Origin of the sequence: Rothia nasisuis (assembly GCF_928381405.1) — a bacterium.
GTDB lineage: Bacteria > Actinomycetota > Actinomycetes > Actinomycetales > Micrococcaceae > Rothia > Rothia nasisuis.
On record NZ_CAKMSB010000009.1, the window covers coordinates 1 to 57,671 of the forward strand.

Annotated in this window: 50 protein-coding genes and 1 tRNA gene; 12 read left to right on the top strand and 39 right to left on the bottom strand. The window is 58.8% G+C overall.

The window, feature by feature from the left end:
- Positions 1–158 precede the first annotated feature (158 nt).
- The 4 genes from L6966_RS08185 to L6966_RS08200 form a co-directional block, all read right to left on the bottom strand.
- Positions 159–446, bottom strand: a complete 288-nt coding sequence (locus tag L6966_RS08185; protein ID WP_083093660.1) for a DUF3039 domain-containing protein — start codon at positions 444–446, stop codon at positions 159–161.
- A gap of 150 nt (positions 447–596) precedes the next feature.
- Positions 597–2,216: a hypothetical protein gene (locus L6966_RS08190; protein WP_083093662.1), complete on the bottom strand. Its 1,620-nt coding sequence runs from the start codon at positions 2,214–2,216 to the stop codon at positions 597–599.
- Complete coding sequence (locus tag L6966_RS08195) at positions 2,198–3,103, bottom strand: ABC transporter ATP-binding protein (RefSeq protein ID WP_083093664.1); 906 nt, start codon at positions 3,101–3,103, stop codon at positions 2,198–2,200. The genes L6966_RS08190 and L6966_RS08195 overlap by 19 nt, the downstream gene beginning before the upstream one ends.
- Before the next feature lie 54 nt (positions 3,104–3,157).
- The gene (locus L6966_RS08200) at positions 3,158–4,093 is read right to left on the bottom strand and encodes a co-chaperone YbbN (protein ID WP_083093666.1); all 936 of its coding nucleotides are present in this window, start codon (positions 4,091–4,093) and stop codon (positions 3,158–3,160) included.
- 146 nt (positions 4,094–4,239) lie between these two features.
- Here L6966_RS08200 and L6966_RS08205 point away from each other — a divergent pair, with 146 nt between their 5' ends.
- On the top strand, positions 4,240–5,556 hold the full coding sequence (locus tag L6966_RS08205) for an AI-2E family transporter (RefSeq protein WP_083093668.1): 1,317 nt from the start codon (positions 4,240–4,242) through the stop codon (positions 5,554–5,556).
- 106 nt (positions 5,557–5,662) lie between these two features.
- Here L6966_RS08205 and L6966_RS08210 read toward each other — a convergent pair whose 3' ends face one another.
- Positions 5,663–6,004 carry an ATP/GTP-binding protein gene (locus tag L6966_RS08210; RefSeq protein WP_237224815.1) on the bottom strand — a complete coding sequence of 114 codons (342 nt, stop codon included), beginning with the start codon at positions 6,002–6,004 and terminating at the stop codon, positions 5,663–5,665.
- A 58-nt stretch (positions 6,005–6,062) separates the two neighbouring features.
- Between L6966_RS08210 and nucS the strand changes: the two genes are divergently transcribed.
- Complete coding sequence (nucS, locus tag L6966_RS08215; protein WP_083093672.1) at positions 6,063–6,779, top strand: endonuclease NucS; 717 nt, start codon at positions 6,063–6,065, stop codon at positions 6,777–6,779.
- A 150-nt stretch (positions 6,780–6,929) separates the two neighbouring features.
- On the opposite strand, the gene L6966_RS08220 is transcribed toward nucS, so the two are convergent.
- The 13 genes from L6966_RS08220 to L6966_RS08280 all read right to left on the bottom strand — a co-directional run bounded on the left by L6966_RS08220 (position 6,930) and on the right by L6966_RS08280 (position 19,570).
- Positions 6,930–7,187: a F0F1 ATP synthase subunit epsilon gene (locus L6966_RS08220; RefSeq protein WP_083093674.1), complete on the bottom strand. Its 258-nt coding sequence runs from the start codon at positions 7,185–7,187 to the stop codon at positions 6,930–6,932.
- A 2-nt stretch (positions 7,188–7,189) separates the two neighbouring features.
- A complete protein-coding gene (atpD, locus tag L6966_RS08225) occupies positions 7,190–8,653 on the bottom strand; it encodes a F0F1 ATP synthase subunit beta (RefSeq protein WP_083093675.1) in 1,464 nt (487 codons plus the stop codon).
- A 46-nt stretch (positions 8,654–8,699) separates the two neighbouring features.
- On the bottom strand, positions 8,700–9,620 hold the full coding sequence (locus L6966_RS08230; RefSeq protein ID WP_083093677.1) for a F0F1 ATP synthase subunit gamma: 921 nt from the start codon (positions 9,618–9,620) through the stop codon (positions 8,700–8,702).
- 76 nt (positions 9,621–9,696) lie between these two features.
- Positions 9,697–11,322 carry a F0F1 ATP synthase subunit alpha gene (gene atpA, locus L6966_RS08235; RefSeq protein WP_083093678.1) on the bottom strand — a complete coding sequence of 542 codons (1,626 nt, stop codon included), beginning with the start codon at positions 11,320–11,322 and terminating at the stop codon, positions 9,697–9,699.
- Between the two features lie 156 nt (positions 11,323–11,478).
- Positions 11,479–12,291 carry a F0F1 ATP synthase subunit delta gene (locus tag L6966_RS08240; protein WP_237233188.1) on the bottom strand — a complete coding sequence of 271 codons (813 nt, stop codon included), beginning with the start codon at positions 12,289–12,291 and terminating at the stop codon, positions 11,479–11,481.
- The gene (locus L6966_RS08245; protein ID WP_237224818.1) at positions 12,291–12,836 is read right to left on the bottom strand and encodes a F0F1 ATP synthase subunit B; all 546 of its coding nucleotides are present in this window, start codon (positions 12,834–12,836) and stop codon (positions 12,291–12,293) included. Before L6966_RS08245 ends, L6966_RS08240 begins: the two co-directional genes overlap by 1 nt.
- 54 nt (positions 12,837–12,890) lie before the next feature.
- Positions 12,891–13,103 (bottom strand): ATP synthase F0 subunit C, encoded by a 213-nt coding sequence (gene atpE, locus L6966_RS08250; protein ID WP_237224819.1) that lies wholly within the window; start codon positions 13,101–13,103, stop codon positions 12,891–12,893.
- Positions 13,104–13,241: 138 nt separating this feature from the next.
- Positions 13,242–14,045 carry a F0F1 ATP synthase subunit A gene (gene atpB / locus L6966_RS08255; RefSeq protein ID WP_237224820.1) on the bottom strand — a complete coding sequence of 268 codons (804 nt, stop codon included), beginning with the start codon at positions 14,043–14,045 and terminating at the stop codon, positions 13,242–13,244.
- 97 nt (positions 14,046–14,142) lie between these two features.
- Positions 14,143–14,400: a DUF2339 domain-containing protein gene (locus L6966_RS08260; RefSeq protein WP_143539241.1), complete on the bottom strand. Its 258-nt coding sequence runs from the start codon at positions 14,398–14,400 to the stop codon at positions 14,143–14,145.
- A gap of 24 nt (positions 14,401–14,424) precedes the next feature.
- A complete protein-coding gene (locus L6966_RS08265; protein WP_237233189.1) occupies positions 14,425–14,850 on the bottom strand; it encodes a hypothetical protein in 426 nt (141 codons plus the stop codon).
- Positions 14,843–15,865 carry an MraY family glycosyltransferase gene (locus tag L6966_RS08270; RefSeq protein ID WP_237233190.1) on the bottom strand — a complete coding sequence of 341 codons (1,023 nt, stop codon included), beginning with the start codon at positions 15,863–15,865 and terminating at the stop codon, positions 14,843–14,845. The genes L6966_RS08265 and L6966_RS08270 overlap by 8 nt, the downstream gene beginning before the upstream one ends.
- Positions 15,862–17,727: a nucleoside-diphosphate sugar epimerase/dehydratase gene (locus tag L6966_RS08275; protein ID WP_237233191.1), complete on the bottom strand. Its 1,866-nt coding sequence runs from the start codon at positions 17,725–17,727 to the stop codon at positions 15,862–15,864. Before L6966_RS08275 ends, L6966_RS08270 begins: the two co-directional genes overlap by 4 nt.
- Positions 17,720–19,570, bottom strand: coding sequence for a glycosyltransferase (locus L6966_RS08280; protein WP_237224824.1), 1,851 nt, complete (start codon positions 19,568–19,570; stop codon positions 17,720–17,722). The genes L6966_RS08275 and L6966_RS08280 overlap by 8 nt, the downstream gene beginning before the upstream one ends.
- Before the next feature lie 259 nt (positions 19,571–19,829).
- Here L6966_RS08280 and L6966_RS08285 point away from each other — a divergent pair, with 259 nt between their 5' ends.
- Positions 19,830–20,900: an NAD-dependent epimerase/dehydratase family protein gene (locus L6966_RS08285; protein WP_237233192.1), complete on the top strand. Its 1,071-nt coding sequence runs from the start codon at positions 19,830–19,832 to the stop codon at positions 20,898–20,900.
- 41 nt (positions 20,901–20,941) lie between these two features.
- Here L6966_RS08285 and L6966_RS08290 read toward each other — a convergent pair whose 3' ends face one another.
- From L6966_RS08290 to L6966_RS08330, 9 genes are all read right to left on the bottom strand, one after another.
- Positions 20,942–21,961, bottom strand: a complete 1,020-nt coding sequence (locus tag L6966_RS08290; protein ID WP_083093691.1) for an L-threonylcarbamoyladenylate synthase — start codon at positions 21,959–21,961, stop codon at positions 20,942–20,944.
- 21 nt (positions 21,962–21,982) lie between these two features.
- Positions 21,983–22,936 carry a peptide chain release factor N(5)-glutamine methyltransferase gene (gene prmC / locus L6966_RS08295; protein WP_083093692.1) on the bottom strand — a complete coding sequence of 318 codons (954 nt, stop codon included), beginning with the start codon at positions 22,934–22,936 and terminating at the stop codon, positions 21,983–21,985.
- Positions 22,937–22,938: 2 nt separating this feature from the next.
- Positions 22,939–24,021, bottom strand: a complete 1,083-nt coding sequence (gene prfA / locus L6966_RS08300; RefSeq protein WP_083093694.1) for a peptide chain release factor 1 — start codon at positions 24,019–24,021, stop codon at positions 22,939–22,941.
- Between the two features lie 115 nt (positions 24,022–24,136).
- On the bottom strand, positions 24,137–26,227 hold the full coding sequence (gene rho, locus L6966_RS08305) for a transcription termination factor Rho (RefSeq protein WP_237233193.1): 2,091 nt from the start codon (positions 26,225–26,227) through the stop codon (positions 24,137–24,139).
- Between the two features lie 309 nt (positions 26,228–26,536).
- Positions 26,537–27,541 carry a homoserine kinase gene (thrB, locus tag L6966_RS08310; RefSeq protein WP_237233222.1) on the bottom strand — a complete coding sequence of 335 codons (1,005 nt, stop codon included), beginning with the start codon at positions 27,539–27,541 and terminating at the stop codon, positions 26,537–26,539.
- A gap of 17 nt (positions 27,542–27,558) precedes the next feature.
- Positions 27,559–28,842, bottom strand: a complete 1,284-nt coding sequence (locus L6966_RS08315) for a homoserine dehydrogenase (protein WP_083093700.1) — start codon at positions 28,840–28,842, stop codon at positions 27,559–27,561.
- Between the two features lie 176 nt (positions 28,843–29,018).
- Complete coding sequence (locus tag L6966_RS08320; protein WP_083093701.1) at positions 29,019–30,503, bottom strand: diaminopimelate decarboxylase family protein; 1,485 nt, start codon at positions 30,501–30,503, stop codon at positions 29,019–29,021.
- A gap of 14 nt (positions 30,504–30,517) precedes the next feature.
- Entirely contained in the window at positions 30,518–32,179 is a 1,662-nt protein-coding gene (gene argS, locus L6966_RS08325) for an arginine--tRNA ligase (RefSeq protein ID WP_237233224.1), read from the bottom strand.
- 140 nt (positions 32,180–32,319) lie between these two features.
- Positions 32,320–33,252 (bottom strand): alpha/beta hydrolase, encoded by a 933-nt coding sequence (locus tag L6966_RS08330; protein WP_083093703.1) that lies wholly within the window; start codon positions 33,250–33,252, stop codon positions 32,320–32,322.
- 130 nt (positions 33,253–33,382) lie between these two features.
- Here L6966_RS08330 and L6966_RS08335 point away from each other — a divergent pair.
- A tRNA-Arg gene (locus tag L6966_RS08335) sits at positions 33,383–33,455 on the top strand.
- 307 nt (positions 33,456–33,762) lie between these two features.
- Positions 33,763–34,434 carry an alpha-ketoglutarate-dependent dioxygenase AlkB family protein gene (locus L6966_RS08340; protein WP_083093704.1) on the top strand — a complete coding sequence of 224 codons (672 nt, stop codon included), beginning with the start codon at positions 33,763–33,765 and terminating at the stop codon, positions 34,432–34,434.
- Between the two features lie 59 nt (positions 34,435–34,493).
- Here L6966_RS08340 and L6966_RS08345 read toward each other — a convergent pair whose 3' ends face one another.
- Both L6966_RS08345 and L6966_RS08350 read right to left on the bottom strand, forming a co-directional pair.
- Positions 34,494–35,372 (bottom strand): GNAT family N-acetyltransferase, encoded by an 879-nt coding sequence (locus L6966_RS08345; RefSeq protein WP_237233194.1) that lies wholly within the window; start codon positions 35,370–35,372, stop codon positions 34,494–34,496.
- 4 nt (positions 35,373–35,376) lie between these two features.
- Positions 35,377–35,772 carry a hypothetical protein gene (locus L6966_RS08350; RefSeq protein ID WP_083093708.1) on the bottom strand — a complete coding sequence of 132 codons (396 nt, stop codon included), beginning with the start codon at positions 35,770–35,772 and terminating at the stop codon, positions 35,377–35,379.
- A gap of 118 nt (positions 35,773–35,890) precedes the next feature.
- Here L6966_RS08350 and deoD point away from each other — a divergent pair, with 118 nt between their 5' ends.
- Both deoD and hrpA read left to right on the top strand, forming a co-directional pair.
- Positions 35,891–36,613, top strand: a complete 723-nt coding sequence (gene deoD / locus L6966_RS08355) for a purine-nucleoside phosphorylase (RefSeq protein ID WP_083093710.1) — start codon at positions 35,891–35,893, stop codon at positions 36,611–36,613.
- Positions 36,614–36,815: 202 nt separating this feature from the next.
- A complete protein-coding gene (hrpA, locus tag L6966_RS08360) occupies positions 36,816–41,291 on the top strand; it encodes an ATP-dependent RNA helicase HrpA (protein ID WP_237233195.1) in 4,476 nt (1,491 codons plus the stop codon).
- A gap of 90 nt (positions 41,292–41,381) precedes the next feature.
- Here the strand turns inward: hrpA and L6966_RS08365 are convergent, their stop codons facing one another.
- From L6966_RS08365 to L6966_RS08385, 5 genes are all read right to left on the bottom strand, one after another.
- Positions 41,382–41,588, bottom strand: a complete 207-nt coding sequence (locus tag L6966_RS08365) for a helix-turn-helix transcriptional regulator (RefSeq protein ID WP_083093714.1) — start codon at positions 41,586–41,588, stop codon at positions 41,382–41,384.
- Between the two features lie 3 nt (positions 41,589–41,591).
- Positions 41,592–42,053 (bottom strand): hypothetical protein, encoded by a 462-nt coding sequence (locus tag L6966_RS08370; RefSeq protein WP_237233196.1) that lies wholly within the window; start codon positions 42,051–42,053, stop codon positions 41,592–41,594.
- 245 nt (positions 42,054–42,298) lie between these two features.
- On the bottom strand, positions 42,299–42,724 hold the full coding sequence (locus tag L6966_RS08375; RefSeq protein WP_237233197.1) for an HIT family protein: 426 nt from the start codon (positions 42,722–42,724) through the stop codon (positions 42,299–42,301).
- Between the two features lie 11 nt (positions 42,725–42,735).
- Entirely contained in the window at positions 42,736–43,386 is a 651-nt protein-coding gene (locus L6966_RS08380; protein WP_237233198.1) for an MBL fold metallo-hydrolase, read from the bottom strand.
- A 34-nt stretch (positions 43,387–43,420) separates the two neighbouring features.
- Positions 43,421–44,473: an ABC transporter substrate-binding protein gene (locus L6966_RS08385; RefSeq protein ID WP_237233199.1), complete on the bottom strand. Its 1,053-nt coding sequence runs from the start codon at positions 44,471–44,473 to the stop codon at positions 43,421–43,423.
- 63 nt (positions 44,474–44,536) lie between these two features.
- Between L6966_RS08385 and L6966_RS08390 the strand changes: the two genes are divergently transcribed.
- From L6966_RS08390 to L6966_RS08400, 3 genes are all read left to right on the top strand, one after another.
- A complete protein-coding gene (locus L6966_RS08390; RefSeq protein ID WP_237224835.1) occupies positions 44,537–45,694 on the top strand; it encodes a FecCD family ABC transporter permease in 1,158 nt (385 codons plus the stop codon).
- Positions 45,691–46,704, top strand: coding sequence for a FecCD family ABC transporter permease (locus L6966_RS08395; RefSeq protein WP_237233200.1), 1,014 nt, complete (start codon positions 45,691–45,693; stop codon positions 46,702–46,704). The genes L6966_RS08390 and L6966_RS08395 overlap by 4 nt, the downstream gene beginning before the upstream one ends.
- A gap of 99 nt (positions 46,705–46,803) precedes the next feature.
- Positions 46,804–47,232 carry a Fur family transcriptional regulator gene (locus L6966_RS08400; RefSeq protein ID WP_083093725.1) on the top strand — a complete coding sequence of 143 codons (429 nt, stop codon included), beginning with the start codon at positions 46,804–46,806 and terminating at the stop codon, positions 47,230–47,232.
- A 64-nt stretch (positions 47,233–47,296) separates the two neighbouring features.
- On the opposite strand, the gene L6966_RS08405 is transcribed toward L6966_RS08400, so the two are convergent.
- From L6966_RS08405 to L6966_RS08425, 5 genes are all read right to left on the bottom strand, one after another.
- Entirely contained in the window at positions 47,297–48,190 is an 894-nt protein-coding gene (locus L6966_RS08405) for a metal ABC transporter permease (protein ID WP_083093726.1), read from the bottom strand.
- Positions 48,187–49,059, bottom strand: a complete 873-nt coding sequence (locus L6966_RS08410) for a metal ABC transporter ATP-binding protein (RefSeq protein WP_083093728.1) — start codon at positions 49,057–49,059, stop codon at positions 48,187–48,189. The genes L6966_RS08405 and L6966_RS08410 overlap by 4 nt, the downstream gene beginning before the upstream one ends.
- A 5-nt stretch (positions 49,060–49,064) precedes the next feature.
- Positions 49,065–50,027, bottom strand: a complete 963-nt coding sequence (locus tag L6966_RS08415; protein WP_083093729.1) for a metal ABC transporter solute-binding protein, Zn/Mn family — start codon at positions 50,025–50,027, stop codon at positions 49,065–49,067.
- Between the two features lie 150 nt (positions 50,028–50,177).
- On the bottom strand, positions 50,178–51,263 hold the full coding sequence (locus L6966_RS08420) for a hemolysin family protein (RefSeq protein WP_237224838.1): 1,086 nt from the start codon (positions 51,261–51,263) through the stop codon (positions 50,178–50,180).
- Positions 51,260–52,627 carry a hemolysin family protein gene (locus L6966_RS08425; RefSeq protein ID WP_083093732.1) on the bottom strand — a complete coding sequence of 456 codons (1,368 nt, stop codon included), beginning with the start codon at positions 52,625–52,627 and terminating at the stop codon, positions 51,260–51,262. Before L6966_RS08425 ends, L6966_RS08420 begins: the two co-directional genes overlap by 4 nt.
- A 403-nt stretch (positions 52,628–53,030) precedes the next feature.
- Here L6966_RS08425 and L6966_RS08430 point away from each other — a divergent pair, with 403 nt between their 5' ends.
- The gene (locus tag L6966_RS08430) at positions 53,031–56,807 is read left to right on the top strand and encodes a multifunctional oxoglutarate decarboxylase/oxoglutarate dehydrogenase thiamine pyrophosphate-binding subunit/dihydrolipoyllysine-residue succinyltransferase subunit (RefSeq protein WP_180377916.1); all 3,777 of its coding nucleotides are present in this window, start codon (positions 53,031–53,033) and stop codon (positions 56,805–56,807) included.
- Positions 56,808–56,973: 166 nt separating this feature from the next.
- A complete protein-coding gene (locus L6966_RS08435; RefSeq protein WP_083093734.1) occupies positions 56,974–57,573 on the top strand; it encodes a GDSL-type esterase/lipase family protein in 600 nt (199 codons plus the stop codon).
- The last annotated feature ends 98 nt before the right edge of the window (positions 57,574–57,671 follow it).

Genomic DNA, 57,671 nt, shown 5'->3' on the forward strand with positions numbered 1-57,671 from the left:
CAGGTGTGTATAAGAGACAGGTTGGATCCTTCGCCGAAGAGTGGTAGCTGGCTTTCGTTCATCTCGTATCTTCCCTTCCCGCAGTAGTTGCCCTCAAAGTTTTTGGGCACCACAAAAGTTTAGCCCCATTCGCGGGCGAATGGGGCTATGAGATAGCTCTAGTTCTCGTCGTTGCCGGGTACTAGGCCCTCGTAGATTTCCTTGCATTCGGGGCAGACGGGGAACTTTTCGGGGTCGCGGCCGGGAGTCCACTTTTTACCGCAGAGGGCACGCACAGGCTTACCGGTCAGGGCTGACTCCATAATTTTTTCTTTGCGCACATAGTGGGCGAAACGCTCGTGGTCGCCAGGTTCGACGTCCTGCACTTCTTCACGTTCCAGCAGGGCAGTTCCGCCGGAGTGAGCGGTTTCGGGGAAGGGGTCTTCGATGCCGGGGATTGACGACATATCTTAGTCTCCTTAATTCTCAAAGCAGTTTGGTCTTGTCTATTCAGTGTAGTGCCCCCGTCAAGACGGCATCCGGCTCCTACTGTGGGGCAAGGGCTGGACGCCTCTGGTGGGGGTGGTTTGCCTGCTTCACGCTAGTAGAAAGGTAGGTTAGCTGTAGCGGGCTACCCGTTGGTACATATCTGCTACATGCAGTTCATAGTTTTTAGCCCCGGCGCGGACGCCCAGATAGAAGGCAAGCGCCCCGATGAGGGCCGTGACTGTGGCACCTAGCCAGAACCAGAGAATGTTACCAGTGATGGAGCTGGCACCCATGCCGATGAGGGCGGGGAGGGAAAGGGCCATGGGGATGAAGATTAGTAAGCCTCGCACCATAGTTTTGGCCATGCCATCGGGCTGTTCCGGGGTCTTCCAGGGGCTGGTTCCTGGCGGGACAACCGGCGCATTGAAGGTAGTGTCAAGGTAGTTGGCCATGCCGTTGGCAATGAAGTAGGTGCCTAGGGATGTTACCAGTAGGGGCAGGGCCCAGATAGCGTTCCCGGTCAGAAAGGAGAAAGCCAGGGTGCCCACCACAATCATGGGCAGGTAAAGTAGCATCATGCCGTATGCCCGCCCCAGCCTGTCATCTATACCGCGCAGGGGTGAGAGGGCGTGCAGGGAGAAGGCTGAGCCGTCAAGCGAAGCCAGGGTGGACTGAGAATAACCGGCCATGGCGGGTATGAAGGCACCGACCATGATAAAGGTCATGGGGTTAGCCACAGTCCCCTCGGCCCCGTTAACGGTAAAGATAAAAGATCCCGAAATAGTAATCATCAAGATATACATCAAGGGCAGTATCAGCACATTGAGGTTGGCTCGGGAATCCTTAAGCATCATGCCCAGGGTGCGGGCAGCAATGGCACCGCGTACGGTGGCGGGGAACCGACCAAGCAGCCCCAGGTTACCCTCCTCAACAGTTTTCCCTTCATCGCGCTGGATGGCTGTATCGCCCACGCTAGCCATGGTTTTCGCCGCAAAAAACTTCCAGATAAACCAGGCCAGGGCACAGTAAATCAGGGTCAATGCTGCCAGGGCGGCAGCGAGACCGTAGCGACCGGCTCCAACCTGCGGGGCGATAGCCCAGGCAGAGGCCAGCGGGGTCCACTGCAGGTAGGTGAGAACATGGCGTAGCTGGCTCATGTTGCTGGCTATACCGGCGGTCACTGCCATGATAAGGGGCCCGGCAAAGACCAGGGCTGTAAAGGCAGCAATGGTCAGAGCGTTACTAAGGGCACGTCGGGAGCGGATGGGAATCGACGCTACCGCTGTCAGGCGTCCGCCCAGGACGGCCAGGGTCACCCCCAGTAAAGAGGCCGGGATAAAAGCTAGGGTGGCAGGCAGGGAGTAAAGATTGGAGGTGACCAGCGCAAGGGCAGCTAACACGGTGAGGGTACCCGGTACCCCAATGAGAGCCCCCATAGCCTGGCCGCTCATAAGCTGGCGGACGGTAATGGGGTAGGGTGCGAGCCGCTCCGGGTCGAGGGTAGGGTCAGCCCCGGCTGCCACCAGTGGAATAAGCCACCAGGCTAGGGTGAGCAGGCCACCGGCCAGCCCCAGTAGAAGCAGGGAGTCGGCCGGGTTCTGCAAGACTGACCCATAACCGGCTAGGCCCACAAGGACGCCCAGCCCGTAGAGCAGGCCGATGACCAGGCCCACAATGGCCCAGACGTTACCGTTGCGGAAAATAGCTAAAAAGTGATCAAGTTTGAGTTTTAGGAGGACTGCAACCATGAGATACCCTCCGATACAACGCGTCCGCCCACCAGCTCAACAAACCGTTCCTCCAGGGAGGCAGCTCCGCGTACCTGTTCCACGGTGCCTGAGGCCAGAATACGACCAGCGTTCATAATGGCTACGTGGTCGCACAGGCGCTGTACCAGATCCATCACGTGGGAGGAGATAATCACGGTGCCTCCGCCTACCACATAGGCCCGCAGGATGTCCTGAATATTTGACGCGGAGACCGGGTCCACCGCTTCGAAGGGCTCATCGAGCACCAGCAGGGAGGGGGCATGAATCATGGCGCACGCCAGGGCAATTTTTTTGGTCATGCCAGCTGAGTAGTTGGCAACCTGCTGGCCAGCAGCCCCGGTCAGATCCATGGCGATGAGTAGGTCACGGGTACGTTCGGCCACGGTTGCTTTATCGAGTCCATGCAGGCGGCCAGCGTAGGTAAGGAGCTGCTCACCGGTAAGTTTATCGAAGAGGCGGACGCCGTCGGGTAGCACGCCGACCTTCCGTTTGGCGGCCAGCGGCTCGGCCCAAACGTCCACTCCCCCAATTTCCACACGACCTGCGGTGGGTTTGAGTAGCCCGGTTGCCATCGATAAGGTGGTGGTCTTGCCTGCGCCATTGCGCCCTACCAGCCCATAAAAGGAGCCTCGGGGCACAATCAGGTTGACTCCGTCGACCGCAGCCTGCTGACCAAAGACTTTCACCAGGTTGATTATCTCTAGGGCAGCGCTGACCCTGCTGGTCTCTGCCACCTCAGCTTCTACCGGCGCCGTAAGTTGCTCAGGAGAGCCGCTACCGAGGGCTTCTTCTGACCGGTACTGGGGTTGCCAGTACTGGGGCCGATTGTAACTTTCATTCTGCGGGGGGAGGTTTTCGTGTGCCATACATCTACTGTAGCCAGCATCGCGAGATTCTCCCTCCCCCGCTAGGATGATTCCTTAAAAAAGAGCCGTCATCAGGGCTGAACGGGCCTTTGTGACACGGGGGTCAGCTGCTCCCACTACCTCGAAGAGTTCGATGAGGCGTTCACGTACTGCGGTTCTGGTTTCTGCGTCTACCGCCTTGAAGAGGGTGATGAGTCTATTGAAGGCATCTTCCACATGGCCAGCGGAAACGTCAAGATCAGCCACATTCATCTGTGCCTCTACGTTAAGGGAATCAGCGGCAGCGGCCTTGCGTTCTTCGGTCGCATCAAGGGTTGAGACGCGGTGCAACAGGTGCACTTGAGCCAGTCCGATCTTAGCGTCTGTATCCCCGGGGTTCTCGTTGAGCGCACGGGTGTAGGCGTTCTCGGCAGCAGAATAGTCGCCGCGGTCTAGAGCCTCAAGGGCCTCCTGATGCAGGGGCGGCAGGGGCTTCTCAGCTTCCGACAGCACCGGCTCGAACCCACCGGGCAGGCCCTGCTGGGCAGCAAGCTGTAGCACCTGGCCCAGCACCTCGGTAAGGGCCTGAGGCTCAACGGGGCCGTTGAAGAGCGGCGCCGGGCGGCCCGCCAGCACAGCCACGGCAGCAGGAACACCCTGAATCTGGAAAGCCTGCCCAATCTCGGGAATCTTGGTAATATCCACGGCAGCCAGGAGCAGGTTGCCGCCAGCAGAGTTCACCAGAGCCTCTGTCTCTTCTAGCATCTGTACCGATGCCGGTGAGTGGGGCGCCCACAGGGCGAAGATAACCGCACCCCGGTTAGACTCCTGCACCAGCTGTTGGAACTGATCTAGATCGGTCACATCAAGTCGCCAGCTCTTCTCACCGGAGACAGGCTCGGCAGCTACCTCCTGGGCAACAGATGCGGGCTGGACTACCTCAGACAGGTCTGGAGCGTTGCGCACCGATGCAGGCAGACCTGCCTCCTCAAAACCTTTATTCTCACTCATAGCTAGACTCCTCTACAACAAACAAAACTTTTCTTCCATACTGCCACCGGCGGCACGCACACAGTGAGCGCACACCCCTTTTTCTAGCCTAAGGCAGAATCGAGATACAGTAGGAACAACACCAGCCCACAACTGACGAAGCGATTATGGCCTCTTCCTTCTCACCCCAACACCTACTGCGCTCCCTCACCTCGCGCACTCAGCCCAAGCCAGCGCCCTCTAAAGCTGACCGTGATTCCCGTGAACGCACCGCTGAGTCCCCCCGGTTTTCTGTGCCCGCGATCCCCGGAGCCAGACCCAGGCACAGGTTCCAGCTACCGGCCGAACCCGAGCACCTTCGAGAAAACGCCGGTACCTCCGCCTCTCCCCCAGCCGGTTCGGCAGAACACCAAGTGCTCGCGCCTGGCAAGGGCAGGCACATCACTAACCCCGTCTATTTTGGATTTATGCTAGCAGTCGGCGTGGGCCTTGCCTGGATGGGCATGTATTTTGTGCTCAACGTAGGGGCTCTCGCTGGCTGGATTACCGGTGCAGTCTTCATCGGCCTAGGGCTAGATCCAGCCGTCCGCAAACTAGAATCCTGGGGGGTTCCCAGAGGTGCCGGCGTTGGAATTGTTTTTCTAGCTTTCACTGCCCTGGCTGCCCTTCTCATCTTCTGGATTGTACCGGCCATAGCCCGCCAGGCCGTCTCGTTCATTACCGGCTTTCCACAACAGTTCGAGAACTTTCTGGGCTCAGATTTCTTCACCGCAATCGACCGACAGTTCCATATTAGAAATGCGGTTGACACTGAGGTTGAGAGATTCTTTGCTCAAATTACCTCTGACACCTCCGTGGTCAGTGGCTTCTTTAACTCGCTCATCAACGCCGGGTCAACCCTGGCAGAAATCACCACGGGCACCATCATCGTGCTCTTTCTCTCGGTCTACGTGCTCGCTTCGCTCCCCACCATCAAAGCCTGGTTTATTCGGCTAGCCCCGGCATCAAAACGAGAAAGAGTCGGCTACCTGACCGAAAGAATCACCAGTTCAGTCGGGCAATACGTTATGGGTCAAGCCATCGTGGCTATCTGCAACGCAACCTTTGCGTCTCTGGTCATGCTCATCGTTGGGGTTCCCTTCCCCCAACTGCTGATGCTCTTTGTGCTCATACTGGCCTTCATTCCCCTGGTGGGCGGTGTAGCAGCGGCTGTGCTTGTATCGGTGGTTTCACTCACTGACAGTTGGCAGACAGCCCTTTTCTTCCTGGTTCCCTACCTGATTTATCTCCAGTTCGAGGCCTACTTCATCTCACCCCGTATCATGAGCCGTGCTGTGGCCGTTCCCGGTGCCGTTGCGATTATCGCGGTGGTCGCCGGCGGCTCGCTCTGGGGCGTGCTGGGGGCCATTATCGCTATCCCGGTCGCCGCCTCCATGCTCATCCTAGTCAATGAGGTTCTTGTACCCCGCCAAGATCAGCTCTAAGGAACTGCCCGTTTTCACACCCGGTAGCACCTTGCCTTTCTGCAGGGGCGCTACCGGGTTTTTGCGCTACTAGCGTGGCATACGGTGGCGTATTGCCACCGGGTGCCTACCAGAATCTACGGGTTGCCCAACAACGCTCATGCCAGTGGCGGCGCTCCTCGATAGCCCGCTGAGCACCAAACATGTGGTCCTGCTGCCAGATCACCAGGTGAGCAACCCCGGGCTGGATAGGCCGCTCACACTCGGGGCACTTATAGGTTTTCAGAGCATTGATCGAAGGAATGTACTGCACATACCAGTCACCGTCCTGGGCCCGCTCCACCCGCGGGGCAGGGTCAAGGATACGGGAAATATCGCGCCCAGCTGGGCGAGCTTTCTGCCATTTACTGGGGGCTGCCCCGGAGTTAGAGTTGGAGCGGCGGGGCTGAGATGAAGAACGACGAGGCATTCCCCCATTCTTTCATGCACCGGTGTGCCCGCCCAAGCCACCTGTTAGAGTGGGAGGCGTGCGTTTAGTAATAGCTGATTGTTCTGTCGACTACATGGGCCGTCTCAATGCCCATCTGCCCCGAGCCACCCGCCTGCTCATGATTAAAAATGATGGGTCTGTGCTGATTCACTCCGACGGTGGTTCCTATAAGCCCCTCAACTGGATGAGCCCGCCCTGCCGCCTTCATATCGCGCCGCGCGAAGAGTTTGAGGGCACCTCGGTCGCCGAGGATCTCGACCCCGATGTAGAACAGCTCTGGACGGTTCAAGCCGCTAAAAGCGACGACAAGCTGGTCATCCGGGTCTTTGGCACTCGGGGTGAACTCAGCCACGATCTCGGAGTAGATCCCGGCCTGATTAAGGACGGCGTTGAGGCTGACTTACAGCGCCTGCTGGCCGAACAGATTGAACTTCTCGGTGCCGGCTACCGCCTGGTGCGCCGCGAATACCCCACAGCTATTGGCCCAGTCGACATTCTTGCCAAGGACGCTTCTGGCATCTCCGTGGCTGTTGAGCTCAAGCGCGTCGGCGACATCGACGGGGTAGAGCAACTCACCCGCTACCTGGAACTGCTCAACCGCGACCCGCTACTGGCACCCGTCCAGGGCATCTTTGCTGCCCAGCGCATCAAGCCCCAGGCCCGCACCCTGGCTGAAGACCGCGGCATCCGCTGCGTGTCACTGGACTACGACACCATGCGCGGTGTAGATGATGCGGAGTCCCGTCTTTTCTAAAGCTCGCCCACTACACCTGTAGCTTTCATTCATTATCTGGCTAAACGGTCGCCTTGAGAGCACTCGTTGACCTGACACATAGGTAAAAGGATGCCGCCCTGCCCCCGTGAACGGGGCAGGGCGGCATCTCTGCGTGCTGGCTCGGTCAGTTTAGATCTGAGCGTGCTTGGCTGCGATGGTTACCCGATCGTTTGAAACGGTCAGAAAACCCTCGTGTAAGCGGGTGGTCTTCTTCTCACCGCTGGTGGCCTCAATCAGAAGCTCCCCGTCCTCGGCCAGAAGGGCCATGGTCGGGATATGACCTGGCATGATACCCAGGTCACCATCCACGGTGCGCGCACGTACGTACGAGGCCTCGCCTACCCAGACAATGTGTTCGCGCGATACGACTTCAACTTTCAGTGCCATGATTACTTGGCTCCAGACTGTGCCTTGATTTCCTCGTAACGGCGCATGACGTCGTCCATACCACCGATGTTGTAGAAGGCCTGCTCGGGGATGTGGTCAACATCGCCACGGCAAATCATCTGGAAGGACTCAATGGTGTCCTTGATGGCCACGGTCGAGCCCTCAACACCGGTGAACTGCTTAGCAGTGTAGGTGTTCTGTGAGAGGAACTGCTCGATGCGGCGAGCACGGGAAACAACGACCTTCTGCTCTTCGGAGAGTTCGTCAACACCAAGGATGGCGATGATGTCCTGCAGTTCCTTGTTTTCCTGCAGAATCGCCTTAACCTGGATTGCGGTGTCGTAGTGCTCCTGGCCGATGTACTGGGGATCCAGGATTCGGGAGGTGGAGGACAGCGGATCAATCGCGGGGTACAGACCACGTGAAGCAATCTCACGAGAGAGCTCGGTGGTCGCATCCAGGTGGGCGAAGGTGGTTGCAGGTGCGGGGTCGGTGTAGTCATCCGCAGGAACGTAAATTGCCTGCATGGAGGTGATGGAGTGACCACGGGTTGAGGTGATGCGCTCCTGCAGCAGACCCATTTCATCGGCCAGGTTGGGCTGGTAGCCCACAGCGGACGGCATACGGCCGAGCAGGGTTGAAACCTCAGAACCTGCCTGCGTGAAGCGGAAGATGTTGTCAATGAAGAGCAGAACGTCCTGGTTCTGAACGTCACGGAAGTATTCCGCCATGGTCAGGCCTGTCAGCGCAACGCGCAGACGGGTTCCGGGCGGTTCGTCCATCTGGCCGAACACGAGGGCGGTGTCCTTGAGAACACCTGCTTCTTCCATTTCAACCCAGAGGTCGTTACCTTCACGGGTACGTTCACCCACACCGGTGAATACGGAGGTACCACCGAAGTTACGGGCAACGCGGGTAATCATTTCCTGGATCAGAACGGTCTTACCAACGCCCGCGCCACCGAAGAGGCCAATCTTACCGCCCTTGATGTAGGGGGTCAGAAGGTCGATGGACTTGATGCCGGTTTCCAGCATCTCGGTCGAACCTTCGAGGTCTGCGAAGCCGGGGGCTGCACGATGGATGGGCCAGTAGGTGTCAGCCTTGATTTCGTCGTTGGAGACATCGAGGGCGTCACCGAGGACGTTGAAGATGTGGCCCTTGACGCCGTCACCAACCGGGACGGAGATGGGAGCACCGGTATCGACTACAGCCTGGCCGCGGACGAGGCCGTCGGTCTGTTGCAGAGAAATGGCGCGCACCAGCGAATCACCGAGGTGCTGGGCAGTCTCGAAGGTGATTTTGCGGGTGGTGCCGTTGAGGGTCAGATCAGCGGTCAGCGCGTTGTAAATGTCAGGTACCTGGCCGGCAGGGAACTCAACGTCAACGACAGGGCCGATGACGCGAGCAATGCGACCGGTTGCGCCCTGAGCCGGCGCGGTAGCCGATTCGTTCAGAGTGGCAGTCATTGTTCTCACTTACCTATGTAGAGAGTGGAAAGTTTGTTGGGTGGGTTTAGGAGGCGAGTGCGTCGGCGCCGCCAACAATTTCGCTGAGCTCCTGGGTGATTTCCGCCTGGCGAGCGTTGTTCATCAGTCGGGTGTACTTCTTGATGAGCTCGTCGGCGTTGTCACCAGCGGACTTCATCGCGCGCTGGCGGGAGGCCAGTTCTGACGCTGCTGCTTCGAGCAGGCAGGCGTAGATGCGAGATGCGATGTAACGCGGGAGCAACTCGTCGAGGACTTCCTGGGGGTTAGGCTCGAATTCAAAGACCGAGTTCTGTTCAAACTGGTCGTTGTCGAGGTTTTCGCCGGGAATGATGTCTTCGCCAAGTTCGTGGGCAGCTGCAACCTCAATGGGAAGCAGGCGCAGCACGTGGGTTTCCTGGCTGACCATAGAAACGAACTCGGTGTAGACGATGTGGAGGTCATCGACTTCACCGTTTTCGTAGGCTGCCAGGATGGCATCACGGGCCTTTACTGCCATCTCAATGTTGGGGTTGTCGGTGTTGCCTTCCCAGGCCTGTTCATACTCACGCTCGCGGAAGTCAAAGTAAGACTTTGCCTTACGTCCGATGAGGTAGAGCTTGACGTCACGGCCCTCACCGCGGAGTTTCTCAATAAGACCCTCGGTTTTTTTGAGGACGGATGAAGAGTATGAACCCGCAAGGCCGCGGTCGCTGGTGAGGACGAGTACAGCAGAGCGACCGGTCTTAGCCTTACCACGTGAGCCCAGCAGGGGGTGCTCAATGTGGTGCTGAGTCGCAATGGCAGTAACAGCCTTGGTCAGCGCATTAGCGTAGGGGCTGGCAGCCTCAGCGCTCTTACGTGCCTTGTTGATGCGTGAGGTTGCGATCATCTCCATCGCCTTGAAGATCTTCTTCATAGACGATGTTGAAGTAATCTTTTGGCGGTAAACCCTAATCTGGGCTCCCATAGAGATTCCTTTCACTCCTAGTGCTCCAGGTGCCCCTCCCTCTCGAGAGGGGCACGAGTGCTAGCTAGGATAATCGCTAACCGATAGTTTCCTGTGATACTTCGCTGTCTGACAGGGGCTGGTGCTCTTCGTGGCCCACCTCTACGAGGTGGCTGGTACCTTCTGAGCGGAAGCCCTGCTTGAAGTCGAGAATGGCAGCTTCGAGAGCTGCTACGGTTTCGTCTTCGAGCTTGCCTGATGCTGCGATGTCCTGCAGTACTGAGGTGGAGCGGCGCAGGTGGTCGATAAACTCGGATTCAAAACGCAGGACGTCTGAAACTTCGAGGTCATCGAGGTAGCCGTTGGTGCCAGCCCAGATGGAGACAACCTGGTCCTCAACTGCGTAGGGGGTGTACTGGGGCTGGCGGAGTAGCTCGGTCAGGCGAGCACCGCGGGTCAGCTGGGCCTTGGATGCTTCGTCCAGGTCGGAAGCGAACATTGCGAAGGCTTCCATGGCGCGGTACTGAGCAAGGTCAAGCTTGAGGGTACCTGAGACCTTCTTCATAGCCTTGGTCTGCGCAGCACCACCCACACGTGAAACCGAGATACCTACGTCAACTGCGGGGCGCTGGTTGGCATTGAACAGGTCTGACTGCAAGAAAATCTGGCCGTCGGTGATGGAGATGACGTTGGTGGGAATAAAGGCTGAAACGTCATTCGCCTTGGTTTCAATAATCGGGAAGCCGGTCATTGAACCTGCACCCAGGTCGTCCGAGAGCTTTGCGCAACGCTCCAGCAGGCGGGAGTGGAGGTAGAAAACGTCGCCGGGGTAGGCTTCACGGCCCGGGGGGCGGCGCAGCAGCAGTGACACTGCACGGTAGGCTTCCGCCTGCTTTGAGAGGTCATCGAAGATGATGAGGACGTGCTTGCCGCCGTACATCCAGTGCTGGCCGATGGCGGAACCGGTGTAGGGTGCCAGGTACTTGAAGCCCGCTGCGTCAGAGGCGGGAGAAGCCACAATGGTGGTGTATTCTAGGGCACCCTGCTGCTTGAGGGTTTCGCGTACTGCGGCGATGGTTGAGGCCTTCTGACCAATTGCAACGTAGACACAGCGAACCTGCTTGGTGGGGTCGCCGGTAGCCCAGTTGTCCTTCTGATTCAGGATGGTGTCAACCGCGATAGCGGTTTTACCGGTCTGGCGGTCACCGATGATCAGCTGACGCTGACCACGACCAATCGGAATCATGGCGTCAATTGCCTTGAGACCGGTCTGGAGGGGCTCGTGAACTGACTTACGCTGGGTAACGCCGGGAGCCTGAAGTTCGAGGGCGCGGCGACCTTCGGCTTCAATCTCACCCAGGTCGTCGATGGGGTTACCCAGGGGGTCAACAACACGGCCTAGGTAGGCATCGCCAACGGGTACTGAGAGAACCTCGCCGGTACGGTGAACTTCCTGGCCTTCTTCAATGCCGGTGAAGTCACCGAGGATGATGACACCGATGTCACGAGTGTCGAGGTTCTGTGCCAGGCCAAGGGTGCCGTCTTCGAAGCGAAGCAGCTCGTTAGCCATTACTGAGGGAAGGCCCTCAACGCGTGCGATGCCGTCGGATGCTGATGCAACTCGACCCACCTCTACGCGCTCTGCATTGCCGGGTTCGTAAGACGCTGCGAATTCGTTCAGCGCGTTACGGACATCATCGGCGTTGATGGTCAAATCGGCCATCTTATGTCCCTGCTCTCCTAATTTGTTGGTGTGCCTGCCGACTGGCGGCAGGCCCACCGAAACTTGTGTGACGTGCCGGGATTAGGCTTTATGCCCTACCCCTTGACGTCTGTGTATCTTCTAAATCACCGTCGAGGTCTCGACTGTGTAAATCGCCTATGCGAAAGCGCGGCCTAGTTCTGACAGCTTGGTAGACAGTGAGCCATCGATGACTTCGTCACCTACCTGCACACGCAGACCACCTAGAAGTGCGGGGTCTACGGTGATGTCGAGCTTCAGCTCCTTGCCGTAGGTCTTGTTGAGTGACCCCTGAAGCTTTGCGGTCTGCTCTGCAGTCAGCGCGGTAGCTGAGGTGACTCGTGCGATCCAACGGTTTTGACGCTTGACGATGATTTCAACGAACTTGTTGGCCAGGCGGGCTGCGGTAGTACCGCGAGGTGCTGAGCCAACACGTTCAAGCAGAAGCCTGCCTTCAGCTGAGGCGGCGTTGCCCCCCAGAGAGACAGCCAGCTTCTTGAGTGCTTCCTTGCTTGCCCGGGAATCGGCTAGAGCAGCCTGGGCCTCAGCTGAGGCGTCAACGGTGTTGATGAAAGTCAACAGCTCATTGACGGTCTGCTCTAGGGCCTCTACTCCCCCTCGCTGTTCAGCAGAAAGCGCTACTGAGGTTACAGCGGTGGTTTCGAGGGCATCGGCCAGGTCTCGTTCTGAACTCCAGCGGGCTTCTGCTGCTGTAGAAACCACGGTTAGAGCTGCTTCTGAAATCTTGCCGCCCAGAACTGATCGGGCTATACCTGCTCGCTGCGATGCTTCGCGGGAGGAATCGGTTAGACCTCGCCGGAACCCACCGTTGCTGTCAATCAAATCGACAACAGCGAAGAGTTCGTCTGCGAGATGGGTCGGGTTATCGGTAGCCTGAGCAACCAAAACCTGTTCCACCTGGTTCAGTGATTCAGTCGATACTGCTGACATTAGCGGGCCGCACCTGCCTGTTGCTGTGCGTCAAGGTCAGCCAGAAAACGATCGACTACACGTGCAGATCGCTCATCGTCATTGAGGGATTCGCCCACAATCTTGCCAGCCAGTGCAGTAGCCAGTGCGCCTACTTCAGTGCGAAGTGATGCTGTGGCTGCGGCACGTTCTGCCTCGATAGTCTTCTGGGCGTTCTCGGTGATACGAGCGGCCTCAGCGTTAGCGCGTTCCTTGGCTTCCGCTACAATGGCGTCGCCTTCAGCGCGTGCTTCCTCACGAATTTTCTGGGCTTCCAGACGAGCGCTTTCGAGCTGCTGGCCATACTCTTCGCGTGCTGCTGCGGCCTCTGCCTGGGCCTTTTCGGCCTTGGCTAGACCACCCTCAATGGCTTCCTTACGGTCCTGGTAAATCTTTTCAAAGGCCGGGACGACGTACTTGGAAACGATGAAGAGGAGGATCAGGAACCCGATGGCGGTAATGGCTATTTCCCAGACGTTAGGGATGACAGGGTTTGCGCCTTCTCCTGCTGCCATTAGATGAGTCATAGGGGGTTTTCCTGTTCTATAGTTCGGTCAAGAATTTTCGGCGGATGCCGGAAATTACTGCATGATAAACGCAAGAACCAGGCCAAGAATCGCCAACGCTTCAACCAGAGCGAAGCCCAGGAAGAGCATGGGCTGCAGGGTGCGCTGTGACTCGGGCTGACGGGCAACGGAGGTCATGTAGGCAGCAAAGATAAGGCCTACACCGATACCGCCGCCGATTGCTGACAGGCCGTACCCTACTGCGGTAAGTGAACCGGTGATTTCCATGTGGTTTGTTTCCTTTCACAGTGCCCGAGCTATTCGATGTGTGTAGCGCTCAGACAGAGTTGATATGGTGGACACTCCCCGCCGAGGCGGGTTGCTTTTCTCGTCCGGCCGGGGTGACCTGCCGGAGAAAACCTATTTTTAGTGGCCTTCTGAGACTGAGCCCTGCAGGTAGACCGCAAGGAGCAGGGTGAAGACGTAGGCCTGGATGCACTGAATCATCAGCTCCAGGAAGTAGAGGAAGATACCCAGGGCGCCGGAACCGATTGAGGCCAGAGCCGCGACACCGCCAGCTTCCATAATCAGATACTGGGTCAGTGATGCTGCAACCATGAGCGCCAGGTGACCACCGAACATGGTAGCGAAGAGACGCAGGGCGTGAGTTGCGGGGCGAATCAGCAGGTTAGACATGAACTCAATCGGAATGAGAATCACGTAGACCAGCGGCGGGACGCCGGGGGGCATGGTCATATCTTTCATGAACCCACCAAAGCCCTTACGCTTGATACCAACACCAACCCAGGTCAGGTAGGCGATACCGGCCAGGGCGTAGGCAGAACCTACGTGTGACATGGTGGGTAGCTGGATGACGGGGACCGAACCGTAAAGGTTATTGACCAGAATGAAGAAGAAGAAGGTGAAGAGAATGGGAACGAAGGGCTTATAGTGGTGGACACCAATGAGTTCCTTGCCCAGACTGTTACGCACCAACCCGTAACCCATTTCACCCACGAACTGGGTGCGGGAGGGCACCATGGCGCGCTTACGGGCTGCGAACAGGAAGAAGCCAGCAACGATGACCACCGAAAGCAGGATCAGGACGGTGTGCTTGCCGAATTCAAAATTACCGATGGTGAAGAATGCAGGTAGATGCATATCGTCAATGGTGGGCGGAACGTAGCCTTGCTGTTCTCCCGCTGCGACAACTAGCCCGTTTGAAATCAAGGCAAGTCCTTTCTTGCTTCGTGTTGGCCGCTGCTACCAGCAACCTCAGAGGTGTAAAGAATCAAAGTACTGTGTGTGCCAGCTCCGAGGAGCGGTCTTAGTTTTTGCTCTGCTGCAGATGGATGTACACCAGGTATATTCCACCGAAAGCACCTAGCAGTGCGCCGACCCAAACAATCCAGGTGGTCCCTAGTAAGTGGTCCAGACCATAGCCTATCAAAGACCAGATACCAATGCCTATCATGACATAGAGCAAAGTCATAAAAGCACCGGCTGTTCCGCCCCCGGCTACGAGGTCGCCAGCTGATCGGAGCTGCTTATCTTGCTTGTACCACTTACGGTCAGTTTTACCCACGTGCATATGCTCCTTTGGCTCACTTCATCCTACCGAATCAAAGTAGAGGATTCTCTGTCTCGTGATAATTCGTGTCTCTATGACGAGCTGAACCGCAAGGCCCAGTACCGCGCCTACTAGTAGCCACCCGTTGCGGAAATCTTCCGGTACAGGGGCTAGCAGCAACAGACCTGTGAAAACCAAAATTTTGACGGGATAGGAGGCAGCTAGGGCCACCGCCGCCGCCTTCATCGACTTCTTCTCGGCCAGAATTACTGTGACAATTCCAACTGCGAAGCTACAGTAAACAAGTGCCAGGCCGGTAACAAACCCACCCGCAGCCGATTTACCGGTAGTCAGTGCTCCCACCATCGTACCGACCAAGGCCACAATAGCCAAAGCGCGTGAGACAGAAACAAACATCCTGCGCCAGGGCAGCTCCCCTATGCCAAGGGGTTTGTTTCTAGCCACGTGAGCTCACTTTTCGAATCAGAGTTGGCAGAGTCAGGTAGAGGGCGAGTATGACCAGGACGGCCAGGGCAGCACCCAGGGCGTTTTGGGTTTCAAAGGGAAGAGAACCCACCGTAATAACGGTGACCAAAACTGTGGTAAGTGTCACCACACCGGCTGCGCCAAGATGGCTCATTCCTGCGTCCGTAAGACGCTGATAGGTGTGGGTACGGTGAGGCTTATACCATTGCTCCCCCTGGCTGATTCTTCGGAAGAGGGTGCTACCTGTGTCTGCAAGATAAACCAGCAGTGGGGCCAGAATATATTCCACGTAGACACCAGAGAGAAAGGCCCCTACCGCCATGCAGGCAATGGCCCCGCCCAGAAAATAGGATCCCGCATCTCCTAAGAAAACGTTTTTACCGGTGCGCACGTTCCAGGGCAAAAAGGCTAGGTAGGCTGCCGCCACCGAGGCGCCCCCCGCAAGGAGCCAGGGCATCTGATTGACCCATCCCGCGTAGGCGTAGGCTCCGCCTACGACCAGGCCGTGCAAACCAGAGATGCCGTTGATGCCGTCCATGAAGTTGACCACATTGATGTAGGCGGTAACCGCAAAGGCCCCAAGCGGGATCCAAAAGACGGATGTGCCAAGCATGAGAGTCATGCCAATGGTCACTATCAGGCCGATGGCCAGCTGGGCCGACGCTCGCACACTAATTGAAACGCCCCGGTAGTCTTCGAGCCACCCCAGCAGGCCCGAGGTGACCATGCCGAACAGAACGAAGACAGCGATTGAACGGTCTGTGAAGATTTGCCCGTCCACCAGAGCAAGGAAATAGCCGGCTATAGCAGCCAGCGCAGTAGCCAGCCCCATTCCCCGGAAAACCGGGGAGGAATGCGAAGAGCGCGCTGTGGGTATATCGACCAGATTCCACCGGTGTAGCAGAGGCCGAACGGCATACGGTAGCAGCAGGCCCAGCACCAGAGCTAGGCTGCCGGGAACAAGGACGAGAGCGATGAGCTGATCGGTGGTCATGAAGCCTCCTGCCCTCGGTGCTCTGTTCGGTTATAGCCGCGGTGCGCCCGATAGTTAGCGAGCCAGGCACCATAGTCAAGTGTGGCCGGGTCGAGGGCCGGTGAGGCAGCTCGCATGATATGGCCGTTCTCCTTGCTGGGCAGGTGCTTTTCGCCCTCACCAAACAGTACCTCGTCCCGCTTCTCACCGGCACGTAGGCCAATAACCTCGATTGCCACATCGTACCTCTCGTAGAGGCGGCGCATATTCTCAGCTACGGTGAGAATTTTGACCGGATCCCCCATATCAAGCACCAACACCTCCCCCTGTTCGCCGATGGCACCTGCCAACATTACCAGCAGGCAGGCATCGGGAATCAGCATAAAGTAACGGGTAGCCTCTCGGTCGGTGACCGTGATTGGCCCGCCGTCCATAATCTGCTTGGTGAAGAGAGGCTTGATGGAGCCGCGCGAACCAAAAACATTGCCAAAGCGCACCGATACGTACCGCCTGCCCGTTGCCTGCCCGTACCAGCTGGTCAGCATCTCTGCGCTACGTTTGGACTGGCCCAGAGCTGTGGTGGGATCTGCCGCCTTATCGGTAGAAATATTGACAAACACGTCAACATCAACGTGAGCTGAAGCCTTAAGTACATTGGCGGTACCCACTGTATTCGTCTTATAGGCCTCCTTAGGATAAGCCTCCAAGGCTGAGACATGTTTGAGGGCAGCAGCGTGAAACACAACCTCAGGTTGACGTTCAACAAATACCGCTTCAAGTGCCTCATAGTCCCTCACGTCGGCCAGAATAACGCTGGGGTCATCAAGACTCGACAGCCCGGTCAGCGAGTAACGTGTATCCATCAAGAGCGACTCATCGCGATCAAGCATCATCAGTTCAGCCGGTTCATAGAACATGATTTGACGGCAGAGCTCAGAACCGATGGACCCACCCGCACCCGTGACAAGCACGCGGCGTCCTTTCACATAGCCCTCAATCAGGCTGTTATCAATCTTGTAGTCAATCTGACCACGAATCTTCTCGAGCAGCTCACGTTCGTTGCTCTCAAAGCTTCTGCCCTCCTGCTTGACGGTATCAGGGACGGCAGACGAAATACGCGTCACCTCCACCCCCAACTCTCGCATGGCCTGCGATACGCGCACTAGTCGGCGCTCAGAAATCTCCTCACCGATAGCGATGAAAAGTTTATCGACGTTGTGCCGCTTCACGAGCTGCGGCAGGTCTGCGCTTGTACCTTCAACCTTAACTGAATGGATGCGGGCGTTGCGCATCGTTGGATCATCATCGACAATAGCCACGGGCAGGTACTTGGCTTTAGGGTCACTCATGAGCGAGGAGACCAGGTTACGCCCCACAAACCCGGCACCGTACACCAGGGCCCGCTGCAGCCCCTCCCCCGTGGGGCGGTTGTTGATTTCTTCGTAGATTCGCTTGATATAGCGAAAGCCCATCATAAGTAAGAGAGCAATCGGCAAAGCAATAATGGCTACCGACCGGGGAACCCCAAATGACCGCGAAGACAAAAAGAGAATAGCCTGCAACATAATGGTGCTCATAGCTACCAGAGGGTAGAGCTTGAGGCTCTCCTCTAAAGAACCATAGCTCAACCGCCCGCGATAAAGGCCAATCATGAGACCACCTGCCACCTGGAACAGTATGGCAAGGAGAGCAAAGGTAACCAGGCCGCCTACGTCAATCTGAGTAAGGTCCATGCCGTACCGCAAGATAAAGGCGGCAGGTAGCGCTACAAGCCAGGCCAGGGAGTCCAGAGCCATCTGGACGTATTTCCACCAGCTCTTGCGTTCGGGGCTGGTTGAGACAAGGGGCAAAGAGGCGGTTTGTAAAGACACCTGTTTAGGCACCGCGTCCCTCCTTCTTATCTCCCAGCGGGGTTCGATTGGTCATCATTCTAAAAGCTTGAGTGCGTAGAGCTTCTGGGGCGAGCCGGTACATACCTCGTACGGCCAGGTTCTGCGCAAAGCGGGCTAGTGTCAGAGCGCCTCCGCTGTATAGCCGACGCTGTATAGCTAAGTCCTTACGCAGGGCACCCAGCCCACCGCGCCGGGTATAGGCAGAACTCACCCGGTAGCGCACCAGAGGCTGGTCGAGGTTGCCCAAAACGAACCCGGCCCGACTCATGCGAGTCCACAGCCAGTAGTCCTCAGCTCCGGGAACCTCAACGTAACTGCCTACCGCCTGAACCGCACGTGTGCGGAAAACCACAGTGGGGTGCAACATGGGATTACGCTTGGGTAGGAGCTCGCGAATGGTGCGGGCCCCGGTGGCCACCCGCCGAGTAGCCACAGGCGTGGCGGGGTCTCCGTCGAACTCATACATAGCGCTCCCCAGCACATCGTACCGGCCCTGAGCGAGTTGCGGAATCTGGGTGGCGAAGCGCTGGGGCTCCGAGATGTCGTCGGAGTCGGCACGAGCAACTATATCGAAGCTAACCGCCTCAAGCCCTTCACGGAGGGCAGCTGCCAGGCCGTGATTCTTTGCCAAGACAAGGTGCTTTACCGGTATTGGCAACTGCGCCGTCACCTCGGTGACAACACGAATCAGCTCAGCCGGGACCGGCCCGTCCTGCACCAGCACCACCTCAGTCGGGGCCAGCTTCTGATCCACGGTGTTCGATAGGAGGGCCTGGCGCAGAGCCTGCGGGTCATCACCTGAATAGAAACTCATGAGGAGAGAAAAGCGGTCGTCCTCGGTGTAGCTAGCACGCACTCGCTCAGCCAGGGTGGGCCTTTCAAGCTTATAGACCCCCTGCAAAACCTCACTGTTCGGCCTATAGCCGGCCGCAGCGTCTTTAATCCCGTTCAGGAGATAGCCGAGGTAGGTCTTCTTTTCATCGGTACGCACCAGAGTATTCACCCACAGGCGAACGGTTGAACCACCGTAAAGAATCTTCTCCACCGGGGTCAAAGTGCGGCGGGCACAAAACACCCAGAGCTTGTTACGCACGTCATTGTAAAAGCGGGGGCCGGGCTTGGCATCTGTGGTACCAAAAGTTGTGGTGTGGTGCAGGGCCACCGAGCGATCCGTAGCGATACCGCGTGAGTGATGAATCAGACGGGTGGTGTATTCAAAATCGTCATTCCAGATGAAGAAGTCAGCGATAGGTAAATCGGTAGCACGCATAGCGGCACCGTCCATGAGAATCGAGACAAAGGAGGCCGAACGGATGGGGCGCGCTCCCACCATCGCGGCGCGCTCGGTCCGATTCTCTCCGGCACGAAACATGGTGCGCATGGTATTCATGGGGTGGTCACGCCCATCGGTCCACACCACCTTCGACGCTACCACAGCAGGGCGCTCGGCCAGCACCGGTGAATAACGCACCCAGGCTCGGTAGGCTTCAGCCAGCGTATGTTCGGTGGGTTCGGTGTCGTCGTCCATCACCCACACAAGATCAGCATCATGACGGCTCAGGGCCCGGTCAATGCCCACGGTAAATCCACCGGCGCCTCCCACGTTAGAGGGCAGGTGCACAACATCAAGTGGCAGGCTGTAGGTCAGGGAGCTCAGGTAGGCGGCCGTGTCATCGGTCGAAGCGTTGTTAATCAGGACGACGGTGGTGGGAGTCAGCTCCCCGGAAGCTATTCCAGCGAGGGTCTGCTCAAGCAGCTCACGCCTGTTATAGGTCACCACAACGGCAACGATACGCTCGGTGCCCGCTGGGGCGATGAGCTGAGGGGAGACCATGAAGGCAGATCCTTTCGTGAGGGTGAGGCTATCTGCGGCAGAGTGTTAACACTCCCGACGCGGGGCGGGCGGAGCACGCGGCACACTACCAGAAGTTTACCTAACTCATCCGTCGATTTCTCTGCCGGGCCGCCCAAGAGGGCAGGAACAACCTGGCCGGGTCAACAAGCCGAGCCCAGCCTTACGTGTTTTTGGGCTCATCCTGTGTCACCCTAGAAGAGGGCATCACCGCCCTCACCCCTAGCGATGGAGTTACGGCATGGCACAAGCCACCTGGAAAGTTATCGGTGCAAGCGGATTTGTGGGTTCGTCCATTGTGGCGCGGCTAGCGGCTGAGGGTCTTACCTTCGAAGCTGTTGAAGCGCCTCGCCTGCTCACACGAACCACCGATGCCCAGGAAATTATCGTTGAAGCCCGCAAGCTTGACGGGATTATCGACACCCTCGCTGAGTCGTTTGCCGGTTGCGACGTGGTAATCAACGCCTCGGGGCTTGCCGCCCCAGACCAGGAGGATCTTGCGCCCCTGCTGGGCGCTAACGCTCTGCTACCTGCCGTCATTGCCATTGCGGCCCAACGAACGGGAGTTTCACGGGTCATCCATATGAGCTCTGCCGCTGTGCTTGGCCCGGTTACGGAGCTGACCCCTACCGAGACCGCAGCCCCCTTTTCTGCCTACTCTTTCTCGAAGGCCCTGGGCGAGGAGGTGCTCTTGCTGTTGCGGTCCTTTATCGAAAGGACCGCTGCTGCGGGGCAGGCGCCCGGATCGCAGGGTTCCAAATACCCCGCAGCCCCCAGTTCATCCCCCGCTCAGGTTGCCGGTGACCACGCTGTAGAGCTCTGCATTATCCGTGCAACGAGCGTTCAGGGGCGCGGACGCCGCACCACCGAAGCCTTCGCTAAAATTGCCAGCTCACCACTGGCCTCAGTAGCAGGGCGTTCCCCCCGCCGCACCCCGGTCTCATCCAACTATGCCCTGGCTGAGTTCGTGCATCGGGTCGCTGCCTTTGAGGGGCCTCTACCCCCCGTGGTGATGCAGCCCTGGGAGGGTTCAACAACCGAGTCAGTTTTGGTAGATGCCGGACGCCGTTACCCCCTCCACCTGCCAGTCCCGCTGTGCCGCGCGCTCATCACCGCAGGCTACAAGGTGTCAGAGCTACTGGGCGACCGTTTAACCGGCCCTGTGCGCAGGGTGGAGGTCATGTGGTTCGGCCAGGATATTGACGACTCCTGGGCCCGCACGCAGGGGCTGGTTCCAACCCCGCGTGTCTCCGAAGTGCTACGCACTGCTCACTCAGCCCTTGGAGCTAAGCGAGATCGCCGCTTTCAATAGCGTCAGCTCACAGAGCACCTGAAGCAAGGGTTTCAGCCCGCCTACTTTTCTGCGGAATCAGAACCCGTTGAGGTGGGGGCCGGAGTTGCCCCAAAGACCAGGGCGGTGGCTGCCTGCACCGAATAGGGCTTGGTGGAGTCCTTCACTTCAGGGGTCTTCCGTTCGGTCTGCACAGACGCAGTACGGCGCTGGTCAATACCTCTGGTAGAGGCAGAGCCGACCAGGCCAGCGGTCAGCGACCCCGCTGTGGCGGTAGAGCGGCCCGTTTCTTGAGATCCATCCTGCTCAGGAGTTGCCATGTGCCGCGGAGGGGGCATCTCAGCGCTTTCTACTATCTCAGTATCCTGAGACTGCTCCCCCTCACGGCGGGCCTTCTCGCTCGCGTCAAACTCAGCTCGCGTCATCACACCGGGCACTACCTCACGCAGGCGCTCCACGCTCAGAGCTCCCTCACGTACCACAACCAGGCGGTCAGAGGTGCAGTCCACAATAGTGGAAGGCTGGACGTCAAACCCCCAGCGGCGATTTACCGGGCGAGGGCCGCCGTCAAAAATGACAGAAACATCATTGCCTAACTGGGTGGCAGCCTCCTCAGCCGTGGTTGCAGCGGGGCGCCCAGTCTTATTAGCCGAAGACACCGCCAGCGGGCCCAGGTTCTTCAAAAGCTCAAGAGCTACCGGATCATTGGGCACGCGCAGGGCAACCGTGCCCTGTGTCTCACCGAGATCCCAGTTGAGAGATGGTTGCGCGTAGAGGATGAGGGTCAGCGCACCGGGCCAAAACTCACGAGCTAGAGCACGGGCGTCCTCAGAAACCTCATCGGCTAAACCGGCCAGCACCGACTCGTCGTATATCAGTACCGGCGGTGGCATCTGACGGGTGCGGCCCTTGGCAGCCAGCAGATGACTCACTCCCTCTACTGAAAAAGCATCGGCCGCAATACCGTAGACGGTATCCGTAGGAATCACAATGGTCTTGGCCTCAGCAATCACCGCTTGGGCAGTTGCAATGGCATCGCCCAGGGCCCTGGCGTCAGTTGCAGAAACAATGGTTGCGTTCACGCTCTTTATTCTTTCATATTCCTAGGTAGCGGGTTTGTAGCCTGCTGTGTGGCGGGGTTTACCCGCCAAATCGTCATAAGAGACAATGCGCTCATACCCGGCTGCTACGAAGGTGCGGCGCATTAGCTCACGCTGGGTCTCGGCATGCTCCATAATCAGGTAGCCTCCGGGGGCTAGCAGGGTAAAGGCACGGGTGGCGATAGCGCGGGGCAGTTCCATGCCGTCCGCTCCCCCACCGTAGAGGGCAAGGGCCGGGTCGTGGTCGCGCACCTCTGGGTCCTTGGGTACGGCACCGGCAGGAATATAGGGCGGATTAGAGGCCACCAGGCTCACCCGGCCTTCGTACTCAGGTAGTGCGGTGCGAGCATCGCCCCGAACGAGGGTCACCCCGTAGGGTGTGAGGTTGCGCTCGGCCCAGGCAGCTGCTTCGGTAGAAAGCTCAACCGCAAGGACCTTCGCCCCTGGCTCCTCGTGCGCCAGTGAGGCAGCGATAGCCCCGCTACCGGTACACAAATCCACCACAACTGGCTTGACGGGTAGCTGGCCGTGCTCCTGCAAGGAACGGTAGACGGTCAAGGCACGCTCAACCAGCAGCTCGGTCTCGGGGCGGGGCACAAACACCCCCGGGCCCACCGACAGAGTCAACGAACGAAAGTGGGCCTGGCCGGTGATGTGTTGCAGGGGCAGGCGCTGGCCACGCAGGGTCACCAGCCGACCGAATCCGTCCGGAGCCGGGTGCCCCAGCAGAGCCAGGGCCTGGACCCTGCCCCGGCTCACATGCTCGGTTTCAGGTGGTTGAGCACCGGCGATGCCACCTGCCTGAATTGCCGCGTGAGCCTGACGTTCGAGAGCGTAGGCCGCTAACAGTTGCGCGTCCGTAGCAGCCGACTCAACACCGGCCGCCACCAGGTAGGCCGAAGCCCGGCGCAGAGCTGAATCAAGCTCCTCGCCGGGCGCGGTGACAAACTCAGTCACGGTTAGCCGTCGTCCGAACCGAGCTTTTCAAGGCGGGCTGCCTCGTCCATCTCAATAGCGGACTGCACCACGGCCTCAAGGTCACCGTTGAGCACGGCATCTAGGTTGTAGGCCTTGTAGCCGGTGCGGTGATCCGCAATACGGTTTTCGGGAAAGTTATAGGTGCGGATGCGCTCAGAACGGTCCATGGTACGCACCTGGGAGTGGCGCTTCTCGGCGTTCTCAGCATCAATCTGCTCCTGCTGCCAGGCCAACAGGCGGGCACGAAGCACGCGCATAGCAGCTTCACGGTTCTGAATCTGAGACTTCTCGTTCTGCATAGCAACCACAATGCCGGTGGGCAGGTGGGTGATACGTACAGCAGAGTCGGTGGTGTTCACCGACTGACCGCCGGGCCCTGATGAACGGTAGACATCGATCTTCAAATCGTTCTGGTTAATCTCGATTTCCTCGGGCTCATCGACTTCGGGGAAGACCAAAACACCGGCAGCCGAGGTGTGGATGCGCCCCTGAGACTCGGTGGCTGGCACACGCTGGACGCGGTGTACACCTCCTTCGTACTTAAGGTGGGCCCACACGCCTTCGGCGGGGTCGGTTGAGGTACCCTTGATGGCGACCTGGGCGTCCTTGTAGCCCCCCACATCGGTGGTCTGGGAGGAGATCATCTCGGTCTTCCATCCCTTAGACTCGGCGTAGCGGGTGTACATGCGCAGCAAATCGGCTGCAAAGAGCGATGCCTCGTCGCCACCTTCACCGCCCTTGACTTCGAGAATGACGTTGCGGCCGTCATCCGGATCACGAGGAATCAGCAGGCGGCGCAGTTTCTCTTCAGCCTGGGGCAAGACGGCCTCAAGCTCCTTAACCTCAGCAGCGAAATCGGGGTCTTCAGCAGCCATTTCGGAGGCTGCCTCGATATCGTCACGCAGGGAGTTCACACGGTTATAGGCCTCGACGATGCCGTTGAGCTCTGCGTAGCGGCGACCCAGCTTGCGGGCTTTCCCCTGATCAGCGTGGACGGCTGGGTCAGCCAGTTGCTTCTGCAGCTCTGCGTGCTCATCGAGCAACCCCTGAATGGAATCAATCACGGTTTCTTGCCTCTTCTATATCGGTGCCCCACCGGGGCACACATCTTGTCTTAACGCTCTAGAGCACCGCCTGCCCCGCGTGAGTGCGGGTGCAGGCGGGTATTGCCTGACGGGGCTATTCGCCGTGACCCAGACCGCTTTTAGCAACGGTCAGCAGGAACTCAACGTTGGACTGGGTATCGCGCAGCTTGTTCAGCAGAATAGAGAGTGACTGCTCCTGATCCATACCAGCCAGAACGCGGCGTAGGCGCCACATAATCTTGACTTCATCGGGTGAAAGCAGGGCCTCTTCGCGGCGGGTTGAGGAGGCATTGAGGTCGATAGCGGGGAAGATGCGCTTATCAGCCAACTGACGGGAGAGCCTCAGCTCCATGTTGCCGGTGCCCTTGAACTCTTCGAAGATAACCTCATCCATCCTTGACCCGGTTTCAACCAGTGCAGTAGCCAGGATAGTCAGTGAGCCGCCCTCTTCGATGTTGCGGGCTGCGCCAAAGAACTTCTTGGGCGGGTAGAGCGCCGCTGCGTCAACGCCACCGGAGAGAATCCGGCCCGAGGCGGGCGCCGCCAGGTTGTAGGCGCGGCCCAGGCGGGTCATAGAATCCAACAGGACGACGACGTCACGGCCCTGCTCCACCAGGCGCTTAGCGCGCTCAATGGCGAGTTCGGCAACGGTGGTGTGGTCGTCTGCCGGGCGGTCGAAGGTGGAGGCAATGACCTCACCGTTGACGGTGCGCTGCATGTCAGTGACTTCTTCAGGGCGCTCGTCCACCAGAACCATCATGAGGTGGACCTCGGGGTTATTGGCGGTAATCGCGTTGGCGATGGACTGGAGCATCAGGGTCTTACCGGCCTTGGGCGGTGCCACAATCAGGCCGCGCTGGCCCTTGCCAATAGGGGCGATGAGGTCAATGACGCGGGGGCCGAGCTTCTTGGAGTCGGTTTCCAGGCGCAGACGCTCCTTGGGGTAGAGCGGAGTGAGCTTGCCAAAGTCACGGCGGCCCTTAGACTCTTCGGGGCTCAGCCCGTTGATGGAGGTCAGCTGCACCAAGGCATTGAACTTTTGACGGTTGTTGTTATCGCCTTCACGGGGTGCACGAATGGTGCCAACAATCGCGTCACCCTTACGGAGGGCGTAGCGCTTGACCTGGGCCAGGGAGACGTAGACGTCGTTGGTACCAGGCAGATAGCCGGAGGTGCGCACAAAGGCGTAGTTATCAAGCACATCAAGCACACCGGCTACGGGGATGAGCACGTCGTCCTCGCTGATATCGGGCTCAAAGTCGTCACGGCGGTTACCCCGGCGGTCGCGGCGCTCTGCTTGACGATCACGGCGGTTCTTGCGTGCGTTGCGGCGCTCCTCATCGGGGCCGTTATTGTTCTTCTGGCGCTCAGTGTGGTCACCGTGGCTGTTCTTACCGCGATTTTCTCGATCCTGCTTCTCGCCCCGGTTGCTGCGGTCACGGCGGTTCTTGCGCTCAAAGCGATCTTGCTTCTCGCCGTCCTCGACCTTGGCATCGGCTGATTCGCTGGCCTCGGCATTCTCAGCCTTTCGGCGGTCGGCACGTGAGCGGGTGCGCTTGTTCTCGTCCCCGTTCTCTGAGCGGGTGGCCTTCTTTGATTCCAGGCCGTCCAGAGCCGCCTCAACCGCTTCAAGAGCTGATGTATCGGGCTTAGGCTCGCCCTGAGCCAGGGAGGCGGTGGTGGCTCGGCGGTTGCCGCGGCGCTTGGCGGCGGTTTTCTCTTTGCTCTCCTCATCAGAAGCCGCCGCGCCCTTACTCGCTTCAGACGCTGCCTCTGTCTGCTCGGTGGAGTCCTGCTCCTCAGTTGCCTTGGCGGCGGTCTTGCGGGTGCGGGTACGCTTGGGCTTCTCGGGAGTAGCGGAGGCCTCAGTCTGCTCGGTGGAGTCCTGCTCGGTGGAGTCCTGCTCCTCAGTTGTCTTGGCGGCGGTCTTGCGGGTGCGAGTACGCTTGGGCTTCTCTTCGGTAGCCCCTGCTGTTGCAGGGCGGTCAGCAACCGCTGATCCGCGCTGGTGGGCGGTAATGGCCTCTACCAGGTCTGATTTGCGCATGCGGCGAGCACCGGTAATGCCCAGCTGCGATGCGAGGGATTGAAGCTGAGCAAGCTTGAGAGTGCTCAGGCCGGGGGTTTTCTGGTCTGCCGCTGCTGCGGTCTCCGCACCTGCGTTCAGGTCGGTATTTTCTGCCACGAAGAATTCCTTCTCTCGAAATGTCGTTGATTTCGCGGTTCGTTCTGGCACAACAGATGTGCCATGCCCAGAGCGGGCGAGTAATGGTAAAGATGCAGGCCGGTAGAGCGAGCACAGGTATGTATGCACTGGCTAGTTGGCCTGGCGCGGTGCGCCATGCCTCTGTCACGGGTGTGGTCAGAGGCCGAGCGCAAATGCCGGTAGGCTGAGCGCCTCAGACGAGCTTAGGTAGCAGGCTTCTGGCTACTGTTAAGCTCCAGGTGATGAAGAAGGCGGTGAGAAAGCTACCGCTGATGGTAGCTTCTGCGCTTACGCGGTTTCTTCATAGGTAAGCATAGCACCTTCTGTATCGATATCGATATCAAGTACACGCCAGGTCACATCGCGCCCTTCGTGCCTATTGGGCTCAGACTGCTTTGCGAAGGAGCGAATGGCGGCGCCAACTGCCGCACGCTCCTCCTGCCCCCGAGCCAGAACCATGACGGTGGGGCCAGCACCCGAAATCACGGCCGCGTAGCCCAGGCCGCGCAAGTGCTTGACCAGGGCTGCTGAGGGCTTCATGGCCACCGCCCGATAGGGCTGGTGAAGCAAATCGCTGGTAGCCGGAAGCAGATATTCAGGGAAGGATGCCAAAGCCTGGGTCAGCAAGGCCGCACGACCAGAGTTGACGGCAGCTTCGCGGTGCGGAACGGTCTCTGGGATCAGCCCACGAGCCACCTTAGTGGGTACCTCGTAATCAGGAATGGCGATGATTGGCACAACACTGGCGTGTGCCGGAACGGGCAGAGAGTGCCAGCCCGAATCGTCCCCATAAGAGATGACCACGTGCCCGTAAAGACTGGGAGCTACATTATCGGGGTGGCCCTCCATTCCAGAGCAAATTTGCAGGACGGCATCAGCGTCTAACCGGTGCTCGGCAGGCAGTAAACCGTTGGCGGCGGTAACACCGGCGACGATAGCCGAGGCTGACGAGCCCATGCCGCGTGAGTGCGGAATACGGTTGTGAGCCTTGATGTGCAGTGAGGGCATCTCAAAGAGACCCACGGCCTTCCAGGCCGTCAGCATGGCTTTGACAACCAGGTGGCTGGCATCCCGGGGAACCTCGTTAGCCCCTTCACCGGTCAGGTCAAAGGTCAGCTCCCCCACCCCAGCAATGCGGGTGACCACCAGGTCATCGTAGTGGGCCAGAGCCAGGCCCAATGAATCATAGCCGGGGCCTAGGTTGGCCGAAGAGGCAGGTACCCTGACGGTGACGCGGGCACCCACCGGAATTTCATCCGGGGAGACAAAAGGCTCATCTGAGCCGTCAATCATGGGAAGATTCACAATCTTTAGCCCTCCACGCGAATCACGGAAGTGATGTCACGCACTGTATCAAGGGCATCGACCACAGCCATGGTCTTACGCAGATTAGCATCGGCTGCACGGTGAGTGACGATGCGAATAGAAGCGGTTCCGTTCTGATTCTTAACCTGCCGCATGGTCTCAATCGAGACACCGTGCTCGGCGAAGATACGGGCGATATTAGCCAGTACACCCAGCTTATCTTCTACGATGATTCCTACCGAGTAGCGGGAAATAACCTCGTTCATGGGGGTCGCGGCCAGCTGGGCGAAAGAAGACTCAGGAATGCCAGGGCCGCCCAGCACCAGGCGGCGGGCTAACGAAACGAAGTCCCCCAGCACAGCCGAAGCGGTAGGGGCCCCACCGGCGCCGGGGCCGTAGAACATGAGCTCACCGGCATTCTCGGCCTGCACAAAAACCGCGTTGTAGGCACCGTGCACGGATGCCAGCGGGTGGCTACGGGGAACCAGGGTGGGGTTCACCCGGATGTTGACACCCTCGCCGTCCTTCTCACACACAGCTAGGAGCTTAATGACGTAGCCGTCCGCAGCTGCTGCAGCGACGTCGTCCGCCGTCACTGATGTAATGCCCTCGCAGTGAACGTCGTCAATGGTAAAGTCGGAGTGGAAGGCCAGAGAGGCAACGATTGCGGCCTTAGAAGCAGCGTCATGGCCCTCGACATCCGCGGTCGGGTCAGCTTCGGCATAGCCCAGACGCTGGGCTTCAGCCAGCGCATCAGCAAACTGGGCGCCGGTGGTGTCCATCTGATCCAGAATGTAGTTGGTGGTGCCGTTCATAATACCCAGCACGCGGGATATCTGATCACCTGCTAGCGAGTCACGCAGGGGCCTTAGAATCGGAATAGCACCGGCAACCGCAGCCTCGTAGGAGAGCTGAGCACCGCTCTGAGCAGCAGCCGCAGCTAGCTCAACGCCGTGCTTAGCTAACAGGGCCTTGTTCCCCGAAACCACCGACTTACCGGCGTTCAAAGCCCGCAAAAGCCGGGTGCGGGCAGGCTCAAGGCCGCCGGTCAGCTCAATCACTACATCGGCCGCATCAATGAGGGCCTCTGCCTCGGTCGTGTACAGCTCGGGGGCAGCATTGTAGTGGCGCTGGGCCGCGGTATCGCGCACAGCAATACCGAGTAGCTCCACCTCAGCGCCAATTCGATCACGCAGGGACTCGGCGTCTTCAATGAGCATGCGGGCAACCTGGGAGCCGACGTTACCGGCACCCAGCAAAGCAACTTTAATGGTGGGGGTGGATCCCAAGGTATCTCCTGACGTAAGTGGTAGGCGGGTCTGCTCACCATGCTAATGGGTGGGGCAGGTTTTCCCGCTCTCTGAACAGATATTTCTCACGGACTGATTGGTGGCAGGCTACCCTCATGCCGCTTGCCCACCGTGAGGTGAGGCAGGTAGACGGTAGTTAACTGCTTACGGGAAACCTAGACTAGGCCCAGGTCGCGGGCCAGCATGTCGTCTTCGGTCTCCCGGCGGATTATCGCGCGGGGGGCGCTGCCTGCTACAGTTGCGACAACCGGCGGGCGGGTGAGGTAGTTGTAGTTGGAAGCCATGACGTGGTTGTAGGCACCGGTGGCCGGAACAGCCAGAATATCGCCTGCCTCCAAATCAGCTGGCAGGTAGCAGTAGCGAATCACAATGTCACCGGATTCACAATGCTTACCCACCACACGGCACAGTACCTGCTCACCCCCCGGAGCCCGGTTGGCTAGGGTCACGGCATAGTCGGACTCGTAAAGCACCGGGCGGGGGTTATCACTCATGCCACCATCCACCGAGACGTAGCGGCGCACTCGAGTGTCGCCGTTTTCGTCTTCGATGGAGACATCTTTGATGGTACCAACCGTATAGAGGGTGATACCGGAGGGGCCAGAGATGGAACGGCCCGGCTCAAAGGAGAGGTGGGGAATGGTCATACCCACCTTGGCGCAGGTCTTAGAGACCATGTCAGCCAGTTCAGTGGCGATATCAGCTGAACTGCGCGGATTATCCTGCTCGGTGTAGCCGATACCGTAGCCACCGCCCAGGTCAATCTCGGGCAGCACCACACCAAAGCGCTCATTGAGCTGTTGCATGTAGGTCAGCACCTTCTCAGCTGCCCTGCCAAAGCCCTCGGCCTCAAAAATCTGGGAGCCAATGTGACAGTGCAGGCCGCGCAGGTCAAGGTGCTCACTCCTGATAGCCAGGGCAGCAGCAACGGTAGCGTAGGCATCATCAGCTGTAATACCCAGCTCAATCAGCTCAGCAAGCTCCAGACCAGCCAGGGGCGCGGTTCCAGGCGCCAGAGACTGGCCAAACTTCTGATCCTCGTGAGCCGTAGCAATGAAGTCATGGGTGGAGGCATGGACGCCAGGGGTCACACGCAGCATAACGGGCGCAACCACACCCAGCTCGGCTGCCACCGACTCAATCAGCCGAACCTCGGGCACCGAGTCTGCCACTATGCGTCCTACCCCGTAGCGCAAGGCACGAGCAATTTCGGGTGCCGACTTATTGTTACCGTGCAAGGCAATTTTGGCACCGGGAACCCCGGCCCGCTGTGCAATAGCCAGCTCGCCGCCGCTGGCGGTATCCAGGCAGAGGCCCTCTTCTTCTGCCCACTTGGCGACAGCGGTAGCCAAGAAGGACTTACCGGCGTAGTAGACCGACACCTCAGCACCGTGAACTTCAAAAGCGGCCTCAAAGGCCGAGCGAAACTCAGCAGCACGAGCGCGGAAGGTGGTCTCAGAGAAGACATACTCCGGGGTGCCGAAGTCGGCAACCAGCTGGCTGACGGGGGTTCCATCCACCTCGAGCTCGCCACTGTCGGAGCGGGTGAAGGAGGGCATCCAAATCACCGGGTCGAGGGTAGCAGGGTACTCGGGGTAGCTCAGCCAGTCTGGCTTGAGCAGGGCGGGTTCAGCTCCCATAAAGACGGGGCTCCTTACATTTTTTCGGGGGCAGTAACGCCCAGCAGGCCCAGGCCGTTAGCCAGCACCTGGCGGGCAGCATTGTTGAGTAGCAGGCGGGTGCGGTGCAGATCGGTGACCTCTTCCTCGCCCCTGGGGGCGACGTGAGAGACCCCGTACCAGCGGTGGTAGGCACCGGCCAGGGTTTCCAGGTAGCGGGCCACGCGATGGGGCTCACGGAAGTCAGCGGCTTCCTTGACAGCACCGGCAAACTGGCCCAGGGCTGCCACCAGAGCGTTATCGGCCTCAGAGTCTAACAGGGCAGTATCAACGGACTCAGTGGTGACGCCAGCAACCTGCGCATTCCGGGCGATAGCGCAGGTGCGAGCGTGGGCATATTGCACGTAGAAGACCGGGTTCTCGTTGGACTGCCTGGTCAGCAGATTCAGGTCAATATCGATGTTGGAGTCAACCGAGTAGCGGGTTAGCGAGTAGCGAGCTGCGTCCACGCCTACGATTTCGACCAGGTCTTCGAGGGTGACCACGGTACCGGCGCGCTTGGACATGCGCACGGGCTTACCGTCCTTCACCAGGTTCACCATCTGGCCAATCATGACCTCCACCATGTCAGGGTCATCGCCCAGGGCAGCCGCAGCAGCCTTCAGACGCGCCACATAACCATGGTGGTCAGCACCCAGCATGTAGATTGCCAGGTCAGCAGGGTTCTCTGCGCGCTTGGTCTTATCTTGGAAGTAGGCAATATCACCCGCAATATAGGCAGCATTACCGTCAGACTTAATGACCACGCGATCCTTATCGTCGCCAAAGTCGGTGGACTTAAGCCACCAGGCTCCGTCCTTGAAGTATAGGTTGTGCGACCCTTTCAGCTTTTCCAGCAACTCGTCAACCTTGCCGTCTTCAAAAAGGGAATTTTCATGGAAGTAGACATCGAAGTCGACCCGGAAGTCGTGCAGGGATTCCTTGATCTCCTCGAACATGAATTTAACGCCGGTCGCGCGGAAGACCTCTTGGGGATCTTCAGTGTCAAGTGCGTCGGGGCGCACCTCTAGCACCCGGTTGGCGATATCGGTGATGTACTCGCCACCGTAGCCGTCCTCGGGGGCCTCTTCTCCCCTGGCACGAGCCAGCAGAGAGCGGGCGAAGCGGTCAATCTGATTGCCGTGGTCGTTAAAGTAGTATTCGCGCACAACTTTTGCGCCCTGGGAGATGAAGATACGGGCCAGGGAGTCACCCACGGCGGCCCAGCGGGTACCACCCAGGTGAATTGGGCCAGTGGGGTTAGCCGAAACGAACTCAAGGTTGATGGTCTGACCGGCCAGGGTGTTGTTGGTGCCAAAAGCTGAGCCCTGCTCAACGATGGTCCTTGCCAGCTCACCGGCTGCGGCTGCGTCCAGAGTGATGTTGAGGAAGCCGGGGCCAGCGATATCGACTCTTGCCACACCGGGGAGATTGGTGATGCGGACGGCCAGAACCTGCGCCACCTCTCGCGGGTTACGCCCGACCTTCTTGGAAATTTGCAGGGCGATGTTGGTGGCCCAGTCACCGTGGTCGCGGTTCTTGGGGCGCTCTACGCGCACAGCGGGGGCGCTCTCGCCTTCGTTCAGGGTCAGTTCACCGGCGTCAAATGCAGCCGCCAGGGCGCCATCAATGGCACTGGAAAGTTCTTCGGGAGTCATAGGGACTAGTTTACAGGGTGCGGCACGCAGGGAGCGGAGCAGGCCACCGTCTACCACCCTCAACTGGGTGCCAGCTATACGCTGATCTCCTTCATTCCGCTGCACCTGAGGGAGACTTTCCTGGTCCCTTCTGAAGTGGCCTAATCGGCAAGTTGCGCTCTCACCCACTCAATGATTCGCTCCCAGACCGTATCACTGGCATAGATAGCGGCGTCTGCGTGCTCAGCTCCCCCAATCATGGTCAGTTCGGTGGGAATCTTAGCCGCCGAGAGGGCCCGGTGGGCCGCAACCGACTGGTTGGGTGGTACGCAGGTATCACCCGAACCGTGAAGGTAGTAGACCGGGGCATGAACACGTTCACCTGTTGTCTGGGCTGTGCGGGCGTAATCAATCGGGTGGGCCTTGGCCCAGTTAATTTCTGCTTGCGAACCTGCCGGAGCCGGGTAGGTCGAGCCAAGCAGGCGCCACTCGGCGCCGTCGTCCTCGGGGTGATCCCGGGGAAAGCCCCAGGCGACGCGGTCATCAAAGATTGTACGCAGGTCGCTGACTCCGTAGATAGAGACTGCGCAGCGTGCGGACGCATTCGGCTGCCCCTGCATAGCGCGGGCAGCGAGCACAGGGGCTGAGAGCCCTTCGAGATAGGGCTCCTGGAGGTGGCCTGTAGCGGCGGCCAGCTGGACCAGGTGCCCTCCGGCTGAGCCGCCTGCCAGGGCTATGCGGGCCGGGTCGATGTTGAAGTCTTGTGCCCTGGCTTTGAAATAGCGGATGGCGGTTTTGAGGTCGTTGATTTGTGCGGGGAAGAGAGCCTCGTGGCTGAGGCGGTAGTTGATGGAGGCAGTGGCAAAGCCCGCGTGGGCGAAGCGCTCACGCACCCGATGTAGGCCGTTATCGGCGAGGAGGAAGGAGGATTTGTCGCCAAACCGCCAGGCGCCTCCGTGGACGTAGATGAGTAGGGGCGCGGGCTGGTGACTTTCACAGGCAGTCGCGGGAGGGTAGAAGTCGTAGTCATGGGCAGGGTTGGTGGTGCCTGCGTAGTTGCCTGTGAGGTTAGGGGTGATGGGCTGCACGCTCATGGTTGTCCCTTGGCTGGTATGTTTGGTGCGTCCTTGCTGAGTTCTACTGTAGCGGGTTTGGGCTGTGCGTTTGGGTTAGGGGCTGGGGTTTCTGATAAAGTATGTGGAGTCGAACCCCTGGTTTGATGTTGCCCTCGTAGCTCAGTGGATAGAGCACCAGTTTCCGGAGCTGGGTGTCGAAGGTTCGAATCCTTTCGAGGGCACAAAAAGAGAAGGTATGCCAGAATGCGCGAAGCGCTGGCATACCTTCTCTTTTTGTGCCCGGCGTGAAGAAAGGCCCCAGTGGGGCCTTTTAGCCGGCTAAACATAAGCAGAGCCAGAATGCGCGAAGCGCTGGCGTACCTTCTCTTTTTGTGCCCGGCGTGAAAAACGCCTCACCCACTATCTATCCGCACTTATTCTGATTTAGCCGCAACTAGTTGCGGGTTTTTCAGAATAAATGCGGGGGCTTTTGTTTCAAGGTAGGGTCTTCGCGAGAGAAACAATTGGTGCGACAGCTGGGGAGTAGTCATGCACAGTGATGCCTTATTTGGCCCGAGTGAGGTGAGTTCCGGTAGTTTAGAGTTACCTGAAGGTGCCTTCTATGTTCCGGCTTTTCTTAGCTTAGAGCAGCAGGCCTGGATTGTCGGCCGTTTTCAGGAATGGGGGCGTGGCCCTGTCCCTCCCCACTCCACCTTGATTGCTGGTCACCCCATGAGCGTCAAAACCGTCTGCCTGGGCTGGCATTGGAGTCCTTCTTCTTACACACGCATCGCCCACGATGTAAATGGTCAGCCGGTACCGCCGGTTCCTGATTGGCTGGTAAGACTAGGGCGTCGAGCGCTGGGGGTTGCAACCGGTGATTTTGAGCAGGCGGAAGCCTACACTCCTGATGTTGCTTTGGTGAACTTTTATCAGAAAGAGTCGACCATGGGCATGCATCAGGATAAGGACGAAAAATCCAGTGCCCCGGTAGTTTCGTTATCAATAGGTGATTCCTGCCTATTCAGGCTGGGTAATACGCTAACGCGGTCGAAACCCTATCGGGACTTAATCTTGAACTCCGGTGATCTCTTTGTTTTTGGTGGCCCTTCACGTTTTGCTTTTCACGGTGTGCGCAAGGTCTATGAACGGACGGCCCCAGGCGGGTGTGGGTTACCGTCAGGCCGTATCAACATTACGCTAAGAGAGACCGGTTTTTAGTTCACTCTTTCATCCGCATTTATTCTGATTTACCCGCAACTAGTTGCGGGGTTTTCAGACTAAGTGCGGGGATTTGGCGCGACCAGTTCTATTTCGAAGGTAGCGGACGGTGCCGTGAAGGCCAGGTGGTTGAGACCGGCGTGGGTGCGGTCGTGGGAGCCACTGGTATCGGGTGATTCTTCGAGGACGAGGTAAGAGCCGTCGGGAGCCTGCCAGGAGATTCCACCAGGCCATTCCTGGTAGGTTGTCCAGCCTAGTTGCTGGGTGAGCCAGCCCCAGGAGGGCAGGGCTGTTTCCAGAGATTCGGTCCAGAGTTCTACGTGGTGGAAGCCGGGGCGGAAAACCGCCTCCTGGTGGCACAGACTGGCCGGGGCACGTCCGTCCTTACGAAGCCTAGCGGCGAGAACCGCGTCGTAGGTCTGCCCGGCGTAGAGGAATTTTTCCCGCTCGATTCCTTCAATCTGGAAGCCGGCCGCAGCGGCAACGGCTCCGCTGGCGGGGTTGTTAGTGCGGTAGCCCAGCTCTAGGCGGCGGAGGCGGGGCGAGGGCAAGGACGCCAGCAGACCGGTATCGAGGACAGGCGAAGTAGCTGCCGGGCTGGTTTCATCTAAAGCCCAGTTGCAGACGGCGGTAAGGGCAGCTTTGGTGTAGCCTTGCCCGCGGTAGGGGTCAGCAATCCAATAGTAGACCCAGGCCCTGTCCCAGGCTCCAGTATCACTGCGGGCCGTAAAGTTTAGCCCGATGAGCCCTGCGGGCCTCCCTTCATCGCTGAGGCAGAAAATAGCCCGGTTTTCAGCCGGTAGGTAGCTGGTTTCGATGAGGTTCCGGGCGTCCTGTTCACTGGTCAGGGCTGGCATCTGCCGTTCAAGTTCTGAGGACGTTCGATAAACCGAGAGAAGGTGAGGGGCGTCAGTCAGTGCCCAGTAGCGTAACTCCATGTGCCTAGTGTAGGTCAGGTGCGGGTCGACGGAAGGCAGCCCAGACTGCTGCTATCGCGCCGATGGCCAGGGCGAACCAGAGGGTAAAGAGGGCATCGAATATGAAGTCCTGGGGGTCGATGCGGGGTAGGCCTATTCCTAGCCCGAACACCGCGCCCAGCAGAAAGGCACCGGAGGGGCGAGCCGTAAACTGCCGGCGGTAGATGTGATGGAGGCCGGGGCCGGGGAAGCGCAGGGCAGCCAGGCTAATCACGGTCAGGACAACTGCCCCGATAGTCATTCCGATGAGATAGGGCGTCAGTTCTTGCTCTGGGAGCGCTAAAGCCCTCAGCAGACCAATTACACCGCTAATTGAGGCCCCAAAACCCGCGACCAGGGTGAGATAGAGTGCTTTCGTCATTGAATACTCCTTTCGACTCACCCTCTTAGCCTACCAAATTACTAAGCAGGGCTACTAATTTGAAGCCGGGTAAACTAGGGGCGAAAAGTTCAGCTTTCGCACCAGAAAAGAGAGTGACATGGCAGAAGCCGTCAACACCCCGCACATCGCCCCCAACGGCGCTGAAATTGCCGAGACCATCCTGCTGCCCGGTGACCCCCTGCGCGCCAAGTTCATCGCCGATACCTACCTTGAGAACGTCGTGCAGTTCAACACCGTGCGCAACATGTTTGGCTTCACCGGTGGTTACAAGGGCCAGCGTATCTCGGTGATGGGCACCGGCATGGGCATTCCGTCAGCTAGCCTCTACACCCACGAGCTCATTCATACCTTTGGCGTGAAGAACCTGATCCGTATCGGCACCTGCGGTGGCATGGCAGAAGGTCTGGACCTCTTCGACCTGGTCGTCGCCTCAGCAGCTTCAACCGACTCTAACTTCATGCACCACTACAAGCTCCCCGGCACCTTTGCCCCCACCGCGTCCTGGCCCCTGCTATCGGCTGTAGCCAAGGAGGCCGAGACCCAGGGCAAGACCCTGAACGTGGGCAATGTGCTGTCCTCGGACGTTTTCTACCGCTCTGACTTCTCAGATGCTTCCAAGTGGGCTGAAATGGGTGTACTGGCCGTTGAGATGGAAACTGCCGGCATTTACGCTGTTGCGGCTGCCGCCGGCGTGCAGGCCCTGTCGGTTTTCACCGTCTCTGACCACCTTTTCAAGGGGATTGAGACCACCGCCGAGCAGCGCCAGACCGCCTTTACTGACATGATGGAGCTGGTCCTGCCCGTGGCTGCCAGCCTCTAAATTTTTTCGCAAGGACGCCCGCGCCCCGCTGCCCTGCTAACCAGTACGAGGGTGGGGCACGACTGCTCTTACTCCAAGGTTTATCGACTACAGTCGATAAACTCCCCTAATTATCGATTTTTGTCGATCATGGTCGATAGGCTTCACGCGCCCAGTGAAACCTGCACCGTAGTGCCTGCTCTGCCCTAAAATAGAGGGCAGTATGTCTAGTTCAGATTCTTCCCGCACTCCCGCCCCCTCACTATCCTCTATTGCCGCTGCCATGCACGGCGCGGGCGTCCGTGCATCCCAGCCCGCCGAAACCAAACCTGAGCAAGGCGGCAGGGGGAAGCAGGGCAGACCCACCGCTGCGGAGGGGAAGGACGCTCCCGCCCGCTCCCAGCGTCGGAGCCGAGACTCCCGCCCCCGGGGCCGTCAGGGGCAGAAGAAGCAGAACCAGCCCCGCCGCCCCTACACCCCGCTGATTCCCGAGAAAATCACCTACCCAGAAGCCCTGCCCGTCTCTGCCCGCAGGGACGACATCATGGCTGCCATTCGCGATAACCAGGTCACCATAGTCGCTGGTGAGACCGGCTCGGGTAAGACCACCCAGCTACCCAAGATGCTCCTGGAACTGGGTCTGGCGGAGAAGGGCATGATCGGCCATACCCAGCCCCGCCGCCTGGCAGCCCGCTCGGTAGCAGAACGCATCGCTGAAGAACTGGGCCAGAAGATCGGTGAGACGGTCGGCTACCAGGTGCGCTTTACCTCCGAGGTGGGTGAGGGCTCTGCCATCAAGCTCATGACCGACGGTATTTTGCTGGCCGAAATCCAAAACGACCGGTTGCTGCGCCAGTACTCGGCCATCATCATTGACGAGGCCCACGAACGTTCACTCAACATTGACTTCATCCTGGGCTACCTCAAGCGCATTATGCCCCAGCGCCCCGACCTGAAAATCGTCATCACCTCAGCCACCATCGACCCCGAGCGCTTTGCCCGGCACTTCTCCCCCAGCTTTGTGCCCGGCGTCGGCATTGTCAATGACAGCCTGAGCGCCGAAGAAAAAGAAATCGCCGAAGCCACCCTGCCCGACGATGCCCCGCCCATCATCGAGGTCTCCGGGCGCACCTACCCGGTTGAAATCCGTTACCGCCCCCTGAGCGAGCCCCGTACCGGAGACGGCGGTGAGGACGAAGCCGATAGCGGGGACGGCCTAGAAGACGAAGACCGCGACCCCATCGAAGGGGTCCTTGACGCTATCCGGGAGCTAGCCGAAGAGGCCCCCGGCGACATCCTGATTTTCTTCTCCGGCGAGCGCGAAATCCGCGATGCAGCCGACGCTATCGAAGATACGGTGCGCTCTACCCGCCGGCTGGCCGACTACGAGGTACTGCCCCTCTACGCCCGCCTGTCTATGGCTGAGCAGCACAAGGTCTTCAAGCCCGGCGGCCGCCCCCGCATCGTGCTGGCTACCAACGTGGCAGAAACCTCTCTAACTGTGCCGGGCATCAAGTACGTAATCGATACCGGCACCGCCCGTATCTCCCGCTATTCTGCCCGCACCAAGGTGCAGCGCCTGCCCATCGAGCGCATCTCCCAGGCCTCAGCCAACCAGCGCTCGGGCCGCTGTGGGCGAGTCTCAGACGGTATCGCCATCCGCCTCTACTCCGAAGAGGACTTTGCGGCCCGGGCCGAGTTCACCGACCCCGAGATTCTGCGCACCAACCTGGCCGCGGTCATTCTACAAATGACCGCCATCGGCGTGGTTAAGTCACCGGCAGATATTGAGAAGTTCCCCTTTGTGCAGCCGCCCGAGACCCGCGCCATCAACGACGGCGTCAACCTGTTGCGCGAGCTCGGGGCGCTCGCTGCCCCCGGTCGTGATGGGGCAAACGCCCTCCCCCACGATTCGCGTGGCGCGGACGCCCGGGCACAGGAAGCAGGCAGGGCAGGCGGTAGAGGGGGGCGGCGTCCGTCCTCACCGCTGACTGCGGCTGGGCGAGCTATGGCGGCCCTGCCGGTTGACCCCCGCCTGGCCCGCATGATTGTTGAGGGCTCCAAGCGCGGGGTGGCCAAGGAAATCATGGTGCTAGCTGCTGCCCTGACCATTCAGGACCCCCGCGAGCGCCCAGCCGAGCACCGAAGCGAGGCCGACTCCCTGCATGCCCGCTACAAGGATGAGAAGTCCGACTTCACCTCCTTCCTCTTGCTCTGGCAGTACATCAATGAGAAGCAGGCAGAGCTGTCATCGAGCCAGTTCCGCAAGATGTGTCACCGGGAGTACCTGAACTTCCTGCGGATTCGGGAGTGGCAGGATCTCTTTGCCCAGCTGCGGGAAATTGGCCGGTCAGCCGGTATCACGGTAGAGGGCGGGCGCGGTATCGACCCGGCTGCCAGCGAGACCGAGGTGCATAAGTCCCTGCTGTCCGGCCTGCTGTCGCATATCGGTATGCAGGATGAGCAGAACCGCCACGAATACCGGGGGGCGCGCGGCACCCGTTTTGCGATTTTCCCCGGCTCTGCCCTCTTTAAGAAGAACCCGGTCTGGCTGGTTTCTGCCGAGCTGGTGGAGACCTCCCGCCTTTGGGCGCGGGTGAACGCTCAAATTGAGCCGGAGTGGGTTGAAGAGCTGGCCGGGCCCCTGCTCAAACATTCCTACTCCGACCCGCACTGGTCTGCCCGCCAGGGCTCTGTGCTTGCCCACGAGAAAGTCACCCTCTTCGGTCTACCCGTCATCGCTGACCGCCGCATCCAGTACTGGCGGGTTGACCCGGTAGCTGCCCGCGAAATCTTTATTCAGTCCGCCCTGGTAGAGGGTGACTGGCAGACCCGTCACCGCTTCTTTGCCCGCAATCAGAAGGCCCTAGCTGAGGTTGAGGAGCTTGAAGCCCGCCTGCGCCGCCGCGACCTGCGGGTAGACGATTCTGTGCTCTTTGATTTCTACAAGGCCCGTATACCCGAGCATGTTGTCTCTGAACGCCACTTTGACCGCTGGTGGAAGGAAGAGCGCCAGGTCAACGAGCACCTGCTCGATTTCACCCCCGAGAACCTGATTGACGAAGAGGCCGCCGAATACGACGAATCCCTCTTCCCCCGCACCTGGATAGCCCGCACCTCTGGCGGGGAACTTGCCCTGGACCTGCGCTACGAGTACGCCCCGACCGTGCAGATCGGCGGGGTGCGCTCCTCCCAGACACAGACGGACGGTATCGCGGTACAGGTTCCGGTGCTCTTCTTAGGCCAGCTTGAACCGGCTCCTTTCCAGTGGCTAATTCCCGGTCTGCGTGAGGAACTGGTCACGGCCCTCATCAAGTCCCTGCCCAAGCAGATTCGCAAGAACTTTGTTCCTGCCCCGGACGTTGCCCGTCAGGCTGTTGAGAAGCTGAACGCTGACTTTTCCCCCGCCACCGATTCACTCACCGAGTCTCTAGCCTTGGTGCTGCGCCGCCTGCGAGGGCACGTGGTAGACCCGGCCGAGTTCAGCTGGGAGGCTGTACCCGAGCACCTGCGGTTCACCTTCCAGGTACGCAACCACCAGAACAAGATTCTGGGCGAGGGTAAGGACCTGGTTGAACTCCAGGGGCTCCTGCACGCTGAGATTCGTTCCGCTCTGGCAGCATCTCTCGGTGCTAGCCCTGAAACTATGGGCAAGATGGCGGCTCTTGCTGCGGGTAATAAGGCTTCTGGAGATCAGGGCAACGCGGACGCCCGCGGCGGCTCCGCGCCTTCTGCGGCTCCCAGCGAGGCAGGAAGCCCCGTGTCCGGGGCCAAGGGGGCACAGGCGTCCGCCCAGGTAGGCCCCGGCAGCAAGGCTGTGCGGGAGGTAACGGGACTGACCGACTGGCCGGAGCAGGATCTGCCGCGCAAGGTCGAACGAGTCATTGCCACCCAGACTGTCGCCGGTTACCCGGCCCTGGTTGATGAGGGTTCAAGCGTGGCTGTGCGGATCTTCCCCACCGAAGCTGAGGCCACCGCCGCCCAGCGCGGGGGCGTCATCCGCCTGCTTAAGCTCAACACCCCCTCACCGGAGCGCTACGTCTCTGAGCACCTGAATAACCGGGAAAAGCTGGTCTTCACCCAGAACCCCCACGGGTCAATTGACTCCTTGATTAGCGACTGTACGGTTGCAGCAATCGACCAGCTCACCCCAGCTACCCCGCCCTTTACCCGAGATGAATACACCGCCCTCTTTAACAGTGTGCGGGCCGAGCTGATTGATACGGTCTTTGTGATTACCAAGCTGGTAGCCGATATTCTCTCTGAGACGGCCAAGGTGCAGAAGCTCATCAAGAAATCAACCTCACTGGCGGTTATTCACGCCATGAGCGATATGAAGAGCCAGCTGGAGAACCTGGTTTTCCCGGGCTTTGTGGCGTCCACTGGTGCGGTGCAGCTTCACCATCTGCCCCGCTACCTGATGGCTATGACCAAGCGCATTGAGAAGCTGGGGCCGAATATCAACCGGGATAACCAGCTGATGCTGACCGTACAGGAACTTGAGGATGCCTACGATAAGGCTGTGCAGTCCTTGCCAGGTGGCATGGGCCCAACTCCCGAGTTAGAGCAGGTGGGCTGGATGATTGAGGAGCTACGCGTGAGCTTCTTCGCCCAGGAACTGGGCACTGCCTACACCGTCAGTGAAAAGCGGGTGGGCAAGGCCCTGCGCGAGGCTCTGGAGGTCATCAAGAACTCCTAACCCCGCCCGTCCTTGCCCTAGGTACCAGAAAATTCAGAAAAACCCACGAACTAGGTGGGTTTTTCTGATTTAGATGGTCTTTTCTCTGCACTAGCTGTTCTCGGGTGCATGGGGGAAGAAAATATCCTCAATCCGGCAGCTGAAGACTTCAGCTAACTGGAAGGCTAGGGGTAGGGACGGGTCAAAACGCCCCTTTTCAATTGAGATAACGGTCTGACGCGACACTCCGAGCACATCAGCTAACTGTTGCTGGGAATAGCCTCGCTCAGTGCGTAGTTCTTTGAGCTGGTTCTGCACGGGTTAGATACCCTTACGCTGATAGACCTTGTAGCTCACTAGAAAGACCAGCATAGCTAGTAGGGTGGTGGATGTCAGCAGAAGGGGCGGCGGTACGTCCCAGCCGAAGATAGCAAAGGCTCCAGCGCCCAAGCCCATTGCTGCAATCATCAGGTGGAAGGTCGTTTCTGCCGCCTTTCCATACCAGTGATTTTCGATGCTGGCTTCTGGGTTGTGGGTAGCTCCTTTGATGGTGTTTCGATCAACCAGAACTGCCCAAAGCGTGGCTGCTAAAACCGGAATTAAAGCTAATGAGATCACTGGTACCCACCACCAGGTGACCTGCTCAGCGCGAAGGGCGATAATACCCCAGGCCAGAAGTTGAGCTAATAAAGTTGCGCCCAGAGTGCTGACAAGAAGCAGGGCCCTCTGGCTGCCGCCAAAGCGAGAACGACCCCAGGTGCTTTGGCTTTTGTGGGTGGTCATCTTATCCCCTTGTGTAAAAGTTGCTTTACAGTTGATGTGAAATAAACTTTACATATGGGTTTCAAGATGTGTCAAGCACCCTTTACTAATTTTTAGGACGCCACACCCTACTTCGTCAGATGCGTGCGAGTAACAGCGTCCTGCCCGACGCTGAAACCAACCGTCCTGCCAGAAAGGACCATCTAAATCAGAAATACCCACCTAGTTGGTGGGTATTTCTGATTTAGATGGTACCTACTGGTGGGCTAGGCAGGCACCGAGTCGCCGTAGCCCAGCTCAACCAGAGCGGCCCGCAGCTTTTCAGCCGCCTCATCCATAGTAGCCGCATCGGGGTTACAGTTAGCCTGCTCAAAGGTAAACTCGCTCTGGTCCAAGGCCGGCCACACGTGGATATGGGTGTGGGGCACATCAAAACCGGCAATAATCATGCCGACGCGAGCCGGTTCAAAAGCCTTCATCAGACCCTTCGACACCTTCTGAGCCACCGAGAAGAGGTGGGCCGAGAGTTCCTCAGGCAGGTCAACCCAGTGATCAACCTCTGCCTTAGGTACCACCAGAGTGTGCCCGTATTGGAAGGGCTCAATGGTCAAGAAGGCAACCACCTGGTCATCCTCCCAGATAAAGCGCCCGGGCAGTTCGCGATTAATAATCTTGGTAAAAACAGTGCTCATGGGTCTTGATCCTAAATCTCTACAGTGTCACCGGCGGCCAGGTACTCAAAGGCTGTACCGTACTTCTTACCGAAGTTGGTCGCATGGCCAACAATCATGGTCCGACCGTTTTCGGCCAACAGGGAATCATGAATCTGGAAGGCCCGCGGGGCGCGCACGGCAATAATGAAGTCAATGACCTCCTGAACCTTATTCCAGGGGGCGTGAATCGGCACCAGCAGAGTGCCCACCTCAATGCCGTGGGGCACTACAAAGGAGTCTCCGGGGTGGAAGAGATTATCGTCAATCAGGTAGCCCACGTTATCGATGACCGGTAGCAGAGGGTGAATAACAGCGTGATTGCCACCAAAGGTTTTGATGCTGAAAGCCGAGAGGGTCAGCTGCCCGTCAGCCTCTACAGACTTTGCAAGGGCTTCGGGAAGAGCAGCTAGAACGGTATCGATGACAGCAGCGGGGGCATGAATTGTCACATCTGGGTTCTCTCGCAGGAATGCAATGACTTTACCCTCGTCAAAGTGGTCGGGGTGCACGTGGGTGACCAAAATATGGTTGGCCCCGTCCAGCGCCTGCTCGACCTCGGAGAAGTTTCCGGGGTCGAGCACCAGCACGGCGCCGTCCTTTTCAAGCCTGATGCAGGAGTGGGTGTATTTAGTGAGTTTCATACCTACCACCCTAGTAGCTCCCACCACAGTCAGACTAGTTGCTACCTACGGTTTTATCGAGAGTGTCGAGCACCTCATTAGCAGCAGTCATGCCGGCGTTGAGGTAGAACATTTCATCATCGACCTGATAGGCGGAATTCGAGGCAACTGCACCCAGGCTTGACCAGAGGGCAGCATCGGTCAGTCCGCTAGCATCGCCGTTCTGAGCACCATAGAAGAGGTAGTCACCGTCGGCCAGATCGAGCTGCTCTGCTGAGATGTCCTGGGAGGTATCGGCAAAGGTCTGGGAGTCGGGGCGGGCCAGTCCGGCGTCGTCCGCGATGGAGCCGATGAAACTTGAGACACCCCAGATACGGGTGCGATCTGAGCTGTAGCGCACAAAGGAGAAGGTGGTGGAGTCATCGACCTTTTCGCCCAGGGCTACGGCGCGGGCGGTGTATTCGTCAAGATCAGTCTGAGCCTGTTCAGTCTTACCCAGGGCAGCTGCGATGAGCAGGTAATCCTGCTTCCAGTTGACCCCGGTCCCCTCGGTCACCACTACGGGGGCGATAGCCTGTAGGGATTCCATCAGCGCTTCGTCCTTATTAGTGGAGTTAATAAGGATTAGGTCGGGGGCCAAGTTGGCTATGGCTTCAGTATCGGGAGCTTTTCGGATACCCACGGTTTGCAGGTCACTGAGACTTGAGAAATCATCACCGTACTCTTCACTCAGGTAGGTGGGTATGAGTTCCGCGTCGGTAGCGGTGGTTGAGGCGATGGGGGCCACCCCGAGGGTCAGGACGTCGTCAAGCTGGCCCGTTGAAAGTACCACAACTTTTTTGGGCTCAGATTCAATGGTGGTCTCACCGCCGAAGTGGGTAACAGTACGTGGGAAGACACCATCGGCCTGGCTCGCGCCCATACCTTCGGGCAGGGCGGTTGGGGCACTACCTGTTTCAGTGGTGGTAGTGGTGCTAGTCGAGGATGATTCAGCACTGGCGGTGCTTGTTGTTCCGGTAGAACCACCGCAGGCAGAGGTCAGGGCGAGAGCGGCCAGGGTTGCGCATAGTGAGACAGTTCGTGCTGTTTTTGAAGTCAGAATAGCCATAGATTTAAGATAGGCTAACCTAAGTAAATTTTAAAGTCTCGTCTCATCTAGAGAAATGGCACAGTGCTCCCAGTTTCTTCCACCCATAAACCTGCACAGGCAGGATTCCCTACATCTTCACACAATCCGCAGTCTCTCAGCCCCCGACCGGCCCTTCGCCTCCTGCCTCTGCTGCTTTCCCTGGTGTTGGGGCTAAGTCTTATAGGAATTCTGCTCACTGTAAGCCTAGCGTTTGGTTCCCGCCCCCTACCGGTGCAGGACGTCATCGCCGCCCTACTGACCCCCGATGATTCACTTGCCTCAATCATTGTCTGGGACTTGCGTCTACCGCGCGCCTTAGCTGCACTACTGGTGGGAGCCGCCCTAGCGGTAGCCGGAGTTCTCACGCAAGCTCTGACCCGCAACCCTCTGGCTGAGCCCGGTTTGCTGGGCGTGAACTCAGGAGCGGCCCTGGCAGTGGTGAGCGGCGCCGCCACTCTGGGCATAACTTCTCTGAGCGGGCGCCTCTGGCTGGCCTGTGCCGGGGCCGCCTGCGCCGCTTTGCTAGTGGGCTGGATCGGTTTAGGGCGGCGCATCCCCTCAACCGACCCGCTTGCCCACCTGTTGCTCACCGGTCTGGCTCTGAGCGCCTGTGCTAGCGCCATGACTGGCAGTATCACGATCTTCAATTCTTCTGCCTTTGACTCCCACCGTTTTTGGGTAGTAGGCTCACTGGCCGAACGCACCTATGAGCAGGTGGGGGCTGTCGCCCCACTCATCGGCTTAGGGGTGCTTCTGAGTTTAGTGGTACTCAAGCCCCTCGACGCCCTGCTGATGGGCGAGGATGCTGCTGCTGCCCTAGGCGTACCCGTCTCCCAGGTGCGACTCCTGACCCTACTCGCTATCACTCTGCTCTGCGGCGGGGCAACCGCACTGGCTGGCCCCATCGGTTTCGTGGGCTTGGTCGTCCCTCACACCCTGCGTCTGCTCGTGGGCACCAGCATTAAACGGTTGCTACCCCTATCCCTGCTCTTTGGCCCGGTTCTGGTCTTGGCCTCCGACGTGATAGGGCGCCTGGTGCTCGCGCCAGCCGAACTTGAGGTGGGTATTGTGACCGCCCTGGTGGGTGCCCCCGTACTCCTGGCCCTAGTACTAGGTCGTAAGCGGCCCCAATCCCATCTGAGCCAGTATTCGGGGCAGGGTAGCTCTCTGAGCGAGGCGGACGGCGGTTGGCGGTCATGAGAAGTCTTACCCGACGCGCAAGAGCCAAGCTGGCAACGGGCTGTGCGATAGCTCTGCTTCTGTTTGCCACCTGGCTAGACCTAACCACCGGACCCTATTCCCTGTCTCTGCCCCAGATAGCAGAGACACTGGCCGGGCAGGGCAGTGATCTTGATAGCCATATCCTCCTCAATCAGCGGCTACCCCGCCTGGTGGCTGCAACCATCGTGGGTGCTGCCTTGGGGCTGGCTGGAATGATCTTTCAGTCAGTCTCCCGCAACCCCTTGGGTAGCCCCGACATTATCGGCTTTACAACAGGCTCTGCCACAGGCGCTCTAACTATCATGCTGGTAGTTCCCACCGCCAGTTCGGGATCCCCTGGAATCGGCGTGGCTGCCGGTGCCCTCATCGGTGGTTTTTTAACAGCTATCTTGGCCCTTATATTGGCTAGGTTCGGTAGCCGGGGTCTAGCTAACCAGCTCATTTTAGTGGGTATAGCCCTAGGTGCCATGCTGGCCTCGGTCAACGATTATTTGCTCACCCGAGCAGACCTTGAGGCAGCTGAGGTGGCCCGTACCTGGCAGTACGGATCTCTCAATGCACTGACCTGGTCACAAACCGGTCTTTTAGCGGTTCTCTTGGCACTGACTTTACTTCTGGCGCTTCTAGCTACTCCTAGCGTGCGACTGCTTGAGTTGGGCGATGATTTAGCCGCTGCGCTGGGCCTGCATGTTACCCGTACCAGCTATATTCTGCTCACCTACGCAGTGCTACTGACCGCTGGCTCTATTGCTCTGGGCGGACCTATTGGTTTTATTGCTCTGGTAGCCCCGCAGCTTGCCCGGCGGATCTGGAACACGCCGGGCGCGGCCCTCTGGCAGTCGCCTCTGCTGGGTGCAGTTTTGCTTGCCTGGGCTGACTACTTTGCGGGGCACCTCTTTGCCCCGGTTCAGCTACCGGTGGGACTGGTAACCGGTGCCCTAGGAGGCGCCTACCTACTCTGGCTACTTGCTCGGCCCGCAGCCCGCTAGCCCTCCTTTTCGCTCCGCGCAAGGGGTCGTATCCGCCCTGGGTAACCTGGTGTACAGTTAGGCACAGATGGAGACCGATTACAGATGAGGCAATGACCCGTGAACACCAACTCAACGTCATCAGGTAGCAAGCCAACCGAGATTCGTAATACCAAGCAGCGCCGGGCCGTCACCGCCACCCTCGAAACCCTCGAAGACTTTATTTCGGCCCAAGATTTGCACCAGCTCATGGCCTCCCGCGGTGAGAAGGTCTCGCTGGCAACCACTTACCGCCTGCTCCAGTCGATGGTAGGGGCCGGTGAGGTAGAAGCCCTCAAAACAGAGGAGGGCGAAGCCATCTACCGCCGATGCGACTCTAAGCACCATCATCACCATATTCTCTGCCGCATCTGCGGGGCGGCGCGCGAGTTCGAGATTCCTGAGCTCGAAGAGCTTGCCCTAGCGATAGCCGCCAAGAACGGCTACACCGAGGTTAGTCACATCATCGAAATCACCGGAATCTGCTCAAACTGCGCCCAACACCCCTAGGCCACAGCACTGTAGCACCGTTCCTTCTCTAGCACAGTGCTACCTCTGTTCCGTGGTGAGGACGCTATCGGTCAGCTATCGCAGCGGTAGCAGGGCGAGCACGGCCCGACGCCGAATGGCGCTGGCGGAATGCACGAATCAGGCGGCACACCACAAAAATCAGAAACGAGATAGTGGTGACGTAGGGGCTGATCGGCAGGGAACCAGCCAGGGCCAGCATAATGCCGCCTACCATTGCCGTTTCAGCAAAGACCACCGATAGAATCAGAGCTTTGAGGGGCGATGCCGTTATCTGCAGGGCGGCAGCAGCCGGTGTAATCAGTAGAGCCAGCACCAGTAAGGAGCCCACTACCTGCACTGATAGGGCCGTTGCGATGCCGAGCACCACCATAAAGGCAATAGATAACAGACGCAGGGGAACCCCTTTGGCGGCGGCGACCACGGGGTCAAGTGAGGCAAACATGAGCGGGCGCCACATGAGTGCCAGCGCCGCAATAATGACTACACCGCCGATAATCATGGAGGTCAGCTGGGTAGCATCAACCGAGACAATCTGACCGGTCAATAACGAGAACTTATTGGCGGCTCGCCCCGAATAGAGTGAGAGAAAAAGAATACCCAGGCCCAGGCCAAAGGGCATCAGAGCCCCAATAATCGAATCATTCTCGTGGGCGCGGGCTCCCAGCAGAGCGATTAACAGGGCCGAGAAAATTGAGCCAATGAGTGATCCTGTGACCACGTTATACCCCAGCAGCAAAAAGAGGGCAGCACCTGCAAAAGACATCTCAGCGATTGCATGCACAGCAAAGGCGTGATGGCGGAGCATCACAAAAAGCCCCACAAAGCCACCAATGATACCCAGAATTGCGCCGGCAATAATCGAGTGACTAAGCAGGGTGACGAGCTCGCCGTAGCGGTCAAAGACAAAAACCTTATCGAGAACATCAGACAGAGTCATCGGGTCAAAGCCCCCTTCGAACCGAGCAAGGCGGCACCGGAAAGGGCTGGCTCGCCCATATCCGGTGCACAGTGGTGATCGCCGCCGTGTTCTCCGCCAACCACCACATAACGGCCGTTAGTTTGAATAACCGAAACGGATGTCTGGTAGAGGTCGGTCAGCACCTCGGTACGCATGACCTGCGGCACCGACCCCACAGTAAAGCGTCCGCCTGCCAGATAGAGCAGGCGGTCAACATGGTCGATAATGGGGTTAATCTCATGAGTTACAAAGATGACGGTGGCCCCCTGATCCCTGTTGCAGCGGTGAATGAGCTCAGAAACCGCGTACTGGTGGTTCAAATCAAGGGAGAGTAAGGCCTCATCAGCCAGAATAATCTTGGGATCATTAGCCAGAGCCTGGGCAATGCGCAACCGTTGTTGTTCACCACCTGAGAGCAGGCCAACCGGCACCTTCGCGTAATCGCTAGCGCCCACGGCCTCAAGAAGCTCATCGACCTTGCTCCGGTAGGCCCGGGTTTTCAGGCGGAAGCCCCAACGGTGCCCGTCCACGCCCAAACCCACAAAGTCGCGGGCTCGCAGGGGCATTTCGGTGCCAATTGCCCTCTGTTGCGGAATGTAGCCAAGTGCCGGGTTGCCGAGTGTTGCCGGTGCTCCCAGCACAGAGATACGCCCCTGGCTGAGCTGGGTCAGGCCTAGCACCACCTTGATAAAGGTAGATTTGCCTGACCCGTTCGGGCCCAGCACCGCAAAGTATTCGCCTCGCTCGATGGTCAGATCAAGGCCCTGCCAGAGAGTGCGGTGACCAAAGGAAAGCCCGCCCCCGGTGACTTCAAGGGCAGGGGCGAGCTGAGAAGAAGATGAAGCCATAGGCTTTATGCTACTGCCTTTTCTAGGTTGTCAATATTTGTGGTCATCCAGTCCAGGTAGCCGGTATTTTCGGGCAGAGTCTCGGTAAAGGAGACAGCTGGCACACCGGCCTCTCGTGCAAACGTGTAGATTTCGCTGGTCTGGGAAGTCTGGGTCTGCTCGTTGAAGGAGAGCAGGTCAACCGACCCATCGGTCAGGGTGTCCTTGACCTCCTGAAGGGTCAGAGGAGCGATATCTGATTCGCTATCTACAGCCGCAGTTAGGTCACTAGGAGTTGCATCGCTAAAACCAGCGTCCTCGAGTAGGTAGCCTGAAACCGGCTCAGTTGCCAGGTAGGTCCGCTCCTCGGTGTTGATGGCCTCCAGCTGGGTGAGCAGGGTGTCAGCTTCACCGCTAAAAGCAGCGGCCGCCTGGGTGTAGGCATCGGCGTTAGCTGGATCAAGCTCACCCAAATCGGTTGCTATCTGATCAGCCACCTTCTTCATGGTATCAAGGTCATACCAGACGTGCTCATTGTAGGTGTGAACATGCTCCTCACCCTCTGCATGGTCGCCGTGTTCTTCGGCCATGTGGGCCAGATCTTCAGCGCTGAAGAGGTCAGAAAGTTCAACGGCGTTAACCACCACCTGGTCTGGGTTATCGGCACCGGCCATATCGGTGAGGAAGGTATCGTATCCGCCGCCGTTGACCACGACCAGGTCGGCGTCTTTGACAGTTAGACGATCCTGACTGCTGGCCTCATAGGAGTGGGGATCAACAGCTGTTGAGGCAATCAGCGGAGTAACTTCCACTTTGTCACCACCGACAGCTTTGACCAGGTCGGCATAGACGTCGGTGGTGGTGACGATTTTAAGCGCACCGTCATCGGACGCAGCAGAGCTACTTGCTGCGGTATCACCGGTGCCGCAAGCGGCTAGGGCCAGCACAGATACGGTGCTGAGCGCAAGAGTGGTCAGAGCTTTTTTCATGGCTTTCTTTCTGGACGCTTGGGGTTAGCTACCCTGCCAGCCTACCTCTAACTGCGAATGATTCGCAAATAAGAGAATTGGGGGCTAACCAAAGCCGCCTCCTCCTGCACAGGAGGGGCGGTGAGCGTCCCGGTGACAGCGAACCGCTAGCTAGTCGCTCACCTGCCTGGAGGCAGCTTCAGTACGGCGGCGAACGTGTTCCTGGGTGGTGTCTTTAATTTCACCGACCAGCTCTTCGAGAACGTCCTCAAGGAAGAGTACGCCTACGCTCACCCCATCACCGTTGACCACGTGAGACACGTGGGCACGGTTGCGTTGCATGGTGGCTAGAGCATCGTCTATTTCGGTTTCAGGTTTGACAATGGACATCTGACGAAGCTTTGACCAGGCAATAGGCTGATCCATGCGCTCGGACTCGTAGACAAGAGCGTCCTTAAGGTGCAGGTAGCCCATGTAGGTGCCGTCAGCCTCATCCTGCATCACAAACCGAGAATAGCCGGTGTGGGCTACAGCTTTTTCGAGCTCGACAGGGGTGCAGGGAAAGGTCATGGTGACGAGCTTGTCGCTGGGAACCATGATGTCGGCAACGGTCTTCGTGCTGAATTCCAGAGCGCCCGAGAGTACACCGGAGCCATCGTCCACGGTACCCTCGGCCGTGGACTGGGCAACAATATTTTGCAGCTCATCGAGGGTAAAAGTGGAGGCGACCTCAGCCTTGGGCTCAACTTTCATCAGGCGCAAGATATGATCGGCAATCCAGTTGAGCAACCCGACCAGGGGTTTGAGGATGCGTGAGAGAGCTACCAGGGAGGGGGCAATCCAGAGGGCTACGCCCTTGGCCGCCAGAGACACAGCAGCGTTCTTGGGCACCATCTCACCAAAAATGACATGCAGGTAGGTCACCAGGACAAGCGCGAAGATGAAGGCTAGTGCACTGGCTACCTCATAGGGGATGCCCCACGATTCAAGAGGAGCTGCGACCAGGTGGTGGATGGCCGGCTCTGAAACGTTCAGAATCAGAAGCGAGCAGACTGTAATGCCCAGCTGACAGGTAGCCAGCATGAGCGAGACGTTCTCGAGGGCGTACAGGGTGGTGACTGCACGCTTGTCCCCCGACTCGGCCAGCGGCTCAATCTGGGAGCGGCGGGTTGACATGATCGCAAACTCAGCGCCCACAAAGTAGGCGTTGCCGGCCAGCAGCACAAAGAGGAAGGCAATAGCTACCCAGTCGTTCATTGGCGGGCCTCCTTGCGGGTTACGGCCAAGCTGGCTGAGGCATTAGCTGCTACACCGCCGGCCTGATTTTCTGGTGTATAGCGCAGACGGTCCACGCGGCGCTGTTCCATTTTTTCAACCCGCAGACGGCCACCGGCCACGGGAACGACGTCGCCGGTTTCAGGCACACGCCCCAGGCGATCCATCATGAAGCCACCCATGGTTTCGTAAGCGGGGTCATCTTCCACGTCCAAGGAGCCAACGTAGTCTTTAATCTCATCAGGGCGAAGAAGACCGGAAAAGAGGTAGTCACCGTTACCCATGCGTAGGGGGCGTTCATCGAGGGCATTTGTGTCATGTTCGTCGGAGACTTCACCCACTATTTCTTCAACCAGGTCTTCGAGCGTGGTGATACCGGCAGTACCGCCGTACTCGTCCAGCACGATTGCCAGCTGCAGGGCGCCTTCGCGCAGCTGCATGAGCAGGGAGTCAAGGTGGACTGTTTCGGGAACCTGAAGGACGTCTTCCATCAGGGTTCCGGCCTGGAGGGTAGCACGCTTGTCGAGAGGCAGGCCCACAGCTTTTTTCACGTGAATGACTCCCACGATGTTGTCTTGGTCCTCACGGTAGAGAGGAAAGCGGGAATGCCCGGTAGTGCGGGCCAGCTCTATCACGTCGCTGACGGGCGCGGTATCTTCAAGCATGCTCACCTTACGGCGGGGTGTCATAACGTCGGCTGCGGTGAGCTCAGCGAACGAAAGGGTTTTATCCACGAAGCGGGCGGTATCTGAATCCAGGGTGCCCAGGTCTGCCGAGCGGCGCACCATGGACGAGAGTTCTTCGGGTGAGCGCGCAGCCGAGAGTTCCTCTTTGGCTTCCATACCAAAGCGGTGCAGAATCCAGTTGGCTGACCCATTGGCGGTACGTACCACGGGGCCCATCACCGCGGTAAAAATGAGCTGGGCTGGGGCCAGCAGGCGGGCAATACGGTAGGGTTCGGCAATAGCCAGGTTTTTAGGAACCAGTTCACCAATGATCATGGAGAGCAGGGTTGCGATGCCCATAGAGAAAATGAGGGTTATGGCCGAGGCCAAACTTTCACCCAGCCCCCACCCGGCGATGGTGTCTCCAGCGAGAGAATTAATGCCTGTGTCAAGGGTGTAGCCGGTGAGTAGGGTGGTCAGGGTGATGCCCAACTGGCAGCTGGAAAGCTGGGTAGAAAGTGACCTGAGACAGGCCAGCACTTTTTCTCCGGCGCGATCGCCACGGTCAATTTCTTGCTGCACCTTAGACTGATCAAGGGCAACCAGGGAAAACTCGACGGCTACGAAAAAACCGGTGCCCAGTATGAGCACAAAACCGATGATAAGCAGGAGCCAGTCCATGTTATCGGATCACCGCCTGGCTGTGCCGGGGCGCCAGCTGGTGGAACACGGTGGTGGGTATAAGGACGCCCGCGCCGAAGCGGTCTTTGAATGCGCTGATATGCTCGCGGGATTGCCCGGGTGGGCAACTACTAGAGGGGTCTTCCATAGTGGTCAATTCTAGCGAATTTTAAGGGGCTACTCTGCGGGCCCCTTTTCACCCCGTGCGAAATGTGGGGTTCCTGACCAGCAGACAATATGTCATACAAGGTAGTCCGTTGGACTCCCGCCCCCAACACTTCTACACTAGACAGAGGTATGCGGTACATCACGCACGCGCCGGTGCGGGTGATGCTCCGCCGTCACCGGTGCCAAACGAGGCTTTGGCATTTAGCAATCACACGACATGGAAGAGGCGTAGACAGTGCCAAACCAGCCAGAACATACGGTCCCCGAAGAATTTGCGGGCAACGAGTGGCTCGTCGAGGAGCTCTTTGAAAAGTTTGAGCAAGACCGCAATTCGGTAGATCAAAAATGGTGGCCCTTGTTCGACCAGTGGTCAGGCTCAACCACCGTCTCCACCAACCGGGGTGGCCCTGCAAAGGAGCAGGTTGCCTCAGACCAGAAGCCAGCCAGAACCCCCAAACCCGCACCCGACGCTACACGGGAACCAGCCCCTGAAGCAGACCCCAAGGCCGCGCCTGATACTAAACCCACCGCAGCCCAGCCCACAGCATCCACGCCTGCCGCAGCCCAGGTAAAAGCCCACACACCCCCATCATCAAAGGAAGCCCCAGTGAGCGATGCTCCTGCAGAAGACCAGATTATTACCCTGCGAGGCCCCGCCAAGGCAGTAGCCAGCAACATGGATGAGTCGCTGACGGTTCCCACCGCGACCACCGTCCGCGCCATTCCCGCCAAGCTACTCATCGACAACCGCACCGAGATTAACAGTTACCTGGCTCGTACCCGAGGCGGCAAGGTCTCCTTCACCCACATCATCGGCTACGCCATCATCCGTGCCCTGGCTAACTTCCCCTCGATGAACGTCTCCTACGGAGAGGATGCCAAGGGTAAGCCGGCCGCGATTCAGCACGCCCACATCAACTTTGGTCTGGCCATTGACCTGCCCCGCCCCGACGGCTCTCGCAGCCTGGTCGTCCCCAACATCAAGAAGGCTGAGAATCTCTCCTTCTCAGAGTTCTGGGAGGCCTACAACGACATCGTCAAGCGCGGCCGCGAGGGCAAGCTCGGTGTCGAGGACTTCGCCGGCACCACTGTCTCGCTGACCAACCCCGGCGGTATCGGCACCGTCCACTCGGTACCCCGCCTCTCTAAGGGCCAGGCTGCCATCATCGGTGCCGGTGCCCTCGACTACCCCGCCGAATACCGCGGTGCCTCAGAAAAAATTGTGGCCCGCAACGGTATCTCTAAGATCCTGACTCTGACCTCAACTTACGACCACAGAGTCATCCAGGGTGCAGGGTCCGGTGAGTTCCTCAAAATCGTTGAGCACTACCTGCTTGGCGGTGACGGCTTCTACGACCAGATTTTCGAAGACCTACGCATCCCCTTCGAGCCCGTCCGCTGGGCCCGCGATAACCAGATTAACCCCGAATCTGAAATCTCTAAGGTTGCCCGCATCCAGCAGCTCATTCACGCTTTCCGTGTGCGCGGCCACCTTATTGCCCAGACCAACCCCATCGGTTATCAGATGCTCTCGCACCCCGACCTGCGCCTGGAAAACTACGGCCTGACCCTCTGGGATCTTGACCGTTACTGGCCCACCGGAGGCTTCGGGGATAAAGAAACCCTGCCTCTGCGCACCATTCTGGGGCTCTTACGCGATGCCTACACCCGCACCCTCGGTGTTGAGTACATGCATATTGAGACCCCCGAGGAGCGCCAGTGGTTCCAGGACCGGCTGGAGCACGGTTACACCAAGCCCTCTCGCGACGAACAGTTCCGTGTGCTGGGCACCCTCAACGCCGCCGAGGCTTTCGAGACCTTCCTGCAAACCAAGTACCTGGGCCAAAAGCGCTTCTCGCTCGAGGGCGGCGAGTCGCTCATTCCGCTCCTGGATTCTGTTATTTCGGAGGCAGCCGATGCCGGTCTCTCCGGGGTAGGTATCGGTATGGCCCACCGTGGCCGCCTGAACGTACTGACCAACATCGCAGGTAAGTCTTATGCCCAGATTTTCCGTGAATTCGAAGGCCAGATGGATCCCCGCCTGACCGGGGGCTCCGGTGACGTGAAGTACCACCTGGGTACCGAAGGTCTTTTCACCTCGCACAACGGCAACCAAACCCAGGTCTACCTGGCAGCCAACCCTTCCCACCTCGAAGCGGTCAATACCGTGCTGGAGGGCATCGTCCGTGCCAAGCAAGACACCCTGGCTGAGCAGGGCGTTACGGGCTTCCCGGTACTCCCCATCCTGGTTCATGGCGATGCTGCCTTCGCGGGTCAGGGCATCGTGCTCGAAACCCTACAGATGTCGCAGCTCGACGGTTACACCACCGGGGGTACCGTACACATCGTAGTCAACAACCAGGTCGGCTTCACCACCACCCCGCGCGATGGGCGCACAGCTACCTATTCAACCGACGTAGCCCGCGCAATTCAGGCACCCGTACTCCACGTCAATGCCGATGACCCCGAGGCCGTCGTCCGAGCTGGCTCCATTGCTTTTGCCTACCGTCAGGCTTTCAAGAAGGACGTCGTCATCGACCTGGTCTGCTACCGCCGCCGCGGCCATAACGAGGCCGATGATCCTTCGATGACCCAGCCCAAGATGTACCAGCAGATTGAGCAGCTGCCCTCAACCCGCAAAATTTACACCGAGGCTCTGGTGGGTCGCGGTGATATCTCGCAGGACGAGGCCGAGCGGGCTCTCAAGGACTACCAGTCTCGACTGGAGCAGATTTTCACCGAAACCCACGAGGCCCAGTCCTCCTCCGCTCCCCTGGTGACTGCCGATGCTGCCGCTGTTTCAAACATCGAACGGCCCGCAGCCCAGCAGAACGAAGACTCCGTCCAGGTGGCGGGCGAAACCTCTATCTCTGCTGAAACCCTGGCTCAGATTGGCCAGGCCTTCGGTAAGATTCCCGAAGGTTTCACCGTTCACAAGAAGCTCAAGAAGCTACTGGATCAGCGCGTCAAAATGTCAACTGAGGGCGACATCAACTGGGGCTTCGGTGAGCTGGCCGCCTTTGCCTCCCTCCTCCTTGAAGGTCGCGATGTGCGCCTCACCGGTCAGGACGTTCAGCGCGGCACCTTCGTCCAGCGCCACTCCGTACTCCACGACTCTGTTACCGACGAAGAGTGGAACCCGCTGGCCCACCTCTCTGAGAACCAGGGAAGGTACTTCATCTACAACTCTCTGCTCTCTGAATACGGTGTGATGGGCTTTGAGTACGGCTACTCCGTTGAGCGCCCCGACTCCCTGGTGCTCTGGGAGGCCCAGTTCGGCGATTTCGCCAATGGTGCCCAGACCATCGTTGATGAGTTCATCTCCTCTGCCGAGCAGAAGTGGGCTCAGCGTTCTTCACTGGTTCTGCTACTCCCCCACGGTTTTGAGGGGCAGGGGCCCGACCACTCTTCAGCCCGCATGGAGCGTTATCTGCAACTGTGTGCAGAAAACAACATGACCATAGCGGTGCCCTCAACCCCGGCCAACCACTTCCATCTGCTGCGCCGCCAGGCCCATTCCCGCCCCCACAAGCCGCTGATTGTTATCACGCCCAAGCAGCTACTCCGGCTCAAGGCTGCGGCCTCCTCCGTGGAAGACTTCACCCACGGCAGCTTCAAGCCCCTGATAGGAGACACAGCCGACCTCAACCCCAGCGAGGTGACCCGCCTTATCTTTGTCTCAGGCCGTCTCTACTATGACCTTGAGGCAGAGAGGGCCAAGCGAGATGACAAGGCCACTGCCATCGTCCGGGTAGAGCAGCTTTACCCGCTCCCCACCGCTGAAATTAAGGAACAAATCGCGGCCTACCCCAAGGCTGAACTGGTGTGGGCTCAGGACGAACCGGCCAACCAGGGCCAGTGGCCCTTCATGGCTGTCAATCTGTTGCCGCTCATTGACTACCGGATGAAGCTAATCTCACGCCCGGCATCAGCATCACCGGCAGCTGGCACCGGCAAACGCCACCAGCGCGAGCTTGACAACCTCATCTCAGAGGTCTTTGACCGCTCATAGCCCCGGCGCCCTCTTCCGGTGCCCGAATCCCGTCCCGAGATTCGGGCACTGGCCTTTTATGGTGCGCCCGCCGTGCGCTGACCGGTTCCAGGGTTTAGACTAGAACAGAACGAAAACACCAAAGCTATGGGGCGATTACCGCCCCGAACCTTCTAGAAAGAAACACGTGGATCAGCGAAAAATTCGACTCGTAGCTGTTGGCGATGAACTACTCGCAGGTGTCGGGGACCCCCGCACCCTCGGGTGGTTCGGCCGCGTTATGGCGCGCACTCCCCAAACCTCAGCCTCTATTTCGGCCTACAACCTGGCTGCCCCCGGTGAGGGGAGCGAACAACTCAACGCCCGCTGGTTCGAAGAAGCCAGCCGCCGCTTTGCCCAGGGCCACGAAAACCGCCTGGTCATCGCCCCCTCAACGTTCGATATTGACCTGGCCTTGACCAGTGCCCGTTCCCGGCTGAACCTAGCTAACATGGTCGACATGGCCTCGCAGAACAATATCAAGGTTCTGGTTGTAGGCCCTCCTCCGACACTAGATGCTGAACGGAACCGCAAGATAGCCGACCTTTCAGCGGCTTACGCCGACGTGGTCACCCGCCGTAACCACGTTTACGTCGATACCTTCAACCCCCTACTCCATCACGAGCAGTGGCGCAACGACCTGGCGGCTAACGATGGCCACCCAGGTCAGTCTGGCTACGGTCTGATTGCATGGCTGGTGCTACACCGCGGCTGGTATGACTGGTTGCAGATTTCTGAGCCGGTTTAACCTCAGCCCATCCCTCAAGCTCACAGCGCCCGAGCGTGCAAAGCTGAGCAAGGTGTGAGAGTATAAAAAGAAGTGCCTGTTCCAGGTGCTACCGGCCA

Excerpts from the sequence above, each read along its gene's own strand:
- L6966_RS08185 (WP_083093660.1), bottom strand. The coding sequence starts at position 446 with ATGTCGTCAATCCCCGGCATCGAAGACCCCTTCCCCGAAACCGCTCAC.
- L6966_RS08190 (WP_083093662.1), bottom strand. The coding sequence starts at position 2,216 with ATGGTTGCAGTCCTCCTAAAACTCAAACTTGATCACTTTTTAGCTATT.
- L6966_RS08195 (WP_083093664.1), bottom strand. The coding sequence starts at position 3,103 with ATGGCACACGAAAACCTCCCCCCGCAGAATGAAAGTTACAATCGGCCC.
- L6966_RS08200 (WP_083093666.1), bottom strand. The coding sequence starts at position 4,093 with ATGAGTGAGAATAAAGGTTTTGAGGAGGCAGGTCTGCCTGCATCGGTG.
- L6966_RS08205 (WP_083093668.1), top strand. The coding sequence starts at position 4,240 with ATGGCCTCTTCCTTCTCACCCCAACACCTACTGCGCTCCCTCACCTCG.
- L6966_RS08210 (WP_237224815.1), bottom strand. The coding sequence starts at position 6,004 with ATGCCTCGTCGTTCTTCATCTCAGCCCCGCCGCTCCAACTCTAACTCC.
- L6966_RS08220 (WP_083093674.1), bottom strand. The coding sequence starts at position 7,187 with ATGGCACTGAAAGTTGAAGTCGTATCGCGCGAACACATTGTCTGGGTA.
- atpD (WP_083093675.1), bottom strand. The coding sequence starts at position 8,653 with ATGACTGCCACTCTGAACGAATCGGCTACCGCGCCGGCTCAGGGCGCA.
- L6966_RS08230 (WP_083093677.1), bottom strand. The coding sequence starts at position 9,620 with ATGGGAGCCCAGATTAGGGTTTACCGCCAAAAGATTACTTCAACATCG.
- atpA (WP_083093678.1), bottom strand. The coding sequence starts at position 11,322 with ATGGCCGATTTGACCATCAACGCCGATGATGTCCGTAACGCGCTGAAC.
- L6966_RS08240 (WP_237233188.1), bottom strand. The coding sequence starts at position 12,291 with ATGTCAGCAGTATCGACTGAATCACTGAACCAGGTGGAACAGGTTTTG.
- L6966_RS08245 (WP_237224818.1), bottom strand. The coding sequence starts at position 12,836 with ATGACTCATCTAATGGCAGCAGGAGAAGGCGCAAACCCTGTCATCCCT.
- atpE (WP_237224819.1), bottom strand. The coding sequence starts at position 13,103 with ATGGAAATCACCGGTTCACTTACCGCAGTAGGGTACGGCCTGTCAGCA.
- L6966_RS08270 (WP_237233190.1), bottom strand. The coding sequence starts at position 15,865 with ATGACCACCGATCAGCTCATCGCTCTCGTCCTTGTTCCCGGCAGCCTA.
- L6966_RS08280 (WP_237224824.1), bottom strand. The coding sequence starts at position 19,570 with ATGGTCTCCCCTCAGCTCATCGCCCCAGCGGGCACCGAGCGTATCGTT.
- L6966_RS08285 (WP_237233192.1), top strand. The coding sequence starts at position 19,830 with ATGGCACAAGCCACCTGGAAAGTTATCGGTGCAAGCGGATTTGTGGGT.
- thrB (WP_237233222.1), bottom strand. The coding sequence starts at position 27,541 with ATGATTGACGGCTCAGATGAGCCTTTTGTCTCCCCGGATGAAATTCCG.
- L6966_RS08320 (WP_083093701.1), bottom strand. The coding sequence starts at position 30,503 with ATGGGAGCTGAACCCGCCCTGCTCAAGCCAGACTGGCTGAGCTACCCC.
- argS (WP_237233224.1), bottom strand. The coding sequence starts at position 32,179 with ATGACTCCCGAAGAACTTTCCAGTGCCATTGATGGCGCCCTGGCGGCT.
- L6966_RS08330 (WP_083093703.1), bottom strand. The coding sequence starts at position 33,252 with ATGAGCGTGCAGCCCATCACCCCTAACCTCACAGGCAACTACGCAGGC.
- L6966_RS08340 (WP_083093704.1), top strand. The coding sequence starts at position 33,763 with ATGCACAGTGATGCCTTATTTGGCCCGAGTGAGGTGAGTTCCGGTAGT.
- L6966_RS08345 (WP_237233194.1), bottom strand. The coding sequence starts at position 35,372 with ATGGAGTTACGCTACTGGGCACTGACTGACGCCCCTCACCTTCTCTCG.
- L6966_RS08350 (WP_083093708.1), bottom strand. The coding sequence starts at position 35,772 with ATGACGAAAGCACTCTATCTCACCCTGGTCGCGGGTTTTGGGGCCTCA.
- deoD (WP_083093710.1), top strand. The coding sequence starts at position 35,891 with ATGGCAGAAGCCGTCAACACCCCGCACATCGCCCCCAACGGCGCTGAA.
- hrpA (WP_237233195.1), top strand. The coding sequence starts at position 36,816 with ATGTCTAGTTCAGATTCTTCCCGCACTCCCGCCCCCTCACTATCCTCT.
- L6966_RS08370 (WP_237233196.1), bottom strand. The coding sequence starts at position 42,053 with ATGACCACCCACAAAAGCCAAAGCACCTGGGGTCGTTCTCGCTTTGGC.
- L6966_RS08375 (WP_237233197.1), bottom strand. The coding sequence starts at position 42,724 with ATGAGCACTGTTTTTACCAAGATTATTAATCGCGAACTGCCCGGGCGC.
- L6966_RS08380 (WP_237233198.1), bottom strand. The coding sequence starts at position 43,386 with ATGAAACTCACTAAATACACCCACTCCTGCATCAGGCTTGAAAAGGAC.
- L6966_RS08385 (WP_237233199.1), bottom strand. The coding sequence starts at position 44,473 with ATGGCTATTCTGACTTCAAAAACAGCACGAACTGTCTCACTATGCGCA.
- L6966_RS08395 (WP_237233200.1), top strand. The coding sequence starts at position 45,691 with ATGAGAAGTCTTACCCGACGCGCAAGAGCCAAGCTGGCAACGGGCTGT.
- L6966_RS08405 (WP_083093726.1), bottom strand. The coding sequence starts at position 48,190 with ATGACTCTGTCTGATGTTCTCGATAAGGTTTTTGTCTTTGACCGCTAC.
- L6966_RS08410 (WP_083093728.1), bottom strand. The coding sequence starts at position 49,059 with ATGGCTTCATCTTCTTCTCAGCTCGCCCCTGCCCTTGAAGTCACCGGG.
- L6966_RS08415 (WP_083093729.1), bottom strand. The coding sequence starts at position 50,027 with ATGAAAAAAGCTCTGACCACTCTTGCGCTCAGCACCGTATCTGTGCTG.
- L6966_RS08420 (WP_237224838.1), bottom strand. The coding sequence starts at position 51,263 with ATGAACGACTGGGTAGCTATTGCCTTCCTCTTTGTGCTGCTGGCCGGC.
- L6966_RS08425 (WP_083093732.1), bottom strand. The coding sequence starts at position 52,627 with ATGGACTGGCTCCTGCTTATCATCGGTTTTGTGCTCATACTGGGCACC.